The 55867-nt window shown below is 67.3% G+C and carries 53 protein-coding genes, 1 tRNA gene, 2 pseudogenes and 1 riboswitch (1 of these 57 running past the window's edge); of the genes and pseudogenes, 38 read left to right on the top strand and 18 right to left on the bottom strand.

Annotated features, from left to right (window positions below; genetic code table 11):
• Positions 1–140 precede the first annotated feature (140 nt).
• From ACFTSF_RS29625 to ACFTSF_RS29665, 9 genes and pseudogenes are all read left to right on the top strand, one after another.
• Positions 141–223: transfer RNA gene (locus ACFTSF_RS29625), tRNA-Leu, on the top strand.
• 99 nt (positions 224–322) lie between these two features.
• Positions 323–1093 (top strand): transcriptional regulator, encoded by a 771-nt coding sequence (locus ACFTSF_RS29630; protein ID WP_380157432.1) that lies wholly within the window; start codon positions 323–325, stop codon positions 1091–1093.
• 16 nt (positions 1094–1109) lie between these two features.
• Positions 1110–1697: a response regulator gene (locus ACFTSF_RS29635; RefSeq protein ID WP_344158764.1), complete on the top strand. Its 588-nt coding sequence runs from the start codon at positions 1110–1112 to the stop codon at positions 1695–1697.
• 423 nt (positions 1698–2120) lie between these two features.
• On the top strand, positions 2121–3362 hold the full coding sequence (locus tag ACFTSF_RS29640) for a branched-chain amino acid ABC transporter substrate-binding protein (RefSeq protein WP_344158762.1): 1242 nt from the start codon (positions 2121–2123) through the stop codon (positions 3360–3362).
• Positions 3363–3448: 86 nt separating this feature from the next.
• A pseudogene (locus tag ACFTSF_RS29645) lies at positions 3449–3802 on the top strand (branched-chain amino acid ABC transporter permease); the annotation flags it as partial.
• Positions 3803–4765 carry a branched-chain amino acid ABC transporter permease gene (locus ACFTSF_RS29650; RefSeq protein ID WP_344158788.1) on the top strand — a complete coding sequence of 321 codons (963 nt, stop codon included), beginning with the start codon at positions 3803–3805 and terminating at the stop codon, positions 4763–4765.
• Positions 4762–6465: a branched-chain amino acid ABC transporter permease gene (locus ACFTSF_RS29655; RefSeq protein ID WP_380157435.1), complete on the top strand. Its 1704-nt coding sequence runs from the start codon at positions 4762–4764 to the stop codon at positions 6463–6465. Before ACFTSF_RS29650 ends, ACFTSF_RS29655 begins: the two co-directional genes overlap by 4 nt.
• The gene (locus ACFTSF_RS29660) at positions 6462–7424 is read left to right on the top strand and encodes an ABC transporter ATP-binding protein (RefSeq protein WP_380157436.1); all 963 of its coding nucleotides are present in this window, start codon (positions 6462–6464) and stop codon (positions 7422–7424) included. The genes ACFTSF_RS29655 and ACFTSF_RS29660 overlap by 4 nt, the downstream gene beginning before the upstream one ends.
• Before the next feature lie 32 nt (positions 7425–7456).
• Positions 7457–8164 carry an ABC transporter ATP-binding protein gene (locus tag ACFTSF_RS29665; protein ID WP_344158786.1) on the top strand — a complete coding sequence of 236 codons (708 nt, stop codon included), beginning with the start codon at positions 7457–7459 and terminating at the stop codon, positions 8162–8164.
• 18 nt (positions 8165–8182) lie between these two features.
• Here the strand turns inward: ACFTSF_RS29665 and ACFTSF_RS29670 are convergent, their stop codons facing one another.
• Complete coding sequence (locus tag ACFTSF_RS29670; protein WP_380157438.1) at positions 8183–8923, bottom strand: DUF554 domain-containing protein; 741 nt, start codon at positions 8921–8923, stop codon at positions 8183–8185.
• A gap of 128 nt (positions 8924–9051) precedes the next feature.
• Here ACFTSF_RS29670 and ACFTSF_RS29675 point away from each other — a divergent pair, with 128 nt between their 5' ends.
• Positions 9052–9669 carry a GNAT family N-acetyltransferase gene (locus ACFTSF_RS29675; RefSeq protein WP_380157439.1) on the top strand — a complete coding sequence of 206 codons (618 nt, stop codon included), beginning with the start codon at positions 9052–9054 and terminating at the stop codon, positions 9667–9669.
• Here ACFTSF_RS29675 and ACFTSF_RS29680 read toward each other — a convergent pair.
• The gene (locus ACFTSF_RS29680; protein ID WP_344158752.1) at positions 9632–10051 is read right to left on the bottom strand and encodes a hotdog fold thioesterase; all 420 of its coding nucleotides are present in this window, start codon (positions 10049–10051) and stop codon (positions 9632–9634) included. The genes ACFTSF_RS29675 and ACFTSF_RS29680 overlap by 38 nt on opposite strands.
• A gap of 100 nt (positions 10052–10151) precedes the next feature.
• On the opposite strand from ACFTSF_RS29680, the gene polA reads away from it, so the two are divergent.
• Positions 10152–12851, top strand: coding sequence for a DNA polymerase I (gene polA / locus ACFTSF_RS29685; RefSeq protein WP_380157441.1), 2700 nt, complete (start codon positions 10152–10154; stop codon positions 12849–12851).
• Here the strand turns inward: polA and ACFTSF_RS29690 are convergent.
• Positions 12848–13552 carry an aspartate/glutamate racemase family protein gene (locus ACFTSF_RS29690; RefSeq protein WP_380157442.1) on the bottom strand — a complete coding sequence of 235 codons (705 nt, stop codon included), beginning with the start codon at positions 13550–13552 and terminating at the stop codon, positions 12848–12850. The genes polA and ACFTSF_RS29690 overlap by 4 nt on opposite strands.
• Before the next feature lie 74 nt (positions 13553–13626).
• Here ACFTSF_RS29690 and ACFTSF_RS29695 point away from each other — a divergent pair, with 74 nt between their 5' ends.
• A complete protein-coding gene (locus ACFTSF_RS29695; RefSeq protein WP_380157444.1) occupies positions 13627–14508 on the top strand; it encodes a LysR family transcriptional regulator in 882 nt (293 codons plus the stop codon).
• Here the strand turns inward: ACFTSF_RS29695 and ACFTSF_RS29700 are convergent.
• Entirely contained in the window at positions 14496–14966 is a 471-nt protein-coding gene (locus ACFTSF_RS29700) for an NUDIX domain-containing protein (protein ID WP_380157445.1), read from the bottom strand. The two genes, ACFTSF_RS29695 and ACFTSF_RS29700, sit on opposite strands and share 13 nt — an antisense overlap.
• 160 nt (positions 14967–15126) lie before the next feature.
• On the opposite strand from ACFTSF_RS29700, the gene ACFTSF_RS29705 reads away from it, so the two are divergent.
• The 3 genes from ACFTSF_RS29705 to ACFTSF_RS29715 are packed head-to-tail and all read left to right on the top strand — an operon-like array spanning position 15127 to position 18806.
• Complete coding sequence (locus ACFTSF_RS29705) at positions 15127–16887, top strand: extracellular solute-binding protein (RefSeq protein ID WP_380157447.1); 1761 nt, start codon at positions 15127–15129, stop codon at positions 16885–16887.
• Between the two features lie 5 nt (positions 16888–16892).
• On the top strand, positions 16893–17822 hold the full coding sequence (locus ACFTSF_RS29710; RefSeq protein ID WP_344158740.1) for a carbohydrate ABC transporter permease: 930 nt from the start codon (positions 16893–16895) through the stop codon (positions 17820–17822).
• A gap of 3 nt (positions 17823–17825) precedes the next feature.
• Positions 17826–18806, top strand: a complete 981-nt coding sequence (locus ACFTSF_RS29715; RefSeq protein WP_380157449.1) for an ABC transporter permease — start codon at positions 17826–17828, stop codon at positions 18804–18806.
• On the opposite strand, the gene ACFTSF_RS29720 is transcribed toward ACFTSF_RS29715, so the two are convergent.
• On the bottom strand, positions 18792–20030 hold the full coding sequence (locus ACFTSF_RS29720) for a lipopolysaccharide biosynthesis protein (RefSeq protein ID WP_380157451.1): 1239 nt from the start codon (positions 20028–20030) through the stop codon (positions 18792–18794). The genes ACFTSF_RS29715 and ACFTSF_RS29720 overlap by 15 nt on opposite strands.
• A gap of 134 nt (positions 20031–20164) precedes the next feature.
• On the opposite strand from ACFTSF_RS29720, the pseudogene ACFTSF_RS29725 reads away from it, so the two are divergent.
• A pseudogene (locus ACFTSF_RS29725) lies at positions 20165–21376 on the top strand (alpha-(1->3)-arabinofuranosyltransferase family protein); the annotation flags it as partial.
• A 1141-nt stretch (positions 21377–22517) separates the two neighbouring features.
• Here ACFTSF_RS29725 and ACFTSF_RS29730 read toward each other — a convergent pair.
• From ACFTSF_RS29730 to ACFTSF_RS29745, 4 genes are read right to left on the bottom strand one after another with little or no spacing between them, the layout of a single operon-like run.
• Positions 22518–23681, bottom strand: a complete 1164-nt coding sequence (locus ACFTSF_RS29730; protein WP_380157453.1) for an acyltransferase family protein — start codon at positions 23679–23681, stop codon at positions 22518–22520.
• A gap of 10 nt (positions 23682–23691) precedes the next feature.
• Positions 23692–24492: a class I SAM-dependent methyltransferase gene (locus ACFTSF_RS29735; protein ID WP_380157455.1), complete on the bottom strand. Its 801-nt coding sequence runs from the start codon at positions 24490–24492 to the stop codon at positions 23692–23694.
• A gap of 9 nt (positions 24493–24501) precedes the next feature.
• Complete coding sequence (locus ACFTSF_RS29740; RefSeq protein ID WP_344158730.1) at positions 24502–25017, bottom strand: SRPBCC domain-containing protein; 516 nt, start codon at positions 25015–25017, stop codon at positions 24502–24504.
• Complete coding sequence (locus ACFTSF_RS29745; RefSeq protein ID WP_344158728.1) at positions 25014–25580, bottom strand: TetR/AcrR family transcriptional regulator; 567 nt, start codon at positions 25578–25580, stop codon at positions 25014–25016. The genes ACFTSF_RS29740 and ACFTSF_RS29745 overlap by 4 nt, the downstream gene beginning before the upstream one ends.
• A gap of 120 nt (positions 25581–25700) precedes the next feature.
• Here ACFTSF_RS29745 and ACFTSF_RS29750 point away from each other — a divergent pair, with 120 nt between their 5' ends.
• From ACFTSF_RS29750 to rpsA, 3 genes are all read left to right on the top strand, one after another.
• A complete protein-coding gene (locus tag ACFTSF_RS29750; protein ID WP_344158726.1) occupies positions 25701–26585 on the top strand; it encodes an SGNH/GDSL hydrolase family protein in 885 nt (294 codons plus the stop codon).
• Entirely contained in the window at positions 26573–27448 is an 876-nt protein-coding gene (locus ACFTSF_RS29755; RefSeq protein ID WP_380157458.1) for a phosphotransferase family protein, read from the top strand. The genes ACFTSF_RS29750 and ACFTSF_RS29755 overlap by 13 nt, the downstream gene beginning before the upstream one ends.
• A gap of 250 nt (positions 27449–27698) precedes the next feature.
• Entirely contained in the window at positions 27699–29192 is a 1494-nt protein-coding gene (gene rpsA / locus ACFTSF_RS29760) for a 30S ribosomal protein S1 (RefSeq protein WP_344158722.1), read from the top strand.
• 57 nt (positions 29193–29249) lie between these two features.
• Here rpsA and ACFTSF_RS29765 read toward each other — a convergent pair whose 3' ends face one another.
• On the bottom strand, positions 29250–29882 hold the full coding sequence (locus ACFTSF_RS29765) for a hypothetical protein (protein WP_380157460.1): 633 nt from the start codon (positions 29880–29882) through the stop codon (positions 29250–29252).
• A 17-nt stretch (positions 29883–29899) separates the two neighbouring features.
• Here ACFTSF_RS29765 and coaE point away from each other — a divergent pair, with 17 nt between their 5' ends.
• From coaE to uvrB, 6 genes are all read left to right on the top strand, one after another.
• Complete coding sequence (gene coaE, locus ACFTSF_RS29770) at positions 29900–30517, top strand: dephospho-CoA kinase (protein WP_380157462.1); 618 nt, start codon at positions 29900–29902, stop codon at positions 30515–30517.
• 90 nt (positions 30518–30607) lie between these two features.
• A complete protein-coding gene (locus ACFTSF_RS29775) occupies positions 30608–31813 on the top strand; it encodes a PrsW family glutamic-type intramembrane protease (protein ID WP_380157464.1) in 1206 nt (401 codons plus the stop codon).
• Positions 31810–32829, top strand: coding sequence for a hypothetical protein (locus ACFTSF_RS29780; protein ID WP_380157466.1), 1020 nt, complete (start codon positions 31810–31812; stop codon positions 32827–32829). The genes ACFTSF_RS29775 and ACFTSF_RS29780 overlap by 4 nt, the downstream gene beginning before the upstream one ends.
• Positions 32830–32870: 41 nt before the next feature.
• Complete coding sequence (locus tag ACFTSF_RS29785) at positions 32871–33680, top strand: hypothetical protein (protein ID WP_380157468.1); 810 nt, start codon at positions 32871–32873, stop codon at positions 33678–33680.
• Positions 33681–33741: 61 nt separating this feature from the next.
• The gene (locus ACFTSF_RS29790; protein WP_380157470.1) at positions 33742–34545 is read left to right on the top strand and encodes a hypothetical protein; all 804 of its coding nucleotides are present in this window, start codon (positions 33742–33744) and stop codon (positions 34543–34545) included.
• A 47-nt stretch (positions 34546–34592) separates the two neighbouring features.
• Positions 34593–36698, top strand: a complete 2106-nt coding sequence (gene uvrB / locus ACFTSF_RS29795; protein ID WP_380157472.1) for an excinuclease ABC subunit UvrB — start codon at positions 34593–34595, stop codon at positions 36696–36698.
• A 123-nt stretch (positions 36699–36821) separates the two neighbouring features.
• Here the strand turns inward: uvrB and ACFTSF_RS29800 are convergent, their stop codons facing one another.
• Positions 36822–37256, bottom strand: coding sequence for a hypothetical protein (locus ACFTSF_RS29800; RefSeq protein ID WP_380157474.1), 435 nt, complete (start codon positions 37254–37256; stop codon positions 36822–36824).
• A 123-nt stretch (positions 37257–37379) separates the two neighbouring features.
• Here ACFTSF_RS29800 and ACFTSF_RS29805 point away from each other — a divergent pair, with 123 nt between their 5' ends.
• The 4 genes from ACFTSF_RS29805 to ACFTSF_RS29820 all read left to right on the top strand — a co-directional run bounded on the left by ACFTSF_RS29805 (position 37380) and on the right by ACFTSF_RS29820 (position 40463).
• Complete coding sequence (locus ACFTSF_RS29805) at positions 37380–37598, top strand: hypothetical protein (RefSeq protein WP_380157476.1); 219 nt, start codon at positions 37380–37382, stop codon at positions 37596–37598.
• A gap of 160 nt (positions 37599–37758) precedes the next feature.
• Positions 37759–38610 (top strand): oxidoreductase, encoded by an 852-nt coding sequence (locus ACFTSF_RS29810; RefSeq protein ID WP_380157478.1) that lies wholly within the window; start codon positions 37759–37761, stop codon positions 38608–38610.
• Positions 38610–39209: a TetR/AcrR family transcriptional regulator gene (locus ACFTSF_RS29815; RefSeq protein WP_380157479.1), complete on the top strand. Its 600-nt coding sequence runs from the start codon at positions 38610–38612 to the stop codon at positions 39207–39209. Before ACFTSF_RS29810 ends, ACFTSF_RS29815 begins: the two co-directional genes overlap by 1 nt.
• 438 nt (positions 39210–39647) lie before the next feature.
• Positions 39648–40463 (top strand): amidohydrolase family protein, encoded by an 816-nt coding sequence (locus tag ACFTSF_RS29820; RefSeq protein WP_380157481.1) that lies wholly within the window; start codon positions 39648–39650, stop codon positions 40461–40463.
• On the opposite strand, the gene ACFTSF_RS29825 is transcribed toward ACFTSF_RS29820, so the two are convergent.
• Both ACFTSF_RS29825 and ACFTSF_RS29830 read right to left on the bottom strand, forming a co-directional pair.
• Positions 40460–41044 (bottom strand): dihydrofolate reductase family protein, encoded by a 585-nt coding sequence (locus tag ACFTSF_RS29825; RefSeq protein WP_380157483.1) that lies wholly within the window; start codon positions 41042–41044, stop codon positions 40460–40462. The genes ACFTSF_RS29820 and ACFTSF_RS29825 overlap by 4 nt on opposite strands.
• 23 nt (positions 41045–41067) lie before the next feature.
• A complete protein-coding gene (locus ACFTSF_RS29830; protein WP_380157484.1) occupies positions 41068–41919 on the bottom strand; it encodes a nitrilase-related carbon-nitrogen hydrolase in 852 nt (283 codons plus the stop codon).
• Positions 41920–41952: 33 nt separating this feature from the next.
• Here ACFTSF_RS29830 and ACFTSF_RS29835 point away from each other — a divergent pair, with 33 nt between their 5' ends.
• The 3 genes from ACFTSF_RS29835 to ACFTSF_RS29845 all read left to right on the top strand — a co-directional run bounded on the left by ACFTSF_RS29835 (position 41953) and on the right by ACFTSF_RS29845 (position 44393).
• A complete protein-coding gene (locus ACFTSF_RS29835; protein WP_380157486.1) occupies positions 41953–42300 on the top strand; it encodes an MmcQ/YjbR family DNA-binding protein in 348 nt (115 codons plus the stop codon).
• A 69-nt stretch (positions 42301–42369) separates the two neighbouring features.
• Positions 42370–43107: an SDR family oxidoreductase gene (locus tag ACFTSF_RS29840; protein ID WP_344158699.1), complete on the top strand. Its 738-nt coding sequence runs from the start codon at positions 42370–42372 to the stop codon at positions 43105–43107.
• Between the two features lie 239 nt (positions 43108–43346).
• Positions 43347–44393 carry a TerC family protein gene (locus ACFTSF_RS29845; protein ID WP_380157488.1) on the top strand — a complete coding sequence of 349 codons (1047 nt, stop codon included), beginning with the start codon at positions 43347–43349 and terminating at the stop codon, positions 44391–44393.
• An 18-nt stretch (positions 44394–44411) separates the two neighbouring features.
• Here the strand turns inward: ACFTSF_RS29845 and ACFTSF_RS29850 are convergent, their stop codons facing one another.
• From ACFTSF_RS29850 to ACFTSF_RS29860, 3 genes are read right to left on the bottom strand one after another with little or no spacing between them, the layout of a single operon-like run.
• Positions 44412–45281 carry an NlpC/P60 family protein gene (locus ACFTSF_RS29850; protein ID WP_380157490.1) on the bottom strand — a complete coding sequence of 290 codons (870 nt, stop codon included), beginning with the start codon at positions 45279–45281 and terminating at the stop codon, positions 44412–44414.
• On the bottom strand, positions 45278–46336 hold the full coding sequence (locus ACFTSF_RS29855; protein WP_380157491.1) for a mandelate racemase/muconate lactonizing enzyme family protein: 1059 nt from the start codon (positions 46334–46336) through the stop codon (positions 45278–45280). The genes ACFTSF_RS29850 and ACFTSF_RS29855 overlap by 4 nt, the downstream gene beginning before the upstream one ends.
• A complete protein-coding gene (locus ACFTSF_RS29860; protein WP_380157493.1) occupies positions 46333–47127 on the bottom strand; it encodes a serine hydrolase in 795 nt (264 codons plus the stop codon). Before ACFTSF_RS29860 ends, ACFTSF_RS29855 begins: the two co-directional genes overlap by 4 nt.
• 75 nt (positions 47128–47202) lie before the next feature.
• Between ACFTSF_RS29860 and ACFTSF_RS29865 the strand changes: the two genes are divergently transcribed.
• From ACFTSF_RS29865 to ACFTSF_RS29875, 3 genes are read left to right on the top strand one after another with little or no spacing between them, the layout of a single operon-like run.
• On the top strand, positions 47203–48129 hold the full coding sequence (locus tag ACFTSF_RS29865; RefSeq protein ID WP_380157495.1) for a cobalamin biosynthesis protein: 927 nt from the start codon (positions 47203–47205) through the stop codon (positions 48127–48129).
• Positions 48120–48803, top strand: a complete 684-nt coding sequence (locus tag ACFTSF_RS29870; RefSeq protein ID WP_380157497.1) for a phosphoglycerate mutase family protein — start codon at positions 48120–48122, stop codon at positions 48801–48803. Before ACFTSF_RS29865 ends, ACFTSF_RS29870 begins: the two co-directional genes overlap by 10 nt.
• Entirely contained in the window at positions 48794–49750 is a 957-nt protein-coding gene (locus ACFTSF_RS29875; RefSeq protein ID WP_380157499.1) for a DUF3500 domain-containing protein, read from the top strand. Before ACFTSF_RS29870 ends, ACFTSF_RS29875 begins: the two co-directional genes overlap by 10 nt.
• Before the next feature lie 3 nt (positions 49751–49753).
• Here ACFTSF_RS29875 and ACFTSF_RS29880 read toward each other — a convergent pair whose 3' ends face one another.
• Complete coding sequence (locus tag ACFTSF_RS29880; protein WP_380157501.1) at positions 49754–50176, bottom strand: hypothetical protein; 423 nt, start codon at positions 50174–50176, stop codon at positions 49754–49756.
• A 53-nt stretch (positions 50177–50229) separates the two neighbouring features.
• Positions 50230–50367, top strand: a riboswitch (cobalamin riboswitch).
• 36 nt (positions 50368–50403) lie between these two features.
• Between ACFTSF_RS29880 and cobN the strand changes: the two genes are divergently transcribed.
• The 3 genes from cobN to ACFTSF_RS29895 are packed head-to-tail and all read left to right on the top strand — an operon-like array spanning position 50404 to position 55760.
• The gene (gene cobN / locus ACFTSF_RS29885) at positions 50404–54111 is read left to right on the top strand and encodes a cobaltochelatase subunit CobN (protein WP_380157503.1); all 3708 of its coding nucleotides are present in this window, start codon (positions 50404–50406) and stop codon (positions 54109–54111) included.
• 12 nt (positions 54112–54123) lie between these two features.
• On the top strand, positions 54124–54885 hold the full coding sequence (gene surE, locus ACFTSF_RS29890; protein WP_344158679.1) for a 5'/3'-nucleotidase SurE: 762 nt from the start codon (positions 54124–54126) through the stop codon (positions 54883–54885).
• On the top strand, positions 54882–55760 hold the full coding sequence (locus ACFTSF_RS29895; protein WP_380157505.1) for an alpha/beta fold hydrolase: 879 nt from the start codon (positions 54882–54884) through the stop codon (positions 55758–55760). The genes surE and ACFTSF_RS29895 overlap by 4 nt, the downstream gene beginning before the upstream one ends.
• A gap of 6 nt (positions 55761–55766) precedes the next feature.
• Here the strand turns inward: ACFTSF_RS29895 and ACFTSF_RS29900 are convergent, their stop codons facing one another.
• Positions 55767–55867, bottom strand: partial view of a hypothetical protein gene (locus ACFTSF_RS29900; RefSeq protein ID WP_380157507.1) — the end only. 817 nt of this gene lie beyond the right edge of the window; only the last 101 of its 918 coding nucleotides appear in the window; its start codon lies beyond the right edge, outside the window — the gene reads right to left on this strand; it ends in the stop codon at positions 55767–55769.

Here is a 55867-nt window from a genome sequence, read left to right on the forward strand (position 1 = left end):
CGCCCACAGGCGGCGACTCGGCACCCGTCGGCGACCTGACAGCCGCGGGCGCGACGACGATTTCGGCCTGATCAGTGCCGGTCGGGGAGTCGATTTTCGGAACCGCAGATAGTGCGGTTACAGTATGCGTGCAGGACCTTGCCGAGTTGGCGGAACGGCATACGCGATGGTCTCAAACACCATTGCCCGCAAGGGCTTGTGGGTTCGAATCCCACACTCGGCACCGTGAAGAGCCGGACTCATGCTTTGTGAGTTCGGCTCTTGCATTTGAGCTCGGCTCTGGGGTTGCCGAAACTGTCGGTGGGGTTCGAGAGCATGTGGCATGGGGCACATCAGGTCGCAGGAGACAGTTGATTCCGCGTTGCGGATGTCGGACAACGGGGTCAGCGATCGCGCTAACGCAGAGATACATGGCGTTGCCATCAAGACGATCCGGCGGTGGCGGCGGCTGTACCAGCGGCGTGGACTGCCGCGCGGGACTGCGTTCCAGGGAACGCCTTGTCCTCGGTGTGATGGTGCGGAGCTGGATGAGTCGGCGTACGCGTTGTTGCTGGGGTGGTACTTGGGGGACGGGCATCTGGCGCGCGCCCGGCGGGGTGTGTTCACGTTGCAGATTGCGAACGACGCCAGGTATGCCGATCTCAATCGGGAGATCGCCGAGACGATCATTCGGGTGAAGCCGACCGCGAGCCCCGTTCCGCGGCAGCGTCCTGGTGCGATCATGACCGAGGCTCGGTGGAAGCACTGGCCTTGTTTGTTTCCGCAGCATGGGGTGGGGCGCAAGCACGAGCGGAAGATCGAGTTGGTGGATTGGCAGTTGGAGATCGTTGCCAGGTACCCCGAGCAGCTGTTGAGGGGGCTGTTCCATTCGGACGGGAGCCGGTTCGTCAACTGGGCGAGCAAGTCCGACGGCCGACGGTACTTCTACATCCGGTACTGGTTCTCCAACGAGTCCGAGGACATCCGGAAGATTCTGACGGACACGCTGGACGTGCTCGGCATTCCGTGGCGGCAGCCTCGGGTGAACGGGATCGCTGTCAGCCGGAAGGAAGGTGTCGAGAGGCTTGACACGTTTGTGGGGCCTAAGTCGTAGGTGGCGGGTCGATACAGTGGCCCTTGTGACTGCTAAGCGTGTGGTGATCGCTGAGGACGAGGCGTTGATCCGGATGGATCTGGCCGAGATGCTGGCCGAGGAGGGGTACGACGTCGTCGGGCAGGCGGGGGATGGCGAGGAGGCCATTCGGCTGGCTGCTGAGCATCGGCCGGATCTGGTGATTCTGGATGTGAAGATGCCGAAGCTGGACGGGTTGAGTGCGGCGGAGAAGATCGCGGGGGAGCGGATCGCGCCGGTGCTGATGCTGACGGCGTTCTCGCAGCGGGAGCTGGTGGAGCGGGCTCGGGACGCGGGGGCGATGGCTTATCTGGTGAAACCGTTCTCCAAGGCTGATCTGTTGCCGGCGATCGAGATCGCCGCGTCGCGGTACGTCGAGCTGGCGGAGCTGGAGCGGGAGGTCGCGGATCTGGCGGAGCGGCTGGAGACGCGGAAGCTGGTGGACCGGGCGAAGTCGGTGCTGCAGACGAAGTTCGGGTTGTCGGAGCCGGATTCGTTCCGGTGGATCCAGAAGACGGCGATGGACAAGCGGGTGTCGATGCGGCAGGTGGCCGAGCTCGTGGTGGACGAGGCCGGCGGCAACTGAGCGGGCGAGCGGCCAACCAGACAACCGGATCCGGTACTCCGGGGCTGGTTGCCGAGGGCATCCACCCGGCGACTGCCCGTCCGGGCGGGCGCCGGCGGGGGCGGACGGGCGGCGTACCGGGGGTTCGGCGCGCCGGACGGGCACGGATTGTCACCCGAAGGTGATGACTGGTGAAGATTTGTCACGGACCGTGCCGGAGGTGGCCTGTCGAAACCGGCCAGTCTTCACGCAAACGGGATGAAGAACTGACGCTGTGTCATCATCCTGCCGCTGGGACAGTTCTCAGATTGCAAGATGGTACTTACAGCTGTAACGACCTCACAACACAGCCAGTGCGCTGTTCGCTTGGGAGCATTCGGCGGTCTAACCTGCGGATGCTCGCGGCAAACGCGGGAGTCCGGGGATCGGCCGGACTATCCAGACATGGGAGGAACAGTGCACCAGCGTTCCGTAGTAAGGGTCGGCGCGTCGCTGATCGTTGCGTCGTTGGCCCTGACTGCCTGCGGTTCTCGCAGTGGCGGTGACAATGGCGGGGGGACTGGCGGCAGCACCAAGACCGCCAAGATCGGCATCATCGCGCCGCTGTCGGGTGACCTGTCGGCGCTGGGCCTCGGTATCCAGCACTCCGTCGAGCTGGCCATCAAGCAGGCCAACGACACCAACGCGATCCCGGGCTGGAAGCTCGAGGCCGTGCCGAAGGACGACGAGGGCAAGACCGAGCCGGGCAAGAACGCGGCCACCGCGCTGGCCGGCGACAAGGACGTCATCGGCGTCGTCGGCACGCTGAACACCAGCGTCGCCCAGCAGGTCCAGCCGGTGCTCGACCCGAAGCACATCGTCCAGGTCTCGCCGGCCAACACCGGCCCCGGCCTGACCCAGGGTGCGGCGTGGCAGACGGCGCCGAAGCGGCCGTACACCAACTACTTCCGCACCTGCACGACCGACGCGGTTCAGGGCCCGTTCGCGGCCCGGTACCTGTTCGAGACCGCGAAGATCACCAAGGTCGCCACGATCCACGACAAGAAGGCCTACGGCCAGGGTCTGGTCGGCACCTTCACCGACGAGTTCAAGAAGCTCGGCGGCCAGATCGTCGCGGCCCAGACGGTGAACCCGGACGACACCAACTACAGCGCGGTCATCTCGGCGATCAAGCCGTCCGGCCCGCAGGCCGTCTACTACGGCGGCGAGTACCCGCAGGCCGGTCCGCTCTCGCAGCAGATGAAGGCCGCCGGCCTGAACGTCCCGCTGATGGGCGGCGACGGCATCAAGGACCCGAAGTACATCACCCTGGCCGGTAAGAACGCCACCAACGACCTCTCGACGTCCGTCGGTGCGCCGACCGACTCGACCGAGGCCGGCAAGAAGTTCCTGGCCGACTACAAGACGGCCGGCTACAAGGAGGACTCCGCTGCGTACGGCGGTTACTCCTACGACGCGGCCAACGCGATCATCAACGCCCTGAAGACGTCGCTGGCCGGCGCTTCGGACGTCGAGTCGGCGCGTCAGAAGACTGTCGATGCCCTCGGCAAGGTTTCGTTCGACGGTGTGACCGGCAAGGTCGCGTTCGACCAGTACGGCGACAGCACCTCCAAGGTGCTGACCGTCTACAAGGTCGACGCGGGCGCGTGGGCGACCGTGGAGACGAAGGCTTTCGAGACCAAGTAAGCAAGGTCGACCTCATGTTCTCGGGGGTGGGAGAAGATCCTCCCGCCCCCGAGGCATGTCGTAACTGAGGTAGTTGGGAGGTCGACGTGGACCAGTTCTTCCAGCAGCTCGTCAATGGGCTGACCCTGGGATCGCTGTACGCCCTGATCGCCGTCGGGTACACCGTCGTCTACGGCATCGTGCAGCTCATCAACTTCGCCCACGGCGAGGTGTTCATGATCGGTGCGTTCGGCGCACTGACCACTTATCTGTTGTTCTTCGACGGCAAGACCTCGGTCTGGATCCTGCCGGTGATGATGCTCGGCGCGATCATCGCGTCGGTCGGCACCGCGGTGCTGATGGAACGTGTCGCGTACCGTCCCCTGCGGAACGCGCCACGACTGGCACCACTGATCACCGCGATCGGTATCTCGGTGTTCCTGCAGGAGTTCATCCGGCTGATGTACGACCAGCCCGCGTGGACCGTCGTCGTGTTCGCCGGCGGCGCGCTGGCACTCGGGTACGTCGTGGGTGGGCGGCCCGGCCGTCCGAACCTGAACCACCCGGTGACGAAGTGGCTGGACCGGGCCCCGTTGCTCGGTGCCGCGACCGGCGCCGTCGTACTGTGGATCGTCGCCCGGCTCGTCGAGCGGGAGCTGAGCGTGCTGCTCGTTCCTGGCGTCGTGATCGTCGGCGCCGCGGTCGGTACCGTCGTCGGTTGGTTGCTGTCGATCGCGGTCCGGAACAAGGCCCGGGTCGAGACCGGTATCCAGCCGATCGTGCTGGCTGCGGTCACCGCCGTGGCGGCGGCCGAGATCGGCTGGGTGCTGTGGCGGACGCTCATCACTCACGTCGAGTGGCCGAGTGCCAAGCAGAGCATCCCGTTCCCGCAGATCGACGTGGTCTCCGGTACGGCGCTCTCTGTCGGCGGAGTCACGATCCAGCGCTCGGCGATCTTCACGGTCGCCGCACTCGCGATCTGTGCGATCGTGCTGTGGTTCTTCATCAACCGGACCCGCGTCGGCCGCGGTATGCAGGCCGTCTCGCAGGACCCGGACACCGCTCGCCTGATGGGTATCAACGTCGACCGGATCATCGTGGTCGCGTTCGCCCTCGGTGCTGTGCTCGCTGCGATCGCAGGTGTATCGCAGGGACTGCAGAACAGCAACATCCAGTACCGGATGGGCTTCCTGGCCGGTCTGAAGGCGTTCACCGCCGCCGTGCTGGGCGGTATCGGCAACATCTACGGCGCGGTCGTCGGTGGCCTCGTCCTCGGTGTGGTCGAGGCGATGGCGACGCAGTACATCCCGGGCCAGTTCGGTGGTAGTACCTGGAAGGACGTCTGGGCGTTCGTGATCCTGATTCTGGTTCTGGTGTTCAGGCCGCAGGGCCTGCTGGGCGCGAGGGTGGTGGACCGCGCATGACCGACGTACAGACACAGCCTCCGGCAGCGCCGGAGGTGGCGGGCCCGCCCAAGGGCCGTCCGTTCGCGTGGCCGCTCGGCCTGGCCGGCGCCGTCCTGGTGATCTTCGGATCGTGCCTGTCCTGGAGCTACGACGGCTCGATCCTGAACGATCTGTCGATCGACCTCTATCCCGGTGGCCTGCAGATCCTGGCGATCATCGTCGCCGTGGTGGCGCTGGTGCTGCTGGTGGCCGACAAGGGCAAGCTCGGTTGGTGGCTGGACACGACCGCCGGTCTGCGCGCGCTCGGGTCCGGGCTGGCACTGTTCATGGTGCTGACCCTGGCGGCGATCAGCGTCGAGTCCGACGGTCTGATCAACGTCAACCCCGGCGGGTACATCTCGCTGGTGGGCGCGCTGCTGCTCGCGGTGGCGGCCTGGCTGATGCCGTTGCGGCACGGGCTGCGCGACATGAGCAAGGCGAAGTCGCCGGCCTGGGCCGAGATCCTCGCGATCGCGCTGCTGATGGCGGCGCTGCTGTTCACGGCGGCGTACGCGCTCGGCCTGGACGACGCCTGGTTGTTCATCCTCTGCCTGGTCTTCATCGCGACGGTCGCGGTCGCGCTGTTCCGGGTCGGGGCGATGAGCTGGATCAGTCATGCCGGGCAGCGGCACCGCAAGGTGCTGACGCTGGCGTCGTTCGCGGTGGCGTTCCTGTTCCCGTTCACGCAGGACGGGTCGGACGCGAACATGTCGATCGCGACCTCGGTGCTGGTCTTCGCGGCCACCGCGATGGGTCTGAACATCGTGGTCGGTCTGGCCGGTCTGCTCGACCTCGGGTACATCGCGTTCCTGGGTTCGGGTGCGTACGTCGCGGCGACCCTCTCGGAGTCGGCGTTCGCGACGATCGGCTGGAAGCCGCCGTTCCTGGTGGTCGTCCTGGTCGGTGCCTGTGTCGCGGCCCTGCTGGGTCTGGTGATCGGTTCGCCGACACTGCGCGTCTCGGGTGACTACCTGGCCATCGTGACGCTGGGCTTCGGTGAGATCTTCCGGTTCGCGATGTTCAACCTGGACGGCAACAACGGCCCGAACCTGACCAACGGGCCGAACGGTATCCCCGGTATTCCGGACCTGGTGCTGTTCGGCTGGGACTTCGGCGCCACCCGGCACCCGTTCGGGTTCGAGATCACCCGGTTCTCGAACTACTACTTCCTGCTGCTGATCCTGACCGGCGGCGTCATCCTGGTCTTCTCCCGGCTGAACAGCAGCCGGATCGGACGCGGCTGGGTGGCGATCCGGGAGGACGAGAAGGCCGCCGAGGCGATGGGTGTGAACGTCTTCGGCCTGAAGCTGCTGGCGTTCGCGGTCGGTGCGTTCCTGGCCGGTCTGGCCGGCACTATCAAGGCGCACCAGGACGGCGCGGTCAGCCCCGACCAGTACATCTTCCTGGAGTCGGCGTTCCTGCTCGCCGCGATTGTGCTCGGCGGTATGGGCACCATCGCCGGTGTGTTGCTGGGAGCAACGATCCTGAAGCTGCTGCCGGAGAAGCTGCGGTTCTTCTCGGAGTACCGGCTGTTGCTGTTCGGCATCACGCTGGTGCTGATGATGCGCTTCCGGCCCGAGGGCCTGGTGGCGAGCAGGCGGCGGCAGCTCGAGTTCCACGAAGAGGACGAGCAGCTCGCCGATGAGGTCGAGCACCAGCTCGTCGAGGAGGCCAAATGACCGTCACGGAATCCCGTCCGGCCGCTCCGGCGGTCGGCGGGCCGGTACTCGAAGCCTCCGGCGTCACCATGCGGTTCGGTGGTCTGCTGGCGGTCAACAACGTGAATCTGACCGTTCGCGAGGGCGAGATCGTCGGTCTGATCGGCCCGAACGGCGCTGGCAAGACGACGTTCTTCAACTGCCTCACCGGCCTCTACAAGCCGACCAGCGGGCAGGTCCGGTTCGCCGGCGTACCGCGGAAGGCCCCGGTGGCGCCGAAGCGGAAGAAGGTCAAGCCGGGACAGCCGGTGCCGCCGGAGGCCGCCGTACAGGTGCCGGGGTTGCCGCCGCTGTCGCCGTTGCCGCCCAAGCCGCGCGCCGTGGTGCGCGCGGGGATGGCCCGGACGTTCCAGAACATCCGGCTGTTCGCGAACATGACCGCGCTGGAGAACGTGATGGTCGGCCGCTACAGCCGGACCAGCGCGGGCGCGCTCACCTCGGTCCTGCACGGGCCGAAGTTCCGTCGCGAGGAGGCAGCCACCCGGGCGCGGGCCCAGGAGCTGCTCGACTTCGTCGGTCTCGGCCGGTCGACCGAGCACCTGGCCCGGAACATGCCGTACGGCGATCAGCGGCGGCTCGAGATCGCGCGGGCGCTGGCCACCGACCCGAAGCTCATCCTGCTGGACGAGCCGACGGCCGGTATGAACCCGCAGGAGACCCGGCAGGCGATGGACCTGATCTTCAAGATCCGGGACTCGGGCCTGTCGGTCGTGGTGATCGAGCACGACATGCGGTTCATCTTCAACCTCTGCGACCGGGTGCTCTGCCTGGTCCGGGGCGAGACCCTGATCGAGGGCACCCCGGGTGAGGTGCAGTCCGACCCGCGCGTCATCGAGGCCTATATCGGCACCGGTGAGGACGACGACGAGGACGAGGAGGACCGTCCGCAGGACGACGTCACCGAGGAGGCGAAGCCATGACGGATTCCGCAGAGGAGAAGCCGCTCTCGGCGATGCTCGAGGTGCGGAACCTGGAAGTTGCCTACGGCAAGATCGTGGCCGTGAAGCAGATCAGCTTCAGTGTCGAGCAGGGGCAGGTGGTGTCGCTGATCGGCACCAACGGCGCCGGTAAGACGACCACGCTGCGGACGATCTCGGGGCTGCTCCGGCCGACCCAGGGCGAGATCTGGTTCCAGGGCGAGCGGATCGACAATGTCGCGGCCCATGACATCGTCACCCGCGGGCTGGCGCACTCGCCGGAGGGCCGGCGGATCTTCCCGCGGCTGACCGTCGAGGAGAACCTGCTGCTCGGCGCGTTCGCGCGCCGCGACCCGGCCGGTGTCCGCACCGACCTGGACTCGGCGTACGACCTGTTCCCGATCCTGGGGGAGCGGCGCAAGCAGCCGGCCGGAACGTTCTCCGGTGGCGAGCAGCAGATGCTGGCGATGGGCCGGGCGATGATGAGCCGGCCGAAGCTGATGATGCTGGACGAGCCGTCGATGGGTCTGTCGCCGATCATGATGAAGCGGATCATGTCGACGGTGACCGAGCTGCAGCGGCAGGGCACCACGATCCTGCTGGTGGAGCAGAACGCCCAGGCCGCCCTGAAGCGGGCGGACTACGGCTACGTGCTGGAGGTCGGTCAGATCAAACTGTCCGGCACCGGGCGCGAGCTCCTGGTCAACGACGACGTACGCAAGGCGTACCTCGGAGAAGACTGATCGCTTGTCTCTCCTCGTTCAGTTGCGGATCACAACCAGCAGCTGAACGAGGAGGGGCGCGACAATCAGTGCCGGCAGCATGTCGGCGACGGCGATCTGCTTGATCTTCAGCAGTCGCAGCGCAACGCCGATCAGCATCACGCCGCCGGTCGCGCCGAGCGCGGTCACGTGGGCCTCCGGCAGGATGTCACCCAGTACGGCGCCCACCGCGGTCATCAACCCTTGAATGACCAGTACGACGAGGGCCGACGCCATCACGCCCCAGCCGAGTGACGCCGCGAAGGCGATCGAGGCGAACCCGTCCAGCACCGCCTTGAGGAACAGCTGGTCCGCGCCACGACCGAGCCCGTCGGACAACGCACCGAGGAAGGTCAGCGGCCCGACGCAGAAGACCATTGACGCGGTAACAAAGCCTTCGACGAAAGTGCTTTCCCCGTCGCTGCGACGGAACCGGTGCTGCAGCCACGCACCGAAACCCTCCAGCCGCTGCTCGATCCGGAGTAGCGACCCCGTGATGCCGCCGATCAGCATCGCGCCGAGCACGATCAGGACCGGCGCACTGCTGCCGACCGCATCGCTGAGCGCCTTGGCGCCCACGGTGAGTGCCGAGGTGATCGCGATCAGCAGCGTCACCAGGCCGAGTGCGTCGGTGACCAGATCGCGGGTCCGGTGACTGAGTCGATGCCCGACGAGTACGCCGAGTGTCGACCCGGCCAGAACCGTTGCAACGTTGACGACTGTGCCGATTCCGGCGAACAAAGCAGCTCTCCGCTCACTCTCCCGGGCGCAGCTTTGCAAGTGACCCTGGAGGGCCTACTGTTGCGCGAGGACGAGCGTATCGGGCCCGTCCCGTTCACCTCGGGGGTGGACCAGACCAGGAGGTCGCTGTGGCCGCTGCCATTGCGGTGCGGGACGCCCAGCCGGGGGATGCTGCCGCGCTCGTCGCGCTGTGGCGCGAGCTGACCACGACCGGTGCGCACCGCCTTCCCGGCGTGCCCACGGTCCCTGCAGTAGAGGTTGCCGTCAGCAAGCATCTGGCCGATCCGTGGGGCCGCCTGATCGTCGGTGAGCTGGACGGCCAGGTGCACGCGATGGCCTACCTGCGCCGGGCCGCGGTCAGTCCGCTGCACGACGACACCACGCTCACGGTGGAGTACCTGCACGTCAGTGACGCCGCCCGCCGGCATGGTGTCGGCAAGGCGATGATCGCCGAGGCGGTCGCCTGGGCCGAGCACGAGAGCTGCCCGCACCTGGCCGTGGTCGCCCCGGCGATTGCCCGCGAGGCGAACCGGTTCCTGGCCAGGCTCGGGCTGGGACAGGCCGGCGTACTGCGTTTTGCGAACACGCACACGGTCGCTCGCCGGCTGGCCGCAGAGCACGCGCCGAACCTGCTGGCCCTGCTCTCCTCGCGACGCTCGGTGATCGCCCGCCGGGCTCAGTTGGCCCGGCCGTTGGCGACCGATCCGATCAGCTACCCGCCGGAGCCTGAATCAGCTGGCAGGTGATCCGCGCCGTACAGACCCGCTTGTCGCGGTCGTCGGTGATCACGACCTCGTACGTCGTGGTGGTCCGGCCGAGGTAAACCGGAGTGGCGACGCCGGTGACCGTGCCCTCGCGGACAGCCCGGTGGTGGGTGGCGTTGATGTCCACCCCGACCGCGACCTTCCCGTACGCCGCGGCGTGCAGCGCGGAACCGATCGAGCCGAGGCTCTCGGCGAGCACGCAGGACGCGCCGCCGTGCAGCAGCCCGTACGGCTGGGTGTTGCCCTTGACGGGCATGGTCGCGACGACCCGATCCGGTGCGGCCTCGCTGACCGCGATCCCCATGAGTTGCAGCAGGCTGCCCTCGACGTCCATACCTGGCGGGAGGTCGTTGTTAACTGTCACCGCAGCAGCCTAACTGCCGTGTTCGGAAACTGTCCCAGGGAAGCACTAGAGTCGGTGTGTGGCTCCAGATACTGACACTTCGACGCTGACCAAGGATCCCATGGCAGGTACAGGGGCGGCAGGTGATAGCCGACCGCGCGTCCTGCTCCTTGATGGGCACTCGCTGGCCTACCGCGCGTTCTACGCACTGCCGGTGGAGAACTTCTCCACCTCGACCGGGCAGCACACCAACGCGGTGTACGGGTTCACCTCGATGCTGATCAACATGCTCCGTGACGAGCAGCCGACGCACATCTGTGTCGCGTTCGACGTGTCCCGCAAGACCTTCCGCTCCGAGCAGTACACGGAGTACAAGGCCGGCCGGTCGAAGTCTCCGGACGAGTTCAAGGGCCAGGTGTCGCTGGTCAAGGAGGTGCTGGACGCGCTCCGCATCCCGACCACGGAGATCGACGGCTGGGAGGCCGACGACATCATCGCCACGCTCGCCACCCAGGCCTCCGAGCAGGGGTTCGAGGTGCTGATCAGCTCCGGCGACCGGGACTCCTTCCAGCTCGTCAACGAGAACGTGACGGTCCTCTACCCCAAGCGCGGCGTCTCCGAGATCGCCCGGATGGACCCGGCCGCGGTCGAGGCGAAGTACGGCGTACCGCCGCGGCTGTATCCGGACCTGGCCGCGCTGGTGGGGGAGAAGAGCGACAACCTGCCCGGCGTACCGGGTGTCGGTGACAAGACCGCGGCGAAGTGGCTGAACCAGTTCGGCTCGCTGAACGATGTGATCGACCGGGTCAACGAGATCAAGGGCAAGGCCGGTGAGTCGCTGCGCGAGCACCTGTCCGACGTGATCCGGAACCGGCAGATCAATGAGCTGATCCGCGACCTGACGCTGGATGTCACCGTCGACGACCTGCTCCGGGTGCCGTGGGACCGCGAGCAGGTGCACACGCTGTTCGACAGCCTCGAGTTCCGGGTGCTGCGTGAGCGGCTGGTCGCGGAGCACGAAGAGGTCGATGCCACCGTCGAGCACGGCTTCGAGCTGGACGGCGTGCAGCTGAAGCCGGGCGAGGTCGCGGCCTGGCTGACCAAGCACGTGAGCGCCGGCGAGCGGGTCGGCGTTGCGGTGCAGGGCAACTGGGGGCGTGGCACTGGTGAGATCACCGGGCTGGCGCTGGCCAACACTGCGGGTGCGGCGGCCTGGTTCGACCCGACTGCGCTGACTCCGGAGGACGAGTCCGCCTGGCAGGCGTGGCTCGCGGACCCGAAGCAGCCGAAGGCGCTGCACGATGCGAAGGGTCCGCTGCTCGGTTTCCTGGAGCGCGGCTGGACGCTGGCCGGTCTGAGTTCGGACACCCAGCTGAGTGCGTACCTGGCGCGTCCGGATCAGCGTTCCTACGATCTGGCCGACCTGACCGTGCGCTATCTGAAGCGTGAGCTCCGGACCGAAGAGGTCGAGAACGGTCAGCTCAGCTTCGACGACATCGAGGGCGGCCCGGCCGCCGACCACACGATGCTGCGCGCCCGCGCGATCGCCGACCTGGCCGACACCCTGGACGCCGAGCTCGAGAAGCAGGCCGGTACGGCGCTCTTGGCGGATGTCGAGTTGCCGCTGATCGACGTGATCGCCGGGATGGAGCGCGACGGGATCGCGGTCGACCGCCCGTATCTCGAGGAGCTGGAAGAGCGGTTCGCGACCGGCGTCCGCGAGGCCGCCACGGCGGCGTACGAGGTGATCGGCAAGGAGATCAACCTCGGTTCGCCCAAGCAGCTGCAGGTGGTGCTGTTCGACGAGCTGCAGATGCCGAAGACGAAGCGGACCAAGACCGGTTACACCACGGACGCGGATTCGCTGCAGGCGCTGTTCGAGAAGACCGAGCACCCGTTCCTGGCGTACCTGCTCGCGCACCGCGACGCGACCCGGTTGCGGCAGACCGTCGAGGGCCTGCTGAAGACGATCAGCCCGCGCGACGCCCGGATCCACACGACGTTCAACCAGACGATCGCCGCCACCGGCCGGCTCAGCTCCACCGACCCGAACCTGCAGAACATCCCGATCCGCACCGAGGAGGGCCGCCGGATCCGGCAGGCCTTCGTCGTCGGCGAAGGCCATGAGTCGCTGATGTCGGCCGACTACAGCCAGATCGAGATGCGGATCATGGCGCACGTCTCCAAGGACGAGGGCCTGATCGCGGCGTTCAACTCCGGCATGGACTTCCACTCGGTGACCGCGTCGCGGGTGTTCTCGGTCGAGCCGTCCGAGGTGACCCAGGAGCAGCGCGCCAAGATCAAGGCGATGAACTACGGCCTCGCGTACGGCCTGTCGGCGTACGGGCTGAGTCAGCAGCTGAAGATCGGCGTCGACGAGGCCAAGGGCCTGATGGACGAGTACTTCGAAGGCTTCGGCGGAGTCCGCGACTACCTGCGCAGCATCGTCCTCGAAGCCGGCAAGAGCGGCTACACCGAAACCATCCTCGGCCGCCGCCGCTACCTCCCCGACCTCACCAGCGATAACCGCCAACGCCGCGAGATGGCCGAGCGGATGGCCCTGAACGCCCCCATCCAGGGCTCCGCCGCCGACGTCATCAAAATGGCCATGCTCAAGGTCGACACCTCCCTCAAGGCCTCCAGCCTCCAGTCCCGGATGCTCCTCCAGGTCCACGACGAACTGGTCTTCGAAGTAGCCCCCGGCGAACGCGAAGCCCTCGAAGAACTCGTCCGCCGAGACATGGGCGCCGCCGTAGAGATGGACGTCCCCCTCGACGTCTCCGTAGGCGTAGGCCGAACCTGGCACGAAGCCGCCCACTAGTTCGCCGCAGGGTTCTGCACTGCATGGTCGAGGGCGGCCGTGCAGTGCAGGGTGGTGGTGGGGAAGACGGGGACGGGCAGGTCGGAGGCGGTGAGGGTGAGTTCTAGTTCGGTGCAGCCTAGGACGATTCCTTGTGCGCCTTGGGTGATGAGGTCGTTGGCGATGTGGATGAGGGACTGCCTGGATGGCTGGGAGACGAGGCCTACGCAGAGTTCGGTGTAGATGATGCGTTGGATCTCGGTGCGGGCGGAGGCGTCGGGGACGAGGGTTTGGATGCCGTGGTGGGTCAGGCGGTTGGTGTAGAAGGTTTGTTCCATGGTGTAGCGGGTGGCTAGTAGGCCGATGTGGGTGAGGCCTTGGGCCCGTACGGCGTTGGCTGTCACGTCGCCTAGGTGGAGGACGGGGACGGTGACGGCTGCGGCGATGGTGTCGTAGACCTTGCGCATGGTGTTGGTGGCGATCAGGATCAGGGTCGCGCCGGCGGCTTCGAGGTCGGCGGCTTCGCGGGCGAGGATCTGGCCGGCGGCCGGCCAGTTGTTGGTGGCCTGGAGGTGTTCGATCTGGGCGAAGTCGACGGTGGCGACTCGGAGGCGGGCGGAGTGCAGGCCGCCTAGGCGGTCTCGGACGCCTTGGTTGAGGAGCCGCAGGTACTCCGCGGTTGACTCCCAGCTCATTCCGCCGAGTACGCCGATGATCTCCATGCGGTCGATGATGCGTCGGCGCGAGGTGGTAGCAGAAGAGCGATCTCGTGACCGGATCTGTCATCGTTGGTGACATGTCTGAGCTGGAACCCGATCCGCGCAGCCTGCTGGTGTTCAACGTGGTGGTCGAGGAAGGGTCGATGTCGGCGGCTGCCCGGCGGCTCGGGTGGACGCATCCTGCGATCAGTCAGCACGTGCAGCGGTTGGAGCGAGCAGCCGGTACGGCGCTCCTGATCCGCTACGGCCGTGGAGTCCGGCCGACGGCGGCGGGTGCGGAGTTGGCCGCGGCGACCGCGGTTCTCGCCGGGGCGCAGTCGGCGGCTGCGGTGACGCTGCGACGACTCGGTGAGGCGGGCAGCGCCGTCGTACGGGTGGTGGCTTTTCCGACGGCTTGTGCGACCTTCCTTGTCGACACGGTGTCAGCGATGGCGCCCGTGCGGGTGCAGCTACAGCAGGCCGAGCCTGAGGCTGCGTTGGCGATGCTGGCTGAGCGGAAGGCTGACTTGGCTGTTGTGTTCGACGATGAGCCGTCGGCCGTGCAGCTGGAGCGGATCCCGCTGTTCGACGACGAGTTGGTGCTTGTCGTACCTGAGGATCATGTGCTGGCCGCAATGCCCAAGGTGTCCTCGACTCAGCTGAGCGAGTACACGGTGGTCGCGGGATGCGACCGCTGTCGACAAAGGTTGTGGCAGCACGGGATGCGGGAGGGCGTGCGTCTGGAGCTGCATCATCAGGACACCGACGACTATGTCCTGATGCAGGCGATGGTTGCCGCTGGCCAGGGCCCGGCCGTCCTGCCTGCGCTGGCGCTGCGGGCCCATCGCCGGCCGGGGCTGGTCGCCGTACCGCTGGATCCGCCGCTGATCCGGCGGATCTCGGTGTGTCGCCGCGCAGGGCGGCCGGCGACTGAGCACGTGGCGCGGGTGCTGCAGGAGATCTGCGCTCAGGTGGCGTAGTAAGGCGTGACGTCGGGGGAGAGGGCACGCTCGATGAACCGGAGCTCGTCTTCGCGCAGGTCTGGGAGTTTGTCGAGGGGCCACCAGCGGACGTCGAGTGACTCGTCGTCGTTGACGCGGGCTTCGCCGGCGATCGGGCGGCAACGGAAGCAGAGATCCAAGAACTGGACCTGGTCGCCGTTCGGATACATCGCCGGTGGGAAGGACTCGACGTTGACCAGGCGTTCCACTGATGCCTCGACGGCGGTCTCCTCGTAGATCTCGCGGAGCAGGGCGGCCGCGGGTTGTTCGCCGGGCTCGAGGATGCCGGCCACGAGCGACCAGCGGCCGTTGTCGGCACGCTGGACGAGCAGGACCTGGTCGTGGTCGTCGAGGACGACGGCGGTCAGGCCGGTGAGCCAGAGCAGGTCGTGACCGATCTTCGCGCGCAGCTCGAGGATGAACTTCGGGGTCGCCATGAAAACGACCCTATCCGGCACCGGGAGCAACTTTCTTTCCTGAGGAAAGTTGCGGACGGCGCTCGCTCACCCCTTTCGGACAGATCCGATCTCTGCCATTCTGCGGGACAGTCGATCGTAGATCCTATCGGATATCTCACAGACCGTATCGGGAGGCAGGATGCGCAAAGTGGTGAAACGACGGTCGTTCGTCGCCGGCGCCATGGGAATCGCCGCTGCAGGCAGCAGTGGCCTGCTGAGCGGGTGCGGCTCCGGTACGGCGGATGCGGGCGCCGCCCCGGAGAGCCTGACCCAGCCGCCCGTGGAGCTCGCGCCGCTCAAGTCCGGCGTCAACTACCCAGCGGGGTATGTCGGTCCCAAGGCGCGCAAGCAGCAGACGATCGTGAAAGAGCCGGTGACCTTCACGGTCGTGGTCCCGCAGAGCCTCACCGTCGGTGACTGGTCGACGAACGAGTTCACCAAGTGGATGGAGCAGCAGACCGGGATCCGGATCCAGTGGCGGCAGGTGGCCGGTAAGGGCAACGACCCGGAGACCATGACGAAGGTCAACGCCATGATGGCGGCCGGCGACGTACCGGATGCGTTCCTCGGCATCACGTTCACCCGCTCGCAGCTCTACCTGTACGGCGCGCAGAACCTCTTCGTCGACCTGAACCCGTACCTCGAGCGCTACGCGCCCAATCTCCAGCAGGCGATGAAGGACTACCCCGAGGCGGGCAAGCTGATCGTGTCGCCGGACGACGGCGTCTACAGCTTCCCCGACTTCAACGACTGCTACCACTGCCGTGCCTCGGGCGGCCGGGCGCTGATCAACACCGACTGGGTTCGCAAGGTCGGTCTGGCGGTGCCGACCACGACCGACGAGTTCCGCGAGGTGCTGACCGCGTTCAAGAAGGACGACCTCGGTGGCGGCGGGAAGACGATCCCGTTCGGCGGCTACAAGGATGCGCCGCTGGACACCTTCTTCATGAACTCGTTCCTCTACAACCCGAGCTACAGCGTCAACGGCGGTGACCGGCCCTGGCTGGCCGTCTACGACGGCAAGGTCGAGGCGAACTTCGTCAAGGACGAATGGCGCGAGGGCCTGAAGTACCTGCACGGCCTGTACGCCGACGGTCTGCTGGCGAAGGACATCTTCACGGCGACCGAGGACCAGATCAAGCGGTACGGCGACAACCCGACCGGGCCGGTCATGGGCGGCGCCCGGGTCTACTACTGGGGCACGTTCATGACACTGGACCTGGACGACCCGAACGCGCGGTGGCGCCAGTACGAGACGATGACGCCGCTCAAGGGACCGAACGGCGTACAGGTCGCTCCTTGGAACTACCTCAGCGTCGGCGTCGAGGTCTCGACGCTCGTGGTCACGCGCAAGTGCAAGCGCCCCGACCTGCTGGTGCGGTGGGCCGACTTCCAGATGGATCTCGAGGCCATCCTGCGTTCGTACGCCGGACCTGACTTCCGCTGGTCGGCGAAGGGTGACAAGGGCATCAACGGTGAGCAGTCCGTGTTCGGCATGGAGTCCTGGAACACCGATGAGACCAAGGGCAAGACCTGGGATCAGTACGCCGTGATGTACCGGTCCGGCGACTTCCGGCTGGCCGAGCGGGTCAATCCGAAGAAGCCGACGTTCGAGTCGCCGCTGTACGAGGAGACCCGGGACCATTTGTTCCCGTACAAGCAGCCGATGGAGCAGCAGTTCCCGCCGGTCACCCTCGAGGCCGACCAGGCCGCGCTCGACGCCGAGATCGGGCTCAACCTCAAGAGCGAGGTGACCACCTCGCTGGCCAAGTTCGTCACCGGCCGGCTCGACCCGAACGACGACGCGCAGTGGAACGACTTCACCGGCCGCGTGCAGTCGATCGGACTGAAGCCCTACCTGGAGATCCAGCAGGCCGCCTACGAGACCTACCAGGGGTGATGGCGATGGCCACCACAACACCGACCGTGAACTCGGCGGGTTCGCCGGCTCCGGTGCAGGAGACGCGGTCCGACCGGATCGTGATGATCTGCAACTACACCGCGCTCGGACTGTTCACGCTCGCCGTTCTCTACCCCCTCGTGTATGTGCTCAGCGCCTCGCTGAGTGATCCGAAGAATGTTGTCTCCGGCAAGGTCTGGCTCTGGCCGGTCGGGCTGAGCATCGAGTCGTTCAAGGCGGTCTTCGACTACGACTCGATCGTCAGTGGCTTCTCGAACTCCGTCGTGTACGCCGTCGGCGGGTCGGTGCTCGCCACCGTCCTGACCCTGTTCGCGGCGTACCCGTTGTCGCGGAAGGGTTTGCCGGGCAAGGGCCTGATCATGGCGCTGTTCGTGTTCACGATGATGTTCTCCGGCGGCCTGATCCCGTCGTACCTGGTGGCCGACCGGCTCGGCATCCTGAACACCCGCTGGGCGATCATCCTGCCGGCCGCGCTCGCGGTCTGGAACATGATCATCACCCGGACCTTCTTCCAGTCCACGATCCCCGAGGAGCTGGTCGAGGCCGCGAAGGTCGACGGCTGTACCGACTTCGGCTTCTTCTGGCGGATCGTGCTGCCGCTGAGCAAACCGATCATCGCGGTCAACCTGCTCTTCTACGCCGTCGCCCAGTGGAACTCGTGGTTCAGCGCGCTGATCTACCTGACCAACGAGCACCTGTTCCCACTGCAGCTGGTGCTGCGCCAGATCCTGCTGCAGAACCAGTTCGACCCGTCTCAGGTCCGCGACACCGCCGAGCTGATCCGGATGAAGGAACTCCAGGAGCAGCTGAAGTACTCGCTGATCGTGATCGCCACCATTCCGCCGCTGCTGGTCTACCCCTTTGTGCAGAAGCACTTCGTCAAGGGGGCCATGGTCGGCTCGTTGAAGGGCTAAGAGATGGCCATCGACACTTTGGTACGACGGACTCCCGCACGCAGCGGGGCTCAGCCGCGGCCGCGGAAGCAGGCCGTGTCGCTGGGGACGCGGATGCGGCGGAACTGGCAGTTGTACGCGATGCTGGCGGTCCCGCTGATCTGGCTGGCGATCTTCGCCTACTGGCCGATGTACGGCGCGATCATCGCGTTCAAGGATTACAACGTGATCGACGGGATCCTGGGCAGTCGCTGGGTTGGGTTCAAACACTTCGAGCGGTTCGTCGAGTCGTACCAGTTCGGGCGGCTGATCAAGAACACGCTGGTGCTGCAGGTCTACGAACTGTTCGCGACCTTCTGGCCGCCGATCCTGCTGGCGCTCGGCCTGAACATGGCCCGCCGCAAGTGGTACCGCCGGTCGGTGCAGCTCATCACCTACGCACCGCACTTCATCTCCACGGTGGTCGTGGTCGGCATCATCGTCGTCCTCGTCGACCCGAACACCGGCGTACTGAACCAGTTCCTCGGGATCTTCGGGGCCGGGCCGATCGACGTACTGAACAACCCGGACTACTTCCGGCACCTCTACGTCTGGTCCAGCTCCTGGCAGACGATGGGCTTCTCGGCGATCATCTACCTGGCCGCGCTGACCAGCGTCTCCCCGGAACTGCACGAAGCCGCGATTGTCGACGGTGCCTCCCGGCTCCGCCGCGTCTGGCACATCGACCTCCCGGCGATCCGCCCGGTCGCGGTGATCCTGCTGATCCTCAACATCGGCACGATCATGACCGCCGGCTTCGAGAAGGTCCTGCTGCTGCAGAACACCCTGAACCTGCAGACGTCCGAAGTACTCGACACCTACGTCTACAAACTCGGCTTCGCCTCCGAGGTCCCACAGTTCAGCTACGCGGCCGCGATCGGCCTTTTCCGCTCGGTCATCGGCCTGGTGCTACTGGTCATCGCCAACACCCTGGCCCGCAAGTTCGCGAAATCAAGCCTCTGGTGAGGGAGCCGGACCCTGGCGGCGGTGGAGGCCGGCCGCCAGGGTTGCCGAGAGGAGGAGGGCGCAGCCGCTGGTGAGGGCGACCAGGGTCTTGACGCCGGTCATGCCGTTGGTGAGGACGATGGCGGCGGTGCCAGCGAGCACGATCAGGCCGGCCCAGATCAGCAGGGCGGCGCGCTTCTCCTGTTGTGCGATGGCGGCGTACACGACCATCTGCAGTACGGCGTACGCCGAGCCCGCGATCGCGAACATCCAGGTGAACGGGCCGAGTGTCGCGTACTTCTCCGGCCCACCGATCACCGCGACCACCAGGTCCGGCAGGACGAGCGTTCCGACGACTGTGCACACGCCTAGCCCGGCGACCGCGAGGATCGCGCGGCGGAGTTTGACCGTGTCACCGGGGGAGTTGGCCAGGGACGGGAACACGATGACGATCACGAACTGCGGGAGGAACAGGCAGGCCTTGGCCACGATCACTCCGGCCGCGTAGTACCCGCTGTGCTGCCCGTCGAGCAGACCGCGCGCAAGCAGTACGTCGGCGTTCGCGATCACGAAGAACGCGAGCAGGACGTGGGTGCCGTGCGCGGTCTCCCGCAGTACCTCCTTGACCAGCGCAGGTGTCCCACCGGCCGCATCACGCAGCAGAACACTGCCCAGTACGGCGGGTACGGCGGCGCCGAGCGCGAGCCCGATCATCGCCGAGTCGAGTGACGGGTGGATCAGCAGCGCACCACCGCCGAGCACCAGCCGGCCGATCCCGACCGAGGTGTACACCGCGGCCAGCTCGGTCCAGCGCTGACTGCCCTGGAGGACTCCGAGCTGTGAGCCCATCAGAGTCAGCCCAGCGAGCGTCGGTGCCAGCAGGACGACCGCGACGATCGAGTCGATGTGCAGCAGCCACATGAACAGCGGTGTGGCGAGCAGACAGACCACGGTGAGACCAACCGCCGTACGGCGACCTGCCTGCAGCATGGCGTGTGCCAGTGAGCCGTCGTCGGTGTGGGTGGCGAGTCGGCGCGCGCCGGTGGCCTGCAGGCCGAGCGAGGCCACGTTGCCGATTAGCAGCAGCCCGAGCAGCGCGGTGATCGCGCCGAACTGCTCCGGCACGAGCCGGTGTGTTCCGATCAGGGTGAAGCCGTAGGCGGCGACGTTCATGATCGCCATGCCGACCGCGACGACGGTGGCACTGCGCAGGAAGCTGAGCCTCGGCTCTGTGACGGAATTCATCGCCCCCAACCGTACGGGCCTGGGAGTTCCATATCACTATGGCCACGCCCAGCGATTGAGCGCCTCTGATCCGTTAGGGTCCGCCTGTGCTGAAGGCAGGAACGTCCGAGCAGGTGGTCTGGCGAGCGAGGCTCGTGCTGGGCTGTCTGTTGCTGTCGGCACTCTGTTTCCACCACGCACCGGGACCAGTTGCACCTGGTTCCAGAGTCAACGACCCGACCGCGCTGCTGCGGGGCGCACTGCACCTCTGGGCCCCGGACAGTGCGCTGGGACAGCTGCAGAGTCAGTCCTTTGGCTACCTGCTGCCGATCGGCCCGTTTCAGTGGCTGATGCATGCGGTGTCGATGCCGGACTGGGTCGGGCAACGGCTCTGGTGGTGTGTGGTGCTGTGCGTCGCGTTCCTCGGCGTGTGGAAGCTGGCCAACGCCTGGCGGTACGGGGTGCCCTGGACGCGGTTTGCCGTCGCACTGCTCTACGCCCTGAGCCCACTGCTCCTCAGTGGCATGTCGATCAGCTCAGCGGAGGTGTGGCCGCTGGCCATGGCTCCCTGGGTGCTGTTGCCGCTGGTGACGCCCCGGGCGCGGTCAGGCTGGTGGCGGGTCGGCTGGTCGGCCATGGCGTTCGCGCTGATCGGTGGAGCGGATCCGGTCGCGGCCGGGCTGACACTCGTGCTCCCGATCGTCTGGTTGCTCACCCGGCGCCGCGACCGCTGGACACTAAAGGTTGCCGCAGGCTGGGTCGGCTGTGTCCTCGCCGTCTCGGTCTGGTGGCTCGTCCCGCTGCTGCTGGTCGTGCAGTACGGCACCCCAGCCGACCGCTCGGCGGCGTTCGTCCAGCCGCGTGGTGAAGTGGATGACCTTGACGCCGACCAGTGGCGACCATGGATCGAGAAGCAGAACACGAGCGGCAACGTGCTCGTCGTACCGACCGGTCAGCCGCAGTGGCTCGATGACGAGGTGGAGCGCCGTCTCGCCTCAGGCATCGGCGACCGTACGTTCCAGCAGGCCCTGACCCACGCCGGTGTCCGGTACGTCGTCATTCGCAACGACCGTGCTGCCGGAGTACCTCCCGCTGCGGTCGTCCACGAGACGCTGGATGAGGCGGGTCTGAAGCGAGTCGCGCACTTCGGTCCGCCGGTCGGGGACTACCCGAGTGTGGAGATCTACGACGTCGGTGGGGTGAGCGTCGCCCGGCTGATCCCGGAGTCGCGATTCGTCGAGGTGCGTGGCGCCACGAGCGACGTACCGGCGGTGTTGTCGGCGCTGGGCGGCGAGCGGGAGGCGATCACCGGCTCTGACGTGAGTGAGGCGCTCGGGCAGTTGCCGCTGATCCAGACCGACGGACTGCAGCGTCGGGCGCTCGGTGTGGACCAGCCGGCCGGCAGTCGGGCTGAGCGAGTCGAGCTGCCCGCGGCCGATCGGCAGCCGAGTGCACTGGTGCTGAGGAACCCGCAGATCGGGCGCTCCGCCTGTGCGCATGTAGCCGGCCGGTCGGTGTGTCAGCCAAGTAATGCGCGTGATGCCGATGAGCCGGGCGGGTTGCTGCGAACGGTCGACCTGCCACAGACGGCGTCGTACGAGCTGAAAGGTACGGCGTTGCCGCAGGACGGGCCTGCGCTCGATCGACTGCTGTCGGGGCCGATCGGAGTGAAGGCGTCGTCCCGCGCGGTCGCTGCACCGGAAGGGCGGCCGGGCGCGGTCGTAGACCAGGACATCACCACCACTTGGGTTGCGGACGCCGCAGACCGCGATCCGATCCTGACGCTGACCTTGCCGACCGCGAGGAAGTTGAGTGGGCTGCAGTTCCGGACCGAAGCAGCGCCTGCGCCCGCCGAAGTCTCGCTCAGCTTCGACGGTGGTCCGGCCACCGTCAGCAAGCTGGATGCGGACGGCTACGTGCGCTTCGGGGAGCGGCTGGCTCGCACGGTCGAGATGCGCTTCGCCCGGACCGACAAGCCAGTAGCGATCTCGGAGATTCGCGTCGTCGGCGCCGACGAACTGCGGCAGGCACTGCGGCTCGACAACCGGGTAGGGGAGTCCTGCGGGTCCGGACCGGTCGTCAAGGTGGACGGCAAGCCGACCATGACGCGAGTGACCGGCACCATGCGGGACCTCCTGCAGCGGCGTCCGGTCGCGTTCACCAGCTGCGATGCGGGACCCGTCGTACTGCAGGCCGGTCGGCACGAGGTCGATGTGCTGACGAACGGCGGTCTGGTCCCGACTGAGGTCACGCTGACCAAGGCAGGCTTCGGTGACGTGTCCGTCACGCCGGTGCACGGGGTGAACGTGTGGCGGCCGAACCCGGCCGCGCTGACACTTGAGGTACCGGCATCGAGCAAGGCGTCGGTCCTGACCGTCGCGCAGAACTACAACAAGGGCTGGGTCGCGTACGACGGCAGTGGGCGCAATCTGACGCCGATCCGAGTCGCGGGCTGGCAGCAGGGCTGGGTACTGCCGGCAGGTGAGGAGCAGTTGGTCAACGCACGGTTCATGCCGGACCGGGCGTATCGGGCCGGTCTCCTGGTTGGCTCGCTTGGAGTGCTCGCCGTGATGGCGATGGCGGTGTTCTACCGGCGCCGGACCCGTCGGTCCGGACACCAGCTAAAGGCCGCTCCATGGTGTAGTAGCTGGCTGCAGCGAGCCCGATGGACGCGAGCAGAGTCGTAACGAACAGGAACACGAACTGCGTGCTGATGCGCTCGAGCAGCGTCAGCGCGATCACCTGATACGCGAACACGCCGTACGTGAGATTGCTGGCCAGACGGGCCGGTCTGCCGCCCAGGTAGTGCGCAGTGCGAGCGCTGGGAGCCAAGGCCGGGAACAGCACACAGGCCGCGATGCCGGTGTAGAGCAGGCTCTTCACAGCGGTCTGGCCGGGAGTGGCGGGCGACTGATCGTACGGACCGGCCAGCGGAGTCGCGGCAAGCAGGAGGAGCGCCGCTGCGACACCCCAGACCGTCCCGGGGATCGTGGTGAGGATGTCGAGAGCGGATGAGCCGAGCCGGCCTGTGCTGCGCGCGACCTGCCACAGTGCGAAGCCCATGCCGACCGCGAACCAGCCCAGGTATCCGGGCAGCCAGAGCCCGGCGTTCGGGTGATGTGTCGCGGCCATCACGGTCATCCACACGGGGCCGAACACAGTGAGCCCCGCGAGCACGGTGAGCCGCCACCGGACACTGCGCCGGGTCGGACGCTCATACCCGGTCAGGAGCTTGGCCAGCGCCGGGAGGATCACGTAGAACGCTGCGATCGCCGCCAGACTCCAGAGCTGCGTCAGACCGGGTGCTGGCGAACCCTCGAAGTACACCTGCGTGAGCGTCGCGTGCTGGAGGTACGTCGACCAGTCAGCCGAGTGCAGCAGCAAGGCGGCGAGCAGTACGGCGACCCACAGCACAGGCAGGATCCGCACGGCCCGCTTCCGCAGGTAGGGCAGGGTCAGCGGCGGCAGTGTGCCCTCGAACCACGCCACCACGTGCGGCCGGTAGAGCAGGAAGCCGCAGATCGCGCAGAAGACCGCAGCGCCGACGTCCAGTCGCGACAGCAGACCAGCGAGCGCTCCGGCATCGCTGTGCAGGGCGACCTGCGCGGTCAGCACCGCCAGCGCGGCCATGACCCTCAGACCGTCGAGTGCGGGGAACCTGTGGCGCGTCATCCCAGTCCTCTCATGCAGAGGCCTCCTTGCGGGCCGACCAGATCGCCGTACCGGGGACGTAGCGGCCGCGATGCGGACCCCAGCCACCCCAGACCAGCGTGTGACCAGCAGGCCACTCCGGCTCGAGCAGATCGTCGACGACGAACCCGGACTCGGTCAGCGCACGAATCCAGTCACCGATCGTCCGGTGATGCTCCACGTAGACCGGCGTACCAGCGTCGTCGACCTCGACGTACGGCGTCCGGTCGAAGTACGGCTTGTCGATTCGCAGACCGCCGGCGTACGGGTCGTCCGGCATCGTCCAGCGGAACGGATGGGTCACCGAGAAGACCAGCAGGCCCTCAGGTTTGAGAGCGCGGGCGATCTCGCGCAGAGCGGTCCCCGCGTCGGCCACGAACGGCAATGCACCGAACGCCGAACAGACGATGTCGAAGGTGGCGTTCGCGTAGGGCAGTGCGGTCGCATCGGCCGCGACCGTCCGGACCGCGGTCCCGGTCCGGACGTCCAGCTCCCGCGCGATCCGCAGTTGCTCCAGCGAGATGTCGAAGGCAACGACATCGGCGCCTTGGCCCACCAGCCAGCGGGCACACTGGGCCGCGCCGCAGCCCACCTCGAGGATGCGCTTGCCACGCACCGGTCCGAGCAGCTGCGCGGATTCCTCGTCGACACCCTCGGGACCCCAGATGAACCGGTCGTCGCCGAGGAAGTCGCCGTGATCCTCGAGGTACTGGGCGGCGGCGGAGTTCCAGTAGGTCCGGCTGGCCTGAGAGCTCTCGGCCTCGGTCAGCTCGATACGTTGCGGCTCGACCACGCGGTGACTCTAGCGAGCTTCGGCCGCCCGCGTCGCGATCGCCTGGTTCATCGCGCGGAACTGTGGCTCGATCGTGTCGCGCAGCATGCCGGCCGTGAACGGTACGGCGGCGCCGCGGAAGATCTCCTCCTGGATCAGCTTCGATCGCCCGTCGGGCAGGGCCTCGATCCGGAACGCGTGCTCACCGTCGAAGATCCCGCCGAATCCGATCCGGCCGATCCAGCGCAGCTCGCGGCCGGGCTGGACGGCCAGCAGCTTGGGCGTGAAGGTCGTCTCGGCGCCCTTGGTGTCGCGCAGGACGTTGGTGATCGTGCCGCCAACGGCGAGCGGACCGGTCGAGGAGACGATGAACGGGTTCCAGGCCGGGTAGTGCTCGCGGTCGGTCAGGACCGTCCAGACCTGGTCGGGGGAGGCGTTGATCTCGACCTCGGTGCGCAGGACCGTGGGGCGGACGATCGTGTAGGTGGTGTAGCCGGCCAGCAGCAGAACAAAGACGCCAAGGCCTACCAGCAGGCGACGTTTCACGGGGACTCCTCAGGTCCAAGGACGCTGAGCACCAGCGTCCGGGCGTATTCAGGGGTGAGCGGCTCTTGCGTGACCAGGAGCCGGTAGTACAGCGGGCCGACCAGTTGGTCGACCAGCAGGGCGGGCGCGACATGGTCGAGCACGAGCCCGGCCTCCTGCGCCTTGGCCACGACAGCGGTGACGGCTCCGTGCCGCTCCGCCCAGAGGGCGCGGACGCTCTCGCCGACGCGCGGCTCACGGGCGGCTGCTGCTGCAAGGTCAGCGATCAAAGTGGTCGGCGTCTCGGACAGACCTGCGGCGATCGCGGTGACCAGTGCGGTCAGATCGGCCCGTGGGTCGTCGGACGGCTCGAACGGGATCTCCTCGCGCATCATCGCGATCAGTGCGACGACGAGCTCGGCCTTGGACGCCCAGCGCCGGTACAGCGTGGTCTTGGCGACCCCGGCCCGCTCGGCGACCCGGTCGATCGACAAACCGTCGTACCCGCCGTGCCGCAGCTCTTCGGCCGCGGCTGCGAGCAGCCTGCCCTCGATCGCGGTGTCTCGCGGCCGTCCTCGTGTCATGGCCTTTACGCTATGGCGGTAGCGTAAATAAAGCAAACGCTGCCGAGGTCTTGCCGAAAAGCTGAAAGCTCCTCATCGTGGTCTGTTACTGATTGGTCACTTAACGTCAAAGGCGGCGGCATGAAGAGAACCTTGATAGCGGTGGCGGTAGCGACCGGACTGCTCGCCAGTGGGCTGACGCCGCTGCCGGCGATGGCGGCTCCGCCGCTGGTCTATGTGGCGATGGGCGACTCGTTCGCCGCGGGTTCGCTCGTGTTGCCGGCCAAGGAGCCGCTGACCTGTGCGCGCTCGGCGGTCAACTACGCGTCCCTGATCGCCGCGCAGGTGCAGCCCGCGAAGTTCCGCGACGTCACCTGTGGCGCGGCGACGACCGCGCACTTCGCGAATCCACAGCCGGGCATCATCCTCGGCACGGCAGCACCGCAGTACGACGCTCTGAGCGCGGACACCACGCTGGTCTCGGTCGGGATCGGCGGCAACGACATCGGGCTGGTCGGGCTCGCGTTCTCCTGCGTGAACCTGCTGCCGCAGCCGGTCGGGACCTCGTGCAAGGCGACCAACACCACAGGTGGTGTGGACAAGTTGGCGCAGAAGATCGACGCGTTCGCGCCGACGTACGGGACTGTGATCGAGCAGATCCGGCAGCGGGCGCCACAGGCAAAGATCCTGATGGTCGGCTACCCGACCGGGATCCGGAAGGGCGGCTGCTGGCCGGTCGTGCCGGTGTGGGCCGCGGATGCCGACTACCTCCAGTCGGCGCTGACCCGGCTCAACCGCCGGATGGCGGAACAGGCGAGCGCGCACGGAGCGACGTACGTCGATCTGGCCACGCCGAGCGTTGGACACGACATGTGCAAGCCGGCCGGGACACGGTGGATCGAAGGACTGATCCCGAGTGTGACCACCAACGGTCTGGTGCCGCTGCACCCGAACGCGGCTGGGCTGCGCAACGCCGTACCGACGGTTTTGGCGGCGATGGCAGGATCGGGCGGGTGGATGGACTAGCGGCAAGTGCAGTTCCGCTGACCGGCGGTTACCAGGGGCAGACCTTCGCGGTGACCGCCGGCGGTGAGGAAGCGGTGCTGAAGCTGTACGTGAAGGATCCGGATCGGGCGGTCGTCGATGCGGCTCTGCTGCAGCTCGTGCGCGGGTTGCTGCCGGTACCGCGGATCCTCGATTTGAAGCGCGAAGGGTCGCTGGAGGACCCGCCGTACTTGCTGATGGAGCGTCTGCCAGGCGTGAACCTGCAGGTCTATCTGGAGACGGCCGGTCCGGACGAACGGCGGAAGGTCGGCGCTCAGCTGGGGGAGTTGCTCGCCCGGCTGAGCGGGATGCCGTTCCTGACCGCGGGCATGTTCCGCGGCGGCGAGCTGACCGTCGAGCCGTTCGGTCCGGGTGACCTGGAGGAGTACGCCGCCGGCCTTGGTGTCGCGTACGGCGGTCTCGCGGAGGTGTTCGCGGAGGCCGAAGACCTCCTGGATGGCGCCCAGAACCGGTTCTGCCTGGTTCACAGCGACTTCAACCCGAAGAACCTGCTGGTGGACCCGGAGACCGCCCGGATCACCGGCCTGATCGACTGGGAGTTCTCGTTCGCAGGGTCGCCGTACGCCGATCTCGGCAACCTGCTGCGGTTCGAGACCGACCCGGTGTTCGCCGGCGCGGTCCTGAGCGGGCTGCGGGGGAGCGGAGTCGAGCTCCCGGAGCCGCTCGTGGACCTCGGCCGGGCGGCCGATCTGTGGGCCCTGATCGAGCTCGCCTCGCGGGCGGTGGACAACCCGGTCGTGGCCGCTGCGGCGGCCCTGGTGTACCGGATGGCGGACACGCGGACCCTCTCCGGAGACCGTCCCGACCTCGACGTCGTACATTGAGCTGAGTGGCACGTCGGGAGACCTCGGCGGGTGCCCGGTGCCGACCGGGTGCCCCAGGTTGTGTTGCCTCCGTCAAGACCGGTATTCTGTGAGATGCGCTATGGGCCTGCGCGACCTCGGACGGAGCAGGCTCGTGCTCGCAGCTTGTCGGTGGTGAATCTGTGCTCTCCAGGCAGTCCAGCGGTGTGGTGCGATCCAACGGCTCATACGCAACCTGACGAGACCACCAGTCCACGGAGCAACCCACCACATGACGGCCAGCATCGAGGCACCTCTCGACCCCGCAGTTCGCACCACCCCGCAGGTAGCGGTCAATGACATCGGGTCGGAGGAAGACTTCCTCGCGGCGATCGATCAGACCATCAAGTACTTCAACGACGGCGACATCGTTGAGGGCACCATCGTCAAGGTCGACCGGGACGAGGTTCTCCTCGACATCGGTTACAAGACCGAAGGCGTGATCCCCTCCCGCGAGCTGTCGATCAAGCACGACGTCGACCCGAACGAGGTCGTCAACGTCGGCGATCACGTCGAGGCCCTGGTTCTCCAGAAGGAGGACAAAGAAGGCCGCCTGATCCTCTCGAAGAAGCGCGCCCAGTACGAGAAGGCCTGGGGCACGATCGAGAAGATCAAGGAAGAGGACGGCGTCGTCACCGGTACCGTCATCGAGGTCGTCAAGGGTGGTCTCATCCTGGACATCGGCCTCCGTGGCTTCCTGCCGGCCTCGCTCGTCGAGATGCGTCGCGTCCGCGACCTCCAGCCGTACGTCGGCCAGGAGATCGAGGCCAAGATCATCGAGCTCGACAAGAACCGCAACAACGTGGTCCTGTCGCGCCGGGCGTGGCTGGAGCAGACGCAGTCCGAGGTGCGGATGAACTTCCTCACCCAGCTGCAGAAGGGCCAGATCCGCAAGGGTGTCGTCTCCTCGATCGTCAACTTCGGTGCGTTCGTGGACCTCGGCGGCGTCGACGGTCTGGTGCACGTCTCGGAGCTGTCCTGGAAGCACATCGACCACCCGACCGAGGTTGTCGAGGTCGGCCAGGAAGTCACCGTCGAGGTGCTGGACGTCGACATGGACCGCGAGCGCGTCTCGCTGTCGCTGAAGGCGACCCAGGAAGACCCGTGGCAGCAGTTCGCCCGGACCCACCAGATGGGCCAGATCGTCCCGGGTAAGGTCACCAAGCTGGTTCCGTTCGGTGCGTTCGTCCGCGTCGAGGAGGGCATCGAGGGTCTGGTGCACATCTCCGAGCTGGCCGAGCGTCACGTCGAGATCCCGGAGCAGGTCGTCCAGGTGAACGACGACGTGATGGTCAAGATCATCGACATCGACCTCGAGCGTCGCCGGATCTCGCTGTCGCTGAAGCAGGCCAACGAGGGTGTCGACCCGGTCTCCGACGACTTCGACCCCACGCTGTACGGCATGGCGGCGACGTACGACGAGCAGGGCAACTACATCTACCCCGACGGCTTCGACCCGGAGACGGGCGAGTGGCTCGAGGGCTTCGATGCTCAGCGTGAGGAGTGGGAGCGGCAGTACGCCGAGGCCCACCTGCGCTGGGAGGCCCACAAGAAGCAGATCGAGGACGCCAAGACGGCGGACGTCGAGGCCGGCGAGGCCTCCACGTACTCCTCGGCCACCGGTGGCGGCAGCGCTGCTCCGAAGGACGACGCTCCCGCCGAGGGCGCGCTCGCTTCCGACGAGGCGCTGCAGGCACTGCGTGAGAAGCTGACCGGCCAGGGCTGATCAGTTAGTTAGCAGCCAGGACCCCCGCATCCTTCGAGGTGCGGGGGTTCTGCACGTCTAGGGGCCGCGGCGGGTGGGCTTGCGGAAGCCGTTGCCCCAGGTGCCGCCGCCCTCACCCTTCATCCGGGTCTTCAGCTCGATCACCGTGGCCCGCGCGGTACTGGAGGTGAAGAAGCCGATCCGGTAGGGCTCGTTCGGTGTGCCCGCTTCCCAGGCCGGCACCTGTTGTTCGCCGTACCGGACCATGCGGACCGGCGGGTCCTCGCCGGCCTTGATCCGCGCCGCGTCCTGCGCACACGCCGGTACCCGTCGCGTCGCGCCGCTGCGCGGCGTCCACACCACGTCCAGGCTCGCCGGTCCGTGCTGCGGGTTGAAGAAGCACGGCGTACGGCGCTCTGGCAGTGGAAGGCCGTCGACTCGGGCCCGCGCGCAGGCCAGTGCGTACCGACCGGCGGTGAGAGTGTCGATCACCGCGCTGATCGCCTCGACGGACTTCATCTTGTCGACGAGCCGTTTGCCGCTTTCATAGGCGTCCAACGCGGTCTGGTAGTCGTGCCGGGCGTCCGCATCGAGCTCATGCGCGTCACCGAATCGCGTCAGCTCTTCGCCGAACACGATCGCATCTTCTTCTGCCATCAACTGGACGTGCTCTAGCTCGCGCAGGTCCCGGCGCCGCCGTCTCCACCCCATAAGTCATAGTAGGTCGCGTGCTACGAGTTGGACTGACTGGAGGAATCGGCGCCGGCAAGAGTGCGGTGTCGTCGCGGCTGGCGGCGCGGGGTGCGATCGTGATCGATTCCGACGTGCTGGCGCGCGAGGTGGTGGCTCCCGGGACCGATGGATTGGCCGAGGTGGTGGCCGCCTTCGGGCCCGAGGTGCTGACTGCTGAGGGGGAGATGGATCGGCCGGCGGTCGGGCGGATCGTCTTCGGCGATGCCGAGGCGCGACGCCGGCTCGAGGCGATCATTCATCCGCGGGTGCGGGCCCGGGCCGCTGAGATCGAGGCGGCCGCGTCCGACGACGCAATCGTGGTGCACGACATTCCGTTGCTGGTCGAGACCGGTCAGGCCGACCGCTTCGACGTGGTGCTCGTGGTCGACGTACCGGCTGCTGTGCAGCTGGAAAGGCTGACGCAGCAACGAGCTATGGCGGAATCCGAGGCCGAGCAACGGATCGCCAGCCAGGCAACGCGGGAGCAGCGACTGGCCGTCGCCGACGTGGTCGTCGAGAACGCCGGAACGCTGGCCGAGCTGGACACCCGGCTCGATGAGGTGTGGACCACGTTGCGGGAGCGCGCAGGGCACGGTCCGGACACGAAAGCGTGACCCCTGCGCGGTAAATGATGTTTCCGGGATCGGTTGTACGAGAATCTGTCCGGTCCGAAAGCCCTGAAGTCCCGAAGTAGGGAGGATGGCGTGGTGTGTCCGCGCTGCAACTCTGACGTCCCCGAGGTCTCGCGGTACTGCCACCACTGTGGCAACGACCTGCGGTCCGGGGACACGGAGCGGAAGAACGCGTACGCGGCTCGGCCCGATGAGTCGGTCGCGTCGTTCAAGCTGGTCTCCACGATCATGCCGCAGGGCTCGGGTAAGCAGCCCTACACGTACAAGGTCGCACTCGGCATCGCGCTGTTGCTGACCGTCGTGACGGCCGCCCTCGGCGCACTGCCGGTGGCGATCATGGTGGCGGCCTTCTCGGTGCCGATCGTCTACATCCTCTATCTGTACGACGTGAACCTGTGGGAGGACGAGCCGATCCCGGTCGTCGCGGCGGCCTTCGTGCTGACCGGCGTACTCGCGGCCGTCTTCACTTGGCTGTGGTCGAACAACATCGCGCTGTCCACCGACACCATCGGGTCGAACGACATCGGCCCGTCCGGTCGCGATCTGCTGATCCTGCTTCTGCTGGTGCCGGTCGTGTCGGAGCTCATCCGCCAGATCGGCCCGCTCTACCTGGCCTCGCGGCCGCGGTACGACGACCTGATGGACGGCTTCACCTTCGGTGTCGTGGCCGGCGTCGGGTACGCGTGTTTCGAGACGCTCGTCCTGCACTGGGGCTGGATCAGCGGCGGCTTCGCCGGTCCGGGCAGCAGCGCCGGGACGTGGATCTCGATCGTCGTCCTGCACGGTTTCATCAAGCCGCTGATCTACGGTTCGGCGACCGGACTGGCCGGTGCGGAGTTCTCCGGCCTCGGCGCCGGGTACGACGGCTTCACGCCGCGCTGGGTGAGCGGTCTGCTCCAGGCGATCGTGGTGAACGCGCTGTTCCAGGGCGGCGTCTACCTGCTCGGCTTCGTCGGCGGTCACGGTTCGACGATCGGCGCCGTACTCGGTGTCGTCTGGGGCCTGTTGCTGCTGGGCGCGCTGATCATCCGGGTCCGGACCGTGCTGCACAAGGGCCTGCTCGAGGCCGCACTGGAGTCGGCCGCGCGCGGTGGCTCCAACCACGCCTCCGGCGACCAGGCCTTCTGCTCGCGCTGTGAGATGCCGCTGCTGCCGCACTCGGACTTCTGCTCCGCCTGTGGCAACTCCGTCCGCTCGGTGCCGAAGTCGGCCCGTGGTGTGACCGCACCGGCGACAGCGAGTGGGTACGACGTGACGACTGGGGAGACGCAGGCATGAGCAACCAGCAACCTCCGTACGGACAGGGCCAGCCTCCGCAGGGTCCGCCGCCTGGCTACGGGCCGCAGGGCCAGCCGCCGCAAGGACCGCCGCCCGGGTATGGACCGCCTCCGCAGGGTCCGCCTCCCGGATACGGCCAGCCGCCGCAGGGGCAGCCCCCGCAGGGACCGCCGCCTGGTTACGGTCCGCCTCCGCAGGGACCGCCGCCTGGGTATGGCCAGCCGCCGCAGGGTCAGCCTGGCTACGGCCAGCAGCCCCCGCAGGGTCAGCCGGGATACGGGCAGCAGCCGGGGCAATCGCCGTACGGGCAGCAGCCCTATCCGGGCCAGCAGCAGGGGTTCCCCGGGCAGCAGCAGCCGTACCAGTACGGCGGCGGCGGGGCTCCGCGGGGTAAGGGCAACAGCAAGATCCTGTACCTGGCCGGCGGCGGTCTGGTCGTCGTCGCGGTGATCGGCATCGTGCTCGCGCTGATCTTCGGTGGTGGCGACGACAAGAAGCAGGTCCAGCCGACCCCGACGAACGGTGGCGGCGGCGACAACGGCAACAACCAGCCGGTCGATGAGGGCATCGAGGTCGGTGAAGGCGTCTTCGTGAAGCCGGCCACGGGCTACGTGCGCAAGGAACTGAAGGATTTCAAGGGCGTCTACCTGCTCAAGTCGGGTGAGGCCTACTTCATGGTCCAGGTGTTCAAGGCCGAAGGCGAGACGGCCGACACCGTCCTGCCGAAGCTGCTGACCGCCGAGACCAAGGCGCACACCTCGGTGAAGACCAAGGAGCCGGTCCGGATCACCCCGGGTGCGAACGACAAGACCCCGGTCAAGGTCGCCATCACCCAGTCCTACTCCGGTCTGTCGGCCGGTCAGCAGGGCAGCACCGAGGTCGTCGGCTTCGTCGGTGTGATCGAGCGCAACGACGGCGTCATCACACTGGTCCGGGTGCTCGCCCGCAAGGACAAGGTCTCGACCGCGCAGCCGGACAGCACCGCGATGCTGCAGTCGGTGCTCAAGAGCCAGTGACCGGAAAACGCGACAAAGGGGCCGGGGACAGCAACCCGTGGGTGAGCAAACCCGGCCCCGACGAGGACCCAGCGGCAGCGCCGGCACCGGCGCTGCCGCCGTCCCCGTGGAACCTCGAGGTCCCACCGGGACCTCAGCAGCCTGACGGCCCGGCGACCGAGACGTCGTCCGCGTGGGGTGACAAGGTCGGTCCGCCGTCGCTGCGTCGTCCACCGCCCGTGAAGAAGGGCCCCCGGATCCCTCCGGTGCTGCTGCCGATCGGTGCCGGCCTGGTGGTTGTCGCGCTGGTTGCGGTGGCCCTGGTGCTGCTGTCCGGTGGTGACAAGAAGGGCGCGGACCCGGTGCCCAGTACGACGCCGACGCCGAGCACGCCGAGTACGTCGTACACGCCGCCGGCCGGTGCGATTCCGGTCGCGTTCGGAGTGTCCGTCGTACCGGTCCCGGGCTGGAGTGTGCTGGAGACCGAGAAGCAGGGCAAGGAGCTCGTCACCTACGCACCGAACGGTGAGGCGCGGGCGTTCTTCTGGGTCCGCCAGAAGGAGAACGTGACCGCGAAGGCGTACCTGCTCGCGATCATCGAGGGCGAGACCGAGAACGAGATCGCCAAACTCGGTGACGAACGGAACCTGCCGTGCCCCAAGGACGTCCTGGAGGAGTGCATCGCGATGAGCTACACCTCCACGGCCAAGGACAAGGCCGGGCAGGACGTCGCCGTACAGGGCTATGTGGAGGTCTACCTGCGCAAGGACAAGGTTGCCACCGCACTGGACTTCCGGACCCGCACCGACTTCGCGCCGAAGGCCGAGGCGGACGCCGCCCAGATGAAGACGTCGGTTCTCGACAGTTTCTGATACCTTCCCCGCCCCACCACCCCGGTCTTGTGCCGAACCCCCGACACCACGAGGAACAGCTATGAGTCAGCAGTACGGACCACCTCCGGGCCCGCCGCCGGCCGCCGCACCCGGTGGCTGGGGCAGCGGCCCCGGTGGCGCGGGACCCGCGGGTCCCGGCGGCTGGGGGCCGGGTCCTGGCCGCCCGCAAGGCCGGCCGGCCAAGTCGAACCGGTCGCAGTTCATCATCATCGGCTGCGCGGTGCTCGCGGTCGTCCTGGTCGCGGTCGGCGTCGTCCTGCTGGTGACCGGCGGTGGCGACGACAAGCCGGTCGCGCAGCAGACCCCGGACGCGCCGGGCACCCTGTACACGCCGCCGGCCGACTCGAAGCCGGACGACTCCAAGGGGCCGAACGACGTCGGTGTCGAGGTCGGCCGCGGGATCTGGTTCACCCCGGCCAAGGGCTGGCTGCCGGACCCGAAGTCGAAGACGCAGTCCGGGAAGAACTACATCCTGCAGCAGTTCAACGTCCGCGGCCTGATCGACGGGTACTACTGGGTCCGCCAGACCGAGCTGTACGACGCGAAGGGGTTCGCCGAGCACCTGGTCGACGTCGAGTCGAACGGGATGCAGAACGTGGTGATCGGCAAGGGTGAGGTCTGCAAGCCGGCCAACGAGGCGATCAAGACCTGCTACGCGCTGAACTACACCGCCAAGATCAAGACCAGCAAGAACGGCCTGATCGACTACAAGGGCTTCGTGACGGCGTACGCGGACAAGTTCGACCGGGTCACCGCCACCGACGCGGGGCTCGAGGCGCGGGTCTACGAGCGGCGCTTCAACCAGCTCCAGTCGATGAACGCGAGCGTTGAAAAGAGCTTCTGACCTGCGGTTTTCAGTTTTTGTCGGCGGCGCCACGTACGGTTGGACCCATGAGACAGGTCTCGGATCTCCAGCGTATGGTGGCGCCGCTCAAGGTGGTGTCCGACTTCGATCCGGCCGGTGACCAGCCGGCCGCGATCGCGGAGCTCGAGCGGCGGATCAACGCCGGCGAGCAGAACGTCGTACTGCTGGGTGCCACCGGTACGGGTAAGACGGCGACGATGGCCTGGCTGGCGGAGAAGATCCAGCGGCCGATGCTGATCCTGCAGCCGAACAAGACGCTCGCCGCGCAGTTCGCGACCGAGCTGCGGCACTTCTTCCCGGAGAACGCGGTCGAGTACTTCGTCTCGTACTACGACTACTACCAGCCCGAGGCGTATGTCCCGCAGACGGACACGTACATCGAGAAGGACTCCTCGATCAACGAGGAGGTCGAGCGGCTGCGGCACTCGGCGACCTGGTCGCTGCTGACCCGGCGCGACGTGGTCGTGGTGGCGACCGTCTCCTGTATCTACGGCCTGGGCTCCGCCGACGAGTACCTGAACCGGATGATCCACGTGAAGGTCGGCGCCGAGATGGACCGCGACGGTCTGCTCCGCAAGCTGGTCGGCGTGCAGTACGCGCGCAACGACCTGGCCGGCACCCGCGGTACCTTCCGGGTCCGCGGCGACACGCTCGAGGTCTTCCCGGTCTACCAGGAGCTCGCGGTCCGGGTGGAGTTCTTCGGTGACGAGATCGAGCGGCTGATGACGCTGCACCCGCTCACCGGCGAGGTTCTCAGCGAGGAGAACGAGCTCTACATCGGCGCCGCGACGCACTACGTGACCGCGCCGGAGAAGATGGAGCGCGCGATCACCTCGATCGAGGCCGAGTTGGCCGAGCGGCTGGCTGAGCTCGAGCGCGGCGGCCAGTTGCTGGAAGCCCAGCGGCTGCGGATGCGGACGACGTACGACATCGAGATGATGCGCCAGATCGGCACGTGTTCCGGCATCGAGAACTACTCCCGGCATACCGACGGCCGCGAGGCCGGGACGGCACCGCACTGTCTGCTGGACTACTTCCCCGAGGACTACCTGCTCGTCATCGACGAGTCGCACGTGACGGTCCCGCAGATCGGCGGGATGTACGAGGGCGACATGTCCCGCAAGCGCACCCTGGTCGAGCACGGCTTCCGGCTGCCGTCGGCGATGGACAACCGACCGCTGCGCTGGGAGGAGTTCCTGGAGCGGATCGGCCAGACCGTCTACCTGTCCGCGACCCCGGGGCAGTACGAGCAGGACAAGTCCGACGGCTTCGTCGAGCAGCTGATCCGCCCGACCGGCCTGATCGACCCCGAGGTCATCGTCAAGCCGACCAAGGGCCAGATCGACGACCTGATCCACGAGATCCGCCTGCGCGTCGAGCGCGACGAGCGAGTCCTGGTCACCACCCTGACCAAGAAGATGTCCGAAGACCTCACCGACTACCTGCTCGAGATGGGCATCCGGACCAGGTACCTGCACAGCGAGGTCGACACCCTCCGCCGCGTCGAACTGCTCCGCGAGCTCCGAATGGGCGAGTACGACGTCCTCGTCGGCATCAACCTGCTCCGCGAAGGCCTCGACCTCCCCGAGGTCTCCCTGGTCGCCATCCTCGACGCCGACAAGGAAGGCTTCCTCCGCTCCGGCCGCTCCCTGATCCAGACCATCGGCCGCGCCGCCCGCAACGTCTCCGGCCAGGTCTTCATGTACGCCGACAAGATCACCCCGTCCATGGAACAAGCCATCGACGAAACCAACCGCCGCCGCGCGAAACAGATCGCCTACAACACCGAGATGGGCGTAGACCCGCAGCCCCTCCGCAAGAAGATCGCGGACATCACCGACATGCTCGCCCGCGAGGACGCCGACACCGCCGAACTCCTAGGCTCCGGCCGAACCCAGTCCCGCGGCAAAGCCCCCGTCCCCGGCGCCGGCAAGGGCCGAGCCGGCGAAAAGGCCCGCGAACTGGCCGGCGGTCTCCCGTCCTCCGACCTCGCCGACCTCATCCAGCAACTAACCGACCAAATGCACAACGCAGCCGCCGAACTCCAGTTCGAAGTAGCCGCCCGCTACCGAGACGAAATCTCCGAGCTGAAGAAGGAACTCCGCCAAATGACCAACGCCGGCGCCAAGTAAGGCCATGGCACCGGCAGAATCAGCTGTGTAGGCCCGGCCAGGTGTTGGAGTCCTCAGCTGGCATTGCCCGGAGTCTGGCAGGCCCCGGCCGACATCTTCGGGCCGGCCGGGGGAGCGGGGCGACTAGACCGAGTTCAGGCAGATCGGGATCGCGATCGTACTGGCAGGCTTGGTGCGATCGGGCTGGTGGAAGAACTGACCGCAGTACTGGGTACCGGCCGGGGCGTTCTGAGGCGCCTGGAGACCTTCGTTGAACCCTTGCCGCCCGTGCCAGACACCCGTGTAGGAGGAGCCATCGCTGCCCGTGACCCGGGTGTACCCGGCCAGCGGCTGGGCGGCATCGTTCTCCTTTGTCCCGACCACGACCTCCCACCAGTTCGCGTCGTACGGGCAGACGGTGATCTTGATGACCCCGTTCAAACCGAACCCGAGAGGCTGCTCCCGACTCTGGCACTCAGCCGCCGGCGCCGCAGCGGTGCGCTGTGACCCGACAGCGACCCCACCGGACGCAGCAGCCAACCCGACCGCGGCGACCGCGGTGACGAGACGACGTGACATCGCCCTCAACTTCATATTCCCTCCAAGACTCGTGGTCCCAGAAGTCCACCCGGAGCCGGCCTAGCCCGCAACAGATTCGACCCTGTTGCAAACGCGTCACCCGACGAGCCCATCCAGATGGTCATGCGGGCGAGCGCGGGCCGTCCGGTGACCACGCCAACAACGAGCACAGCTCTCGAAGCCACTCAGGACCCACGCCAGCGCTCCTACGCGCACATGTTCCAGTTCTACGCCGAGAACCACGAACAGTTCACCGGCAACCGCAACCTCGACGCCATCCGCAACCTCCACCCGAACCTGCAGTCCTTCAAACCTGGCTTGACCTGCACAAAGACGGCCTGAAAGCCGCCGTGAAGTAGCCCTCGACGCGCGCGGCCCGGTATGTCTTGAGAGATCCCCGCGACACCTTTTGCTGATTCTGCACTCCGTTGATAAAAATCGACATAGTGTAGACTTTGAGATGAGATGACCTCGCAGCGGGTTCGAAGTCTTTGGAGGATCAGTGCGACAGCAGCAGATGTGGCTCATTACTGGAGTCAGTAGCGGTCTCGGGCGGGCATTCGCCGAAGCTGCGCTGGCGGCTGGACATACCGTCGTGGGGACCGTTCGGTCGGAGCAGGATCTAAAGGCGTTCGAAGAGGTGCAGCCGGGCCGGGCTCATGGCCGCGTCTTGGATGTCACGGACGCGGAGGCGGTCACCGAGGTGGTCGGGGAGGTCGAGCGCAGTGTCGGCCCCTTGGATGTCGTGATCGCCAACGCCGGCTACGGACTCGAGGGCACCTTCGAGGAAACTCCGCTGACCGAGGTGCGGCGGCAGTTCGAGGTGAACGTGTTCGGCGCGATGGCGACTCTGCAGGCGGTCCTTCCGTACATGCGGCGGCGTCGCCGCGGACACCTGATGGCGGTCACCTCGATGGGCGGCCTGATGGCGGTTCCCGGTATGTCTGCGTACTGCGGAAGCAAGTTCGCCCTTGAAGGCATTCTGGAGGCGCTGGGCAAGGAGGTCGCGCAGTTCGGAATCCACGTGACTGCGGTCGAACCCGGCTCGTTCCGGACCGACTGGGCGGGACGCTCGATGACTCGGGCGGCACGATCCATCGACGACTACGACGAGCTGTTCGGTCCGATCCGGGCAGCACGCCAGAATGCCAGCGGTAACCAGTTAGGTGATCCAGCCAAAGCGGGCGAAGCCGTCGTACACATCGCGGCCGTCGACAACCCTCCGGCACATCTCGTACTGGGCTCGGACGCGCTGCGCTTGATCGCGGCCGCCCGCGCCGCGGTCGATGACGACATCCGTACCTGGGACGCTCTTTCGCGGACGACGGACTTCGCCGAAGGCGCACAACTCTGATGCCCGGCAGACGCGCGGGCGAACGCAAAGGCGATCTGCGCGAGCGACTCATCCTGGATACCTGCGAGGCCCTGCTGGCAGAGATCGGTTACGAGGCGATGACCGTTGGACACATCGCCGAGGGCGCAGGCATCACCCGGGGCGCCGTCTACTTCTACTTCGGATCCAAACAGGAAGTCGTCACAGCCCTCGTCGCTCGCAGCGTGGCCCACCTCTGGGAGCGGTCACGGATCGCCGCCGAGAGCGACGAACCACGCCAAGCCATCGCAGTGGCCATGGATCGCACAGTCGAGCTGTGGAATGCGCACGGCTTGGTCATGCGTACTGCGATCGACCTGTCCTTGACCGTGCCGGAGATCGGCGCCCTGTGGAACCAGACCGCTGACCTGTTCATCGCCGCCATCACTGCCGTCCTGGAGACAGCAGGAGTCCCATCCGGCAATGAACCTACTCAGGCACCCGCAATGGCACGATCACTGTGCTGGATGATCGAGCGAACCTTCTACCACGCCTCACAACAGTCCCCCGAAACGCTCCAACACGCAGCCTCCACCTGCGAACACATCTGGCTGACCACAGCCGGCCTGGCGCGTGAGTGACGAAGGTCGGTTCTGGAACCTGCCGAAAGTCGGTATTGACGGGGTCCCGTCTTCCTACGGTGACGCGGATGGCACGTCCCTGAACGCTTCTTGCGCTTTCGCTGCCCTGACCACATCGGCTCAGGCGCATAGTTCCGCTCCGACCGCCACCCTTCCGGCGCCATCGGGGGCTTCGGTCGCCGTGCAGCAGCAGCGGCTGGGTCGTCGAGTGAAAGGAGCGTGCTGCTGGAAATCGATATCCGCCAGCACGGTGCTCGCAGTCGGCGACGCACTCCTCACACTCGCCGGTCACACCAGCCGAATCCTGCGGTCGCGCGGATGTTGGTTCTCGCCACATGGCCTACGCCGGCGCCAAGTGGTCGGCTGTCCTGTTCCTGCCGTGTAGGTAGGTCTGTCCGTCTCCTGGTCTGCCCTGCGCCACAGACCAGGGGAGGAACTATGGCGCGGTACGACGGTCCGGTGATCGACGTGCATGCTCACCTCGAGCTTGAGATGGGTGCGGGGATGTCCGGTCTGATGCCGCATCGGGTCGAGGACTACTGGTCCGCAGCCGGCGGCCTCGACGTACAAGCCGCGGCCGCGCTGGTGATGGCGCCACTCGGTCAGCCGGATGAGGTGCGGAAGCGGAACGATCAGGTGCTCGCACTCGGGGCCCGGGACCCGCGGTGGTTGCCGCTGTGCTCTGTGCATCCGTACGACGGCGACTTCGCGGTCGAGGAGATCCGGCGGGTGGTCGCGGCGGGCGCGGCAGGATTCAAGCTGCACCCGAACACGCAGGCATTCGATCTCGGCGACGACCGCGTCACCGCGACCGTCGAGGAGATCGGCCGGCACGGGGTGCCCGTCCTGTTCGACGGCTACTCACCGTTCGACCCGCACCAGCCCGGCAAGTTCGTGCAACTCAGCATGGCCGTGCCGGACGCCCGCATCATCATCGCCCACGCTCTCGGACCTCGCTTCGGTGAGCTCATGGTGTACGACGTCCTGGCGGCCTTCCCCGGGATGTGGAACCGGAACGTGTGGGTCGACCTGTCCTATATGGGTGCCGTGTACGCGGACTCCCCGCACCGCGAGCAGTACGCATGGACTCTGCGCAAACTCGGCGTCGATCGTGTCCTGCTCGGCTCGGACTATCCACTCGGCGACCTGCACTCAGCTGTAGAGGCGCTGAGCACGCTCGGCTTCTCTGCCGAGGAGCAACGTCACATCGCCTATGACAACGCGGCCGCCCTCTTCGACCTGTCCGGGGCTTAGCGGTCCTGGCCGGGTGGGACTGGGCGGTAGCGGACGTTGATTTCGGTGGTGGGGTTGTCGCCGTTGACGAGGCGGAGCTTGATCGGGGTGCCGCCGGGGTTGTCGTAGAGGCGGATGCCGTCGCCGAGGAGGACGGGGGCGATGTGTAGGTCTATGTCGTCGATCAGGCCGAGGGCGAGGGCTTGGCGGCCGATGGAGGCGGAGAGGATCTCCAGGTTCTTGCCGTTGGCGGCTTCCAGGGCGATGCGGATGGCTTCGGCGACGCCGCAGTTGAGGAAGGTGGTGTTGGGGGTGGGCGGGGCGTCTTCGGGGTGGTGGGTGAGGATGAAGACGGGGGCCTGCCAGGTGCCGTCGTAGGTCGAGTCGGCGTTGGGGAACGCTTCGAAGCCGTCGCGGCCGCCGAGGATGGCGCCGGTGCTGCTGGTGTACTCGTCGGTGATGTTCGGCCGCGGGTTCGTGATGCCGCCCATCCAGTCCATGGCGTGATTCGGGCCGGCCACGAATCCGTCGAGCGACATGGTGAAGTGCCAAAGCACCTTGCCCGCAGCGGTCTGCGGCTCGGTGTCCGGAAGTCCAATCATCAGAATCTCCTGCTGTCTCGGTGTCAGGTACGGCGGGTCTCGTCGACTGTCAGCGTGAAGATGTCCGGGCGGCTGTAGTGGCCGACGGCGTCGAAGTCGAAGACGGCTCGGTCGCGGTCGGCGAGGTCCAGTTCGGCGAGGAGGACGGTTTCGCCGGTGCGGGCGGGGCCGGCGAGGATTTCGCCGAGGGGGTTGATGATGGTGCTGCCGCCGTTGATGAGGCCTTCGACGTACTGGTTGGCGCTGATTACGAAGCAGCGGCCTTCGAGGGCGACGTGGCGCATTGTCGCCTGCCACTGGTCGCGGTCGTCGACGGTCGGGGCACACCAGATCTCGACGCCCTTCGCGTACATGCTCTGCCGGAACAGCGGCATGTAGTTCTCCCAACAGATCGCCGCACCCAGTACGCCGTACTGAGTCGGTACGGCGGCCATCGTCGAGCCGTCGCCCTGTCCCCAGAGGTACCGCTCGGCCGCGGTCGGCATCAGCTTGCGGTGTTTGGCGACGAGACCGGGTGTGAAGAACAACGCGGTGCAGTACAGCGTCCCGCCGTCCCGCTCGATCACTCCAGCCACCAGATCCACCTTCAGTTCGGCGGCCAACTCCGCCAACCGCGCAGTCTCCGGTCCCGGTACGGCGATCGCCGCCTCCCGGTAGCGCCGGAACTGCTCACGCCCTTCCGCCGACCGCGTTCCCACCGTCACCCCGAAGTCCATCCCCTTCGGATATCCGCCGAGGAACGCCTCCGGCAACACCACGAGTCGCGCGCCGCCCGCCGCGGCCTCCCGCACGTAGTGCTCCGCCTTGACCAGCGTCGCCGCCGTATCGAACAACACCGACCCCGCCTGCACCGCCGCCACCACGACTGAGTTCATGCTGAGGAGCGTAGATCGAGAGAGGATGGCGGGATGAGCCGATTGAGCCGGAACGACGTGCTGGAGTACTGCCTGGGTAAGCCGGGCGCCTGGCAGGACGAGCCGTGGGACGGCGACGTGGTGGCGAAGGTGGCCGAGAAGATCTTCGTGTTCCTGGGGACAGACAGCGTCGGCCTGAAATGTGGCGCCAACCGCGATGAGGCCGACGAGCTGGTGGCGGCTTATCCCGAGGATGTTTCGAAGATGCCGTACATCGGGCGGTCGGGGTGGAACACGGTGCGGTTCGGTGGCGGCGTACCGGATGACGAGGTGTTCGAGCTGATCGATGCGTCGTACGACACCGTGGTGTCGAAGCTTCCCAAGAGTCGGCGACCGGTCTGATCTGAGCAATTTCGGGGGAGTGGTCGGCGAGTCGAGGCAGGCGTTGAGGGGCGAATTTAGCCTCGGGAGATGACTGAGTTGTGGGGGAAGAAAGCACTGGTGACCGGGGCTACGTCGGGGATCGGGCGGGCCATTGCGCAGAGTTTCGCGAAGGCCGGGGCGGAGGTGGTGGTCACCGGTCGGCGGGCTGAGCAGGGGGCCGAGACGGTGGAGTTGATCACCGCGGCCGGGGGACAGGCGACGTACGTGCAGGCTGATTTCAGTGACATGGCCGAGGTCGAGCGGTTGGCGCAGTTGGTCGGTGACGTGGACATCCTGGCCAACAACGCGGGGTATTACCCGATGGTCCCGACCACCGCGCTCACCCCCGACGAATATCAACGCATCTACGACGTGAACCTGCGCAGCGCCTACTTCCTGACCGCCGCGCTCGCACCGCGGATGGCCGCCACAGGCGGCGGGACGATCGTCAACACGTCCTCGATCGGCGCCCGGATCGGCCTGCCGGTCGCGGCCGCGTACAGCGGCACGAAGGCAGCGCTGGAGTCGATGACCCGGTCGTGGGCGGTCGAGTTCGGGCCGTCTGGCGTGCGGGTCAATGCGGTCTGCGCAGGTGGGGTCCGGACTGAAGCGCTGCTGTCGATCATGCCGGAGGAGGCGCTCGCCCAGAGCAGCGCGCCGGCGCCCCTGGGACGGATCGGTACGCCGGAAGAGATCGCCGAGGTGGTGTTGTTCCTCGCGTCCCCGCGCTCGAGTTTCGTCACCGGCGCGGTGATTGTCGCGGATGGTGGGTACAGCGTTCCGTAACAGTTCGTGACTATTCCCGGAGCGCCGTGTGATGATTTCGACAGGCGGACACGGTGTCCTGGATTTGGAGTCTGGGTCGGCGACCCGTCAGACTAGGGGTGAAGAAGGGGAGTATTCCTTCGCGGCGGCATCGTCATCACGGCCGTGGGTCCGTCCCACGCCCGGTGCCCCCGGTCGGCCACGTGGTCGGCGGAAGAGACCTTCGGAGTCCTGTCTCAGCTGCACTCCGGAGGTTACGCATGCACGTTGCTGACTACGTTTGGTACATCACGGTCGGTCTACTGCTCGCTTTGCTGGCTTTCGACGTGTTCGTGATCGGCCGCCGCCCGCATGAACCCACCACCCGTGAGTCCGCGATCGCGATCGCGTTCTACGTCGGTCTGGCCGTCGTCTTCGGGCTCGGTGTCTGGGTCTTCTCCGGCGGTCAGTACGCCGGTGAGTTCTTCGCAGGGTGGCTGACCGAATACAGCCTCAGCGTCGACAACCTCTTCATCTTCCTGATCATCATGTCCAGGTTCGCGGTGCCGAGGAAGTATCAGCAGACCGCCTTGCTGGTCGGCATCATCCTGGCGCTGGTCTTCCGCGGCGTCTTCATCGCCGTCGGAGCCGCGGCGATCAACGAGTTCTCCTGGGTCTTCTACCTGTTCGGCGCGTTCCTGGTCTACACCGCGGTCCACCTGGCCAAGCAGGGTGAGAACGACGATGACGACTACAAGGAGAACGCGGTCATCCGGTTCGCGAAGAGGCGGCTGAAGGCGACCGACGAGTACAACGGCGTCAAGCTGACAGTGGTCCAGAACGGCAAGCGTCTCGTCACTCCGATGGCGATCGTCATCATCGCGCTCGGTACCACCGATCTGCTGTTCGCGCTGGACTCGATCCCCGCGATCTACGGCCTCACCCAGGAGCCGTTCCTGGTCTTCACCGCCAACGTCTTCGCCCTGATGGGTCTGCGGCAGCTGTACTTCCTGCTCGGCGACCTGCTGCGCCGCCTGGTCTACCTGTCGATCGGCCTGTCGGTGGTGCTCGCGTTCATCGGCGTGAAGCTGGTCCTGCACGCGATGCACGTGAACGAGTTGCCGTTCATCAACGGCGGTCACCACATCGAGTGGGCCCCGGAGATCCCGATCTGGTTCTCGCTCGGCTTCATCATCGTCACGCTCGGCATCACCACCGTCCTGAGCCTGCGCAAGTCCCGCAATCAGCCGGCCGCGGTCGAGGCCAAGGACGACTCCGTGCAGGACGACGTCCCGGCCCCGGAAGCCTCGGACGCGCACAAGGCCTGAGTCAGGAGCGCCCAGCAGTCAGAAACGCGCTGCGGCGACCAACGTCGTACGGCGCTCGTCGGGAAGCGGTTCGTCCTCGAGCCGCTTCCCGGTCTCTGACGCGTGCAGCATCCCGGTGGGGGAGACGAACCCGACGTGGTGCACGACCTGGCCCGGGCGGGCGAAGAAGTACAGGTCACCGGGCTGCGCGTCGTCGATCGGCACGTTCTCCAGCGTGTCCGCCTGATCATGCGCATCGCGCGGGATCCGCAGCCCCAGCACCCGGCTGACGGTGTGCGTCAGCCCCGAGCAGTCCAGCCCGTACGCCGACGTGCCGCCCCACAGGTATTCCAGCCCAAGGAACTGACCGCCGAGCCGCAGTCGATCCTCCGCGGTCGACGGCTCGGCCACTGAGCGCAGTACGTCGTTCGCCAGCCAGCCTGACCCACCATCCGGAGTGGCAACCCGCGTGTACCCGCCCGTCTGCTCAACGGAGGCCAGCACGGTGCCGAACGACAGTGTCATGACGGGCGCACCAACCGCCGGCTCCGCGAGCAGCGGCGCAGTCGGCACCGTCACGGCGACCGGATCGGTCGCACTGCTCGGCAGCTCACCCAGATGGCTCGACGGCACCCAGCCCGGGTACCCGAGCTCGTCCTTGGACGACGGCTGCCACAGCGCAACGATCTCCGACCAGCCATCGCGCTCGGTGCGGACCAGCACGGGCTCTGCGAACAGCAGCTGCGACAGCGTCCGGCCGTGCAGGCCGAGGCGGCTCTCCCGGTCCATCGACTTCGCCCACGCAGCCACATCGGGCTGTGCGGCGGTGGCGGGCGCGTCGAGCTCGCGGGGCGCGTCGGGTGCGGTCCACACCGTGCTGATCGGGACCTTGGCGGCGACAAGCTTCATACCGTCAAGCCTGTCACGCCGAGACCAGGCTCAAACGGAAGTCGGATCAGCGCGCCGTCGTACCGGATCCCACCGGTCACCGGTGCGTCACGCAGCCACCACGCCGCGTCGAGATCGTTGACCGCGGAGGTCGGGTACGCCGCGACCAGAGCGGCTGCGGCGCCGACTCCGACGTGGCTCTCCATCATCGAGCCGACGATCGTCCGGATGTCGTGCTCCCGGGCGAGTTCGAGCAGGGTCCGGGCCGGCGCGAGTCCACCGCATTTGGCCAGCTTCACGTTGACCATGTCGGCGGCGCCGTGCCGGATCACCGCCACCAGATCGCGGACGCCGTACACGGACTCGTCGGCGAGGATCGGCGTACTGACTCGGTCGGTGACCCACGCCATCCCTTCGAGGTCAGCGGCGACGACCGGCTGCTCGACCAACTCCAGGTTGCAGGCCTCCAGCGCGTTGATGGCGGTCACCGCGTCGCGACGCGACCAGCCTTGGTTCGCGTCCAGCCGCAATCGCGGTCCCGGACCAATCGCGTCCCGCACTCGGCGGACGCGTTCCACGTCGGCGGCCGCGTCGGTCCCGACCTTCACCTTCAGTACGTCGAACCCGTCGGCGACCCGTGCCTTCGCGGCGGTCGCGAGTGCGTCCGCGTCGCCGACCGAGAGCGTCACGTCGGTCTGGACCGTGTCGACCGTCGAGCCGAGGAAGCCGTGCAGGCTGACGCCGAGTCGCCGGGCAGCCAGGTCGTGCAGAGCAGTATCGACCGCGCCCTTCGCGCCGAAGTTCCCGGCGACCGCGTTCTGCACGCGACGCAGGGCCTCAGTGAGGTCATCCGGGCCGAGGCCGTCCAGCGCGGCGGCGATCGGTCCCTCGACACAGGCCTGCGCGCCGGCGAGCGATTCGCCGGTCACCTTCCAGACCTGCGGAGCCTCGCCCCAACCGCTCAGCGAACCGTCGCTGAGCTCGACCAGGAGTGAGTCGGCGTGCGTCGCAGTCCGGAGTGCGGTGATGAAGGGAGTGTGCAGCGGCGCGGAGATCAGATGGGTGGTGAGTTTCATCGGATCGCTCCCAGGTCGTGCCGGTGGTTCCACGCCTCCAGCGCAATCTCCGCGATCAGTTGCTGGGCGCGGGCGTCCGGCAGGTCGGACGTCGTACAGACGACGAGGACGAACGGGTCCGCATCCGAGGGCCGGACGATCCCGCCGTCGTGCCGGATCCGGGTGTCCCAGCCGTTCTTGTGCTCGACGCGCGTGCCGGGTGGGAGCAGTGCCGGGATCTCGCCGTTCCAGTGGTTGGCCGCGAGCAGGTCGCAAAGGTAGTCGTTGCTCACCGCAACGAGTACGCCGGCCAGCCCGGCCGGGCTCATCTCGTTGCTGATCCCGGCCGCCTGCGCCGCGCGGTCGTCGATCCCGCGCCGGATCGCGCTGGCACCATCGCCGTACTCGGCCAGTACGGCGTGGGCCGCGTCGACGCCGACCTGTTCGAGCACGAGGTTCGTGGCCAGGTTGCTGGACAGCGTGATCATCTCGGTGGCGAGCCAGCCGAGCGGCACCTTCGTGCCGAGCTTGGTCCAGGTTGCCGGCGCCTCGTCCTCGTCCGGATTCACACCGAACCGCCCGCCCGCCTGCGAGGCGAAGTCGTTGTGCACCAAGACCGGCTGATCGAGCGTGAGCTCACCGGCCGCGATCTTGCGCTGCATCGCCATCGCCACCGGCAGCTTCATCGTGCTGGCCGAGTAGTGCGTCCGCCCCGCTTCGTGCTCGAACACCGGCGTCCCGTCGGCCCGCCCCAACCACACCCCGAACTCGCCGCTCCCGTCGACCGCCGCGAGCAGTTCCGCAATCGCCATAGCACTCACCTTCGCACATATCTTTCCAGGCCCATATTCGACCCCGCACATTTGTTTCCTGGCAGACTTCTGCGGGTGTCCACCAGTTTCGGCTTGCTGCTCGGCTTCGTCGCCGACCGGGTCCTTGGCGATCCGCGGCGGTTCCACCCGGTCGCGGGTTTCGGGCGAACCGCGACCCGGCTGGAGTCACGCCTGTACGCCGACTCGCGGGCGGCCGGTACGGCGTACACGACTGTCCTGGTCGGTACGACGGCGCTGGCGGGAGTCGCGGTCGAGTGGCTGACCCGGGAACGGCCGGTCGTGCACACGCTCGTCACGGCCGCCGCCACGTGGACCGTGCTGGGCGCTCGGAGTCTGGAGCGCGAGGCCGAGACGATGGCCGGGTTCCTGGAGGCGAAGGACATCCCGGCAGCACGGGATCGGCTCAGCTACCTGTGTGCGCGGGACGCGACCACTCTCGAGTCGGACGAGCTGGCGCGTGCGACGGTCGAGTCGATCGCGGAGAACACCTCGGATGCGTGCGTTGCACCGCTCGTGTGGGGTGGTGTGTTCGGTGTGCCCGGCCTGCTGGCCTACCGCGCCGCCAACACGCTCGACGCGATGGTCGGCTACCGGTCCCCGAGGTACGAGAACTTCGGCTGGGCTTCGGCACGACTGGACGACCTTGTGAACCTCCTGCCGGCGCGGGTGTGCGCCGTACTGACTGGAGTGGTGTCTGGGCGGTGGAGCGAGGCGCGGCGGGTGTGGAAACGCGATGCGGCGCAGCACCCGAGTCCCAATGCCGGTCCGGTCGAGGCGGCCTTCGCTGGTGCACTTGGGTTGTCACTGGGCGGGACGAACAGCTACGGGTCCTATAGCGAAGACCGTGGCACGCTGGGGGACGGGCCGACGCCGACGGTCGCGGATGTTCGCCGTACGGCGGTGTTGGCGCGGCGAGTCGGTATCGCCGCGGCTGGTGCGGCCGCGATCCTGGCAGTGGCGAGAGGACGGTTATGGGACTGAGCCGACGGCCGATGCGGATCGCGCTGATCCGGCACGGCGAGTCCGAGGCGAACCTGGACAAGTCGATCTACGAGCGGGTCCCGGACCACTCCGTCGCGCTGACCGCGCACGGCTGGGAGCAGGCGGCGAAGGCCGGGCGTGAGTTGCGGGAGCTGTTCGACAACGAGCCGATCCGGGTTTACGTGTCGCCGTACCTGCGCACACTGCAGACACTCAAGGGACTCGAGCTCGACGACCTGATCGGGATCGCACGGGAGGAGCCGCGGCTGCGGGAGCAGGACTGGGCGAACTTCCAGGACACCGAGGACATCGAGCGGCAGGAACGGTTGCGCGACTCGTACGGGCACTTCTTCTACCGGTTCACGCATGGTGAGTCGGGGTCGGACGTGTACGACCGGGTATCGAGTTTCCTGGAGACCATGCACCGTGACTTCGAACATGCGGATGCGCCACGCAACGTGCTGCTGGTGTCACATGGGTTGACCATGCGGCTGTTCTGCATGCGGTGGTTCCACTGGTCGGTCAAGTACTTCGAGACGCTGCGGAACCCGGCCAACGCGGAAACCCGGGTGCTGCTGCGTCAGCCCGACTACCGTTACAAGCTGGACCGGCCGTTCGAGCGCTGGACGACCGCACATGAGCCCACTGACTTGGAGCGAGCAGCGTGGTTGTAGAGCAGACCCGGGTAGCGGCCATCGACCTGCTGCGGAGTCTGAGCCCGGAGCAGCGGGCGTTGGCTCAGGCGGCGTTCGACACACCGGATCACCAGGAGTGGACCTATCTGCCGGGGGACCGGCCGGGACTGCCGTTGTCGTCGCTGACACCCGCACAACAGCAGTTGGCGCTCCGGCTGATCGCACTGGGCTGCAGTGAACGCGGTCTGGCCGATTCACTCGCCGTACTGGACGCAGAGGTGCTTCTGCGCGGTATCCCGGCGCTGCCGGAGTCAGGGGACTGGGAGGGCACTGTCCTCGGCGGTCGCTACTACCTGCGGATCCTGGGCGACCCTGCTGGCTTCGAGCCGTGGGCTTGGCGACTGAACGGTCACCACCTGGCAATCCACCTGACTCTGGTCGACGGTGCGATCTCTTTCACACCCTCGTTCATCGGCTCTAACCCGGCCACCGCCCCATCGGGCCGCCGCTTCCTGGCCGGCGAGAGCGACCTGGGCTTCCAACTCCTGCACGCCCTGGACGACAGCCAGCGCGCAGTCGCCGTCGTCTCACCCGACGCTCCCGACGACATCCTCACCCGCCACGACCCGGTCGCCGACCCGTCCCTGCTACACCGCGGTCTCGCGTACGGCGACATGACCGCCGACCAGCGTCAGATCCTCAGCCTCCTCGTTGGCCAGTACGTCGGCCGCGCAGCCGGCCCCATCGGCCTCCAGACCTGGCAGGACCTGACCGAACAAGGCATCGAGAACCTCACCTTCGCCTGGGCCGGCGAAACCACCCCCGGTCGCGGCCACCGCCATTACTACTCCCTGGCCGCCCCCACCTTCCTGGCCGAGTACGACAACACCCAGGACAACGCCAACCACATCCACTCCGTCTGGCGCTCCCACCGCTCCGACTGGGGCACCGACCTCCTGGCCGCCCACTACGCTGCCCACCGCTGAGGGTCACCAGACCCGGCGCTCACCCTTACTCAGCCCGAACTGGCCCAGCTCGACCCTGCGCCGCAGCCGCTTCCGCCGGTACGGCGCCACGACGGCCAACGCGATCCCGTCCCGGTGCTCGGCCTCGACGCGGATCCCGTCGGTCCAGCCGTCCTCGTCGATCTGGACGTCCGCGACCACCGCTACCGCGACGAGGTCGTCACGCTGCGCGCGCAGCCCGGCCCACAGCACCTCGAAGACCTTGGCGGTGTCCGGCTCGTCGGCCATCTCGATCGATCCCTCGCCCGCAGCGTCCATGCTGAGCGAGAACGGGGCGAATCCGCCCTGTTTGCCGACCTGCTCCTCGGCCAGATCGAGCGCTGTGCCGAACAGGCCGTCGAGAGCTTCCTGAGCCCGCTGCGAGGCTGCGTCGCGCCAGGATTCCATGGGTGGTGCCGCCTTCTGGTCGAAGTGATGTGTTCCGCATCCTGCCAACCGACGGGGTCGGATAGGGTGCAGGCGTCAAGCGACAGCTGTGCAGGAACCCGGTGTGAGTCCGGGGCGGTCCCGCCACTGTGACCCACCGGCGATGAACAACGCCGCGGGGAGTCAGGAACTGCTGCTGTCGCACCTCCGGCCGGGGCGTGGATACCCCCAGGAAGGACCGGTTCAGCGTGCCCGCGAACCTGTTGCTGTTGTCGACTGCCGACACCGATCTCTTGGCTGCGGCGGAGGCGGGGGCCGGCTGGAAGGTCGCGAACCCGGCCCGCCTGGAGCTGTCCGAGCTCGGACCGTTGCTGGATGCCGCTCAGATCGTGGTGGTGCGGCTGCTGGGTGGTAAGCGGGCTTGGGAGGACGGGCTGGACGCCGTACTGGCCTCCGGGAAGCCGGCTGTGGTGGTCAGCGGTGAGGCGGCTCCTGATGCGGAGCTGATGTCGCTGTCGACTGTGCCTGCGGGTGCGGTGACCGAGGCGCTGGCTTACCTGCGGGAGGGCGGCGCGGACAACCTCCGGAACCTGGCCGGCTTCTTGAGCGACACCATCCTGCTCACCGGCGACGAATTCGACCCGCCTGCAGCACTCCCGGCGTACGGGGTGCGGGGGACGTTTGTCGAGGACGACCGGCCGGTGGTCGGGATCGTGTACTACCGCGCGCATGAGATCGCGGGGAACACGGCATTCGTCGACGCGCTCGCGGCTGCGGTTTCTGAGGCTGGTGCGCAACCGCTGCCCGTGTACTGCGGGACGCTGCGCGGGCTGGACCCGACAAGCGCTGAGAATGCCGGACTGTTCGAGCTGCTGCGCAAATGCGACGTACTGGTCACCACGCTGCTCGCAGCCGGTGGATCCGTCGCAGCGAACGCCAGCGCCGGTGGTGCGGACGACGCCTGGGACGCCGGAGCACTCGCGTCACTCGACATCCCGCTGATCCAGGGGCTGGCGCTGACCTCGACGCGTGAGCAGTGGCTGGCCAGCGACGCGGCGATCAGTCCGCTCGACGCCGCCACGCAGGTCGCGATCCCCGAGTTCGACGGCCGGATCATCACCATCCCGTTCTCCTTCAAGGCGTACGACGCCGACGGGCTGGCCCGCTATGCACCGGACCTCGAGCGGTGCACCCGGCTGGCCGGGATCGCGGTCGCGCACGCCCGCCTGCGGCACGTCCCGGTGGCCGAGAAGAAGCTCGCGCTGGTGCTCTCGTCGTACCCGACCAAGCACGCCCGGATCGGCAACGCGGTCGGTCTCGACACCCCGGCCTCGGCGGTGCAGCTGCTCGGCAAGCTCGAGGAGGCCGGGTACGACCTCGGCGGGCTCGACCTCAGTGAGTTGCAAGGGGCTGACGGCGCCGACGGGCTGATCCACCGGCTGATCGCGGCCGGCGGACACGATGTCGACTGGCTGACCGACGAGCAGCTGGCGTCCGCGGTCGCGACGATCCCGCTGTCGACGTACTCGACCTGGTTCGCGCGCGTTCCCGAAACGTTGCAGGAGGCAATGACCGAGGCCTGGGGCTCAGCGCCGGGATCCTTGTACGTCGACAACTCCGGCCCCGAACCCGCGATTGCACTCGCCGCGCTCCGGTTCGGCAACGTCGTACTGATGATCCAGCCGCCGCGTGGCTTCGGCGAGAACCCGGTCGCGATCTACCACGACCCCGACATGGCGCCGTCGCACCACTACCTGGCGGCGTACCGGTGGTTGGAGAACGCTCCTGCCGATGGCGGCTTCGGGGCGCATGCGGTCGTGCACCTCGGTAAGCACGGGACGCTGGAATGGCTGCCTGGCAAGGGAATCGGGATGGCCGCCGACTGCGCGCCGGACGCCGTACTCGGCAACCTGCCGATGGTCTACCCGTTCATTGTCAACGACCCGGGCGAGGGCACGCAGGCGAAGCGGCGGGCGCATGCGGTCGTCGTCGACCACCTGGTGCCGCCGATGGCGCGGGCCGAGACGTACGGCGACATGGCCAAGCTGGAGTACTTGCTGGACGAGTACGCGACCGTCCAGGCGCTCGACCCGGAGAAGGTGCCGACGCTGCGGGCGCAGATCTGGACGCTGATCCAGGCGGCCCAGTTGCACCACGATCTGCACACTGACGAGAAGCCTGAGGACGACGACTTCGACGAATTCGTCCTGCACCTCGACGGGTATCTGTGTGAGATCAAGGACGTGCAGATCCGCGACGGGCTGCACATCCTCGGCGGTGTCCCGGCCGATGAAGCGCGGATCAACCTGGTCCTCGCCGTACTGCGGGCTCGGCAGCTGTGGGGCGGTTCGTACTCGATCCCCGGCCTGCGGACCGCGCTGGGGGAGACCTTCGGTGTCGACGAGGCTGAGCTGCTAGCGAACCCGGGGCTGGCCGCCGAGCTGACCTCGTTGGCGACGCTGGCCGATCTTCCCGCGGTGAGCGGTGCGGATGGCGTCGACATCCTGGAGGCGGTCGCGCGCAAGCTGGTCGTCGCGATGGAGACGCTGAACTGGGACGCGTCGAAGGTCCCGGTCGTCGTGACCGAGGTGATCGGCCAGTCGTCGGCCGGGGTCGAGTCCTCACTGACCTTCGCCGCAACCGAGGTCGTGCCGCGCCTGAACCGCACGGATGACGAGCTGACGAACGTACTGCGCGCGCTGGACGGTCGCTTCGTCGAAGCCGGCCCGTCGGGTTCGCCGACCCGCGGTCTGGTGAACGTGCTGCCGACCGGCCGGAACTTCTACGCCGTCGACCCGAAGGCGATCCCGAGCCGGAACGCTTGGGATGTCGGTGTCGCGCTGGCCGACTCGCTGCTGGCCCGGCACAAGACCGAGACGGGGGAGTGGCCGCGTTCGGTCGGCCTCACGGTCTGGGGTACGTCGGCGATGCGGACCCAGGGCGATGACCTGGCCGAGGTGTTGTGGCTGCTCGGTTGCCGCCCGGTCTGGGACGAGGCGTCCCGTCGCGTCACCGGATTCTCGGTGGTCCCGCTGGAAGAGCTGGGACGGCCGCGGATCGACGTGACGATCCGCATCTCCGGCTTCTTCCGGGATGCGTTCCCGCACGTGGTGGCATTGCTCGACGAAGCGGTCCGGACGGTCGCGGCGCTGGACGAAGATGCCGCCGACAACTATCTGCGGGCCCATGTCAACGATGACGTTGCCGCGGGCAACGACGTACGGTCGGCTACGGCTCGGGTCTTCGGGTCCAAGCCGGGCTCGTACGGCGCCGGGCTGCTGCCGCTGGTGGATGCGCGGAACTGGCGGACCGACGCCGAACTGGCCGAGGTGTACGCGGTCTGGGGCGGGTACGCGTACGGCAAGGACCTCGACGGCGCCGAGGCGCGCGGGTCGATGGAACGTGCGTACGCGCGGATCCAGGTCGCGGCGAAGAACGCGGACACCCGTGAGCACGACATCATGGACTCCGACGACTACTTCCAGTACCACGGCGGCATGATCGCGATGGTGCGGCACCTGACCGGTACGAATCCGAAGGCCTATGTCGGAGACTCCGCCGTACCGGCGCAGGTCAAGACGCGGACGCTGGAAGAGGAGACCAAGCGGGTCTTCCGGGCGCGCGTGGTGAACCCGCGGTGGATGGCCGCGATGCGGCGGCACGGGTACAAGGGCGCCTTCGAGATGGCGGCGACCGTGGACTACCTGTTCGGGTACGACGCGACCGCGGGCGTGGTCGACGACTGGATGTACGAGACGCTCACCGCCGAGTACGTCGCGGATCCGGAGATGGCCGAGTTCTTCCGCAAGTCCAACCCCTGGGCACGGCACGGGATTGCCGAGCGGTTGCTCGAAGCCGCCCAGCGCGGACTCTGGTCCTCTCCTAGTGATGAGGCGTTGGAGACCCTGCGGAACGCAGTCCTTGAGACGGAGGGTGACATCGAGGACCGCGGCTGATTGGGTGGACGTATGGCGCGGATCCTGATCACCAATGACGACGGTTTCCAGGCACCCGGGATTCGCGCACTCGCGCCGGTGATCGCTTCACTCGGCCACGAGGTCTCGGTGATCGCGCCGCTGGACGACCAGAGCGGTTTCGGTTCGGCTCGGGTCGGGACGGTCAACCGCCCGATCCAGACCGTCGTCGAGGAAGAGGGCGGCATCAGCTACCGCGGGGTCGCCGGGACACCGGCCCTCGCGGTGACGCTCGCCACGGTGGGAGCGTTCGGGCCGGCGCCGGACTTGGTGTTGTCGGGAATCAACCGCGGGCACAACATCGGCGTACCGATCTTCCACTCCGGGACCGTGGCGGCGGCGTTGACCGCGGCGGGTCAGGGGATCTCCGGGGTCGCAGTCAGCATCGAAGGCGCGGCGCCGACGAACTGGATAACCGCGGCGACGATGGCCGGTGAAGCCCTCGCCTGGATCGCCGCCGAGCCGGTCGGAACCGTGCTCAGTCTGAATGTTCCGGACCGCCCGATCGACGAACTGGCCGGCGTACGGCACGCGACGCTGACCCCGATCACGCGCGAGCGTCTGGTCGCGACGACGGCCCCGACCGGTGAGCCGATGATCACGGTCGCACCGCCGCGCCCCGACCCGCCGGCCGGGACCGACGAGGCTCTGCTGCGCGCGGGCTATGTCACCGTCAGCCCGCTGATCGGCATCCGCGTGCTGCCGGATGACGATGCCGCGATCGCGCTGGCGAAGCGGCTTTCGTCGTACCGATGAAGGTCAACGGCACCAACCTGTATGTCTCGGAGTATGGGTCGGCTGATTCGCCGCCGCTGCTGTTCATTCATGGTCATGGTGGTGGCTACCACTGGACGCACTGTCAGGGTGCGCGACTCGGCAGTGCGTTGCATGTCATCGCGCCGGACCAGCGCGGTGTCCTGCGGTCGGATCCGACCGAGCTCGAGATCCGCATGGACATCCTGATCGACGACTTCGAGGCACTCCGCCTTGCGTTAGGTATCGACCGGTGGGCGATCCTCGGCCACTCGGCAGGCGGCAACTACGCCGTCGAATACGCGATCCGGCACCCCGACTCCGTAACCGCCGTCGTCTTCGACTGCCCCTGCTGGGACTTCGACGCCAACGACCGCCACCGCCTCCCCATCTTCGCCGCCCTCTACGATCAGGCCGGCGACCCAGCCAGCGCCGCCCGCTGCCGCGAACTGGCCGCCCTCCCACGCCGCCTAACCCCGGCCGACAAAACCTACGAACTCGCCTTCGGCCTAGGCGAGGCCTTCCAGGACTTCTCCTGGTACGACCCAACCAACCGCCCCGCCTTCGAACAACTAGGCCGCGAAGCAGGCTTCACCGACGAAATGTGGTCCCGCGCCTACAGCCACCTCCCAACCCTCACCGACCTCTACACCTCCAAACTCGACCGCCTAGCCGACATCCCCCACCCCACCCTCCTCATCAGAGGCACCAAAGACCCAGCCACCGACCCCCACTCAGTCCACACCTACCAATCCACAGTCCCGAGCGGCCGCACGGAGACCTTCCACCAATCCGGCCACTTCCCTCACTACGAAGAACCGGACCGCTACACCGAAACCGTGCTGGGATTCCTCTTGGATGTCGGTAACGACACGTAGAGGTCCCTACGCCGCCCAATCAGCAGCCGTCTCCACGCGTGGAGCCTCTGGGCCGAGTGCACCACTACGTGTCCTAAGCGACACCGCGGCCCTTACGGTGTCGATCA

The sequence above is a fragment of the Kribbella sp. NPDC056951 genome, from assembly GCF_042674205.1.
Classification (GTDB): domain Bacteria; phylum Actinomycetota; class Actinomycetes; order Propionibacteriales; family Kribbellaceae; genus Kribbella; species Kribbella yunnanensis.

Coding starts and splice junctions, on each gene's coding strand:
- ACFTSF_RS29630 (WP_380157432.1), top strand. CDS start 323: ATGGGGCACATCAGGTCGCAGGAGACAGTTGATTCCGCGTTGCGGATG.
- ACFTSF_RS29640 (WP_344158762.1), top strand. CDS start 2,121: ATGGGAGGAACAGTGCACCAGCGTTCCGTAGTAAGGGTCGGCGCGTCG.
- ACFTSF_RS29650 (WP_344158788.1), top strand. CDS start 3,803: ATGTACGACCAGCCCGCGTGGACCGTCGTCGTGTTCGCCGGCGGCGCG.
- ACFTSF_RS29655 (WP_380157435.1), top strand. CDS start 4,762: ATGACCGACGTACAGACACAGCCTCCGGCAGCGCCGGAGGTGGCGGGC.
- ACFTSF_RS29660 (WP_380157436.1), top strand. CDS start 6,462: ATGACCGTCACGGAATCCCGTCCGGCCGCTCCGGCGGTCGGCGGGCCG.
- ACFTSF_RS29665 (WP_344158786.1), top strand. CDS start 7,457: ATGCTCGAGGTGCGGAACCTGGAAGTTGCCTACGGCAAGATCGTGGCC.
- polA (WP_380157441.1), top strand. CDS start 10,152: ATGGCAGGTACAGGGGCGGCAGGTGATAGCCGACCGCGCGTCCTGCTC.
- ACFTSF_RS29690 (WP_380157442.1), bottom strand. CDS start 13,552: ATGGAGATCATCGGCGTACTCGGCGGAATGAGCTGGGAGTCAACCGCG.
- ACFTSF_RS29695 (WP_380157444.1), top strand. CDS start 13,627: ATGTCTGAGCTGGAACCCGATCCGCGCAGCCTGCTGGTGTTCAACGTG.
- ACFTSF_RS29700 (WP_380157445.1), bottom strand. CDS start 14,966: ATGGCGACCCCGAAGTTCATCCTCGAGCTGCGCGCGAAGATCGGTCAC.
- ACFTSF_RS29705 (WP_380157447.1), top strand. CDS start 15,127: ATGCGCAAAGTGGTGAAACGACGGTCGTTCGTCGCCGGCGCCATGGGA.
- ACFTSF_RS29710 (WP_344158740.1), top strand. CDS start 16,893: ATGGCCACCACAACACCGACCGTGAACTCGGCGGGTTCGCCGGCTCCG.
- ACFTSF_RS29715 (WP_380157449.1), top strand. CDS start 17,826: ATGGCCATCGACACTTTGGTACGACGGACTCCCGCACGCAGCGGGGCT.
- ACFTSF_RS29720 (WP_380157451.1), bottom strand. CDS start 20,030: ATGAATTCCGTCACAGAGCCGAGGCTCAGCTTCCTGCGCAGTGCCACC.
- ACFTSF_RS29730 (WP_380157453.1), bottom strand. CDS start 23,681: ATGACGCGCCACAGGTTCCCCGCACTCGACGGTCTGAGGGTCATGGCC.
- ACFTSF_RS29745 (WP_344158728.1), bottom strand. CDS start 25,580: ATGACACGAGGACGGCCGCGAGACACCGCGATCGAGGGCAGGCTGCTC.
- ACFTSF_RS29750 (WP_344158726.1), top strand. CDS start 25,701: ATGAAGAGAACCTTGATAGCGGTGGCGGTAGCGACCGGACTGCTCGCC.
- rpsA (WP_344158722.1), top strand. CDS start 27,699: ATGACGGCCAGCATCGAGGCACCTCTCGACCCCGCAGTTCGCACCACC.
- ACFTSF_RS29765 (WP_380157460.1), bottom strand. CDS start 29,882: ATGGGGTGGAGACGGCGGCGCCGGGACCTGCGCGAGCTAGAGCACGTC.
- ACFTSF_RS29780 (WP_380157466.1), top strand. CDS start 31,810: ATGAGCAACCAGCAACCTCCGTACGGACAGGGCCAGCCTCCGCAGGGT.
- ACFTSF_RS29790 (WP_380157470.1), top strand. CDS start 33,742: ATGAGTCAGCAGTACGGACCACCTCCGGGCCCGCCGCCGGCCGCCGCA.
- uvrB (WP_380157472.1), top strand. CDS start 34,593: ATGAGACAGGTCTCGGATCTCCAGCGTATGGTGGCGCCGCTCAAGGTG.
- ACFTSF_RS29800 (WP_380157474.1), bottom strand. CDS start 37,256: ATGTCACGTCGTCTCGTCACCGCGGTCGCCGCGGTCGGGTTGGCTGCT.
- ACFTSF_RS29805 (WP_380157476.1), top strand. CDS start 37,380: ATGCGGGCGAGCGCGGGCCGTCCGGTGACCACGCCAACAACGAGCACA.
- ACFTSF_RS29815 (WP_380157479.1), top strand. CDS start 38,610: ATGCCCGGCAGACGCGCGGGCGAACGCAAAGGCGATCTGCGCGAGCGA.
- ACFTSF_RS29820 (WP_380157481.1), top strand. CDS start 39,648: ATGGCGCGGTACGACGGTCCGGTGATCGACGTGCATGCTCACCTCGAG.
- ACFTSF_RS29825 (WP_380157483.1), bottom strand. CDS start 41,044: ATGATTGGACTTCCGGACACCGAGCCGCAGACCGCTGCGGGCAAGGTG.
- ACFTSF_RS29830 (WP_380157484.1), bottom strand. CDS start 41,919: ATGAACTCAGTCGTGGTGGCGGCGGTGCAGGCGGGGTCGGTGTTGTTC.
- ACFTSF_RS29835 (WP_380157486.1), top strand. CDS start 41,953: ATGAGCCGATTGAGCCGGAACGACGTGCTGGAGTACTGCCTGGGTAAG.
- ACFTSF_RS29840 (WP_344158699.1), top strand. CDS start 42,370: ATGACTGAGTTGTGGGGGAAGAAAGCACTGGTGACCGGGGCTACGTCG.
- ACFTSF_RS29845 (WP_380157488.1), top strand. CDS start 43,347: ATGCACGTTGCTGACTACGTTTGGTACATCACGGTCGGTCTACTGCTC.
- ACFTSF_RS29850 (WP_380157490.1), bottom strand. CDS start 45,281: ATGAAGCTTGTCGCCGCCAAGGTCCCGATCAGCACGGTGTGGACCGCA.
- ACFTSF_RS29855 (WP_380157491.1), bottom strand. CDS start 46,336: ATGAAACTCACCACCCATCTGATCTCCGCGCCGCTGCACACTCCCTTC.
- ACFTSF_RS29860 (WP_380157493.1), bottom strand. CDS start 47,127: ATGGCGATTGCGGAACTGCTCGCGGCGGTCGACGGGAGCGGCGAGTTC.
- ACFTSF_RS29870 (WP_380157497.1), top strand. CDS start 48,120: ATGGGACTGAGCCGACGGCCGATGCGGATCGCGCTGATCCGGCACGGC.
- ACFTSF_RS29880 (WP_380157501.1), bottom strand. CDS start 50,176: ATGGAATCCTGGCGCGACGCAGCCTCGCAGCGGGCTCAGGAAGCTCTC.
- surE (WP_344158679.1), top strand. CDS start 54,124: ATGGCGCGGATCCTGATCACCAATGACGACGGTTTCCAGGCACCCGGG.
- ACFTSF_RS29895 (WP_380157505.1), top strand. CDS start 54,882: ATGAAGGTCAACGGCACCAACCTGTATGTCTCGGAGTATGGGTCGGCT.